Below are 42545 nucleotides of genomic sequence, written 5' to 3' on the forward strand. Positions count from 1 at the left end.
CCTCAAACGACACAGCGTCTACGTGCTCCCAGATAGAACCACCCCGGGACACCGTCGACTATCCAGCGTAGGTGAGACCTGTCGGCCGCCTCAGGCGCAGAATAGAGAGATCATGCTCTAAGGGAGGCCGGACCCACGCCAGCTAAATCCAGTGAGGGCACATCCATCTATGTCGCGCTGAGCGCGTCATATAGCCGTCCCGTCCGGATAACTGACGCGCCTATCCCTTGCGGCTGCCTAGAACCGTTCGGCAATGATCCGGGTGAGCTGCTGATGGTCAGCTTCGAAGTTTTGGCGCTATCCAGAAACGGATTTTAAATTGAGCCAAATGATCGAACCGGGAATGAGGGCGGCATCAGCATCATGTTCCAGCGGACATATGAACTGATCAGTGCTTGCTGAGTTGCTTAAAAAAGGAGGCTGTCATGGCGTCACGTGCCGTCTGGACGGGTCAGCTGCGCCTGTCCCTTGTTGCCATTCCCGTCGAACTTCATGCGGCCACCAAGTCGGGGGCACGGGTGTCGTTCCGGCAGATCCACGGGCCTTCTGGGAAACCGGTCAAGTATGAAAAGACCGTAGCGGGAATGGGGCCGATCAAGGCCGACGACATCCTGAAGGGTTACGATGTCGGGGACGGCGATTACCTGCTGCTTGACCCCGATGAGATCGACGCGATCAAGCTGGACACCAAAAAGACGTTGGAGCTGGTCCAGTTCGTCGATCAGTCCGAGATCCCGCCGCTGTATTACAACAAGCCCTACTACGTCGTTCCGACCGATGATCTGGCCGAGGATGCCTATCGTGTCGTCCGCGACGCCTTGCGTGCCGAGAAGAAGACCGCGCTTGGGCAGCTGACGATGCGGGGGCGGGAATATCTGTGCGCTATCCGCCCCTGCGGCGACGGCCTGCTGCTGGAGACCCTGCGCTACGAGGATGAGATCCGCGAGGCCGAGCCGCTGTTCGCATCCATCGAGGACGCCGCCAGTGACAAGGACCTGCTGGAGGTCGCGACCCAGCTGATCCAGCGCAAATCGTCGCCGTTCAACGCCGAGGCCTTCAAGGATCATTATGACAAGGCGCTGCGCGACCTGATCGAGGCCAAGCGCAAGAACCGTAAGACCCCGCGCGCAAGGCGGGGGACGACGATGGCGGCCGACCCTCAGGCACCAACGTGGTCGATCTGATGTCGGCGTTGAAGGACAGCCTGAAGAAAGATGGCGGCAAGGCCAAGGCGCCGGCCAGAAAGCCCGCCCGCAAGCCCCGGGCCAAGCCGAAATCTGCCTGATGGCGGGTCTGGGCCCCTATCTGGACAAGCGCGATTTCGGGGCCACACCCGAGCCATCGGCCGATGGCACGCCGTCGCGCCTTGGGCTGCGCTATTCGATGCAGAACCATGATGCGAGCCGGTTGCACTGGGACCTGCGGCTGGAATGGAACGGCGTGCTGCTGTCTTGGGCGGTGACCCGCGGGCCGTCCCTTGATCCCGCGGAAAAGCGGCTGGCGGTGCGGACCGAGGATCATCCGCTGTCCTACCTGACCTTCGAGGGCCAGATCCCAAAGGGGCATTACGGTGCGGGCACGGTGATGCTGTGGGATCTGGGCTGGTGGCAGCCGCTGGAGCCTGCCGCCCGGGGTCTGGCCAAGGGCCATCTGAAGTTCCGCCTGCACGGCCAGCGCATGACCGGCGACTGGAACCTGATCCGCATGAAGGGCAAGGCGGCAGAGGCCAAGCGCGAGAATTGGCTGCTGGTCAAGATCGACGATGAGGCCGCCCTCCAACGCGATCCGGTCGCCCGCTACAAGACCAGCGTATCGTCAGGGCGCAGCCTTGCGGCGATCAAGGCGAACAAGCCTGCCGCCTTGAAGGACCATTCCGGCATCCTGCCGCGCCATCATCCCGTGCAACTGGCGACGCTGACCGACGATCTGGCCGATGCCGCGACCCACTGGCACGAGTTGAAGCTGGACGGATATCGGGCGCAGGTGGCGCTTGGCGCAGGCGGGCCGCGCGTCTTCACCCGCGCCGGTCACGACTGGACCGACCGTTTTGCGGACCTGCTTTCCGCCTTGCGCGGGGTGCCCTGCAAATCGGCCTTGCTGGACGGCGAGATCGTCGCAGGCGCCGGGCTGCAGGGTTTTGGCACCCTGCAGGACGCGATCAAGGCGGGTGGACCGTTCCGGTATGTGGCGTTCGACCTGCTACATTTGGATGGACAGGATCTGACCGCCTTGCCGCTGGCCAAGCGCCGCAAGGCCCTGGAGCGCCTGCTTCGCCCCTTGCCGCCGATGGGGGCGCTGACCCTGTCGCCCGTCATCCACGGCGCGGCAGACGAGGCCTTGGCGATGATCTGCGGCGCGGGCGGCGAGGGGGTGATCGCCAAGCGAACCGACGCCCCGTACCGCGGTGGGCGCAGCCGCGAATGGCTGAAGATCAAATGCCGCCGGCAGGGCGAATTCCAGATTGTCGGCTGGCAGAAAAGCACCAGCCGCGGGCGGCCGTTCGCCTCCCTGACCGTGGCCGAACAGCGCGAGGACGGGCTGGCCTACATGGGCAAGGTTGGAACGGGCTTCGATGATGTCACCATGGCCGATCTGGCCCGTCGCATGGCACCCTTGACGCGCAAGACGCCGCCCGTGGATGCCCCCCGCCGCGAGGTGGCGGGCGTCACATGGATCGAACCCGAACTGGTCGCCAAGGTCGACTATGCCGAGACGACCGCGCAAGGCCGGTTGCGCCATGCGGTCTTTCTGGGACTGCGATCGGGCACCCCCGGCCCACGGCACGCCCCCTCGCCATCCGCAGGGAAGGATCGTCCGACCGTTGCAGGAATTTCGATTAGCAGCGGCGATCGGGTGATCTTTGACAAGCCTCGCCTGACCAAGGCCGGTTTGGCGGACTACTATCTGGCCGCAGTCCCGCTGATGCTGCCCGACTTGGCGAACCGACCCCTGTCCCTGCTGCGCCTGCCCGACGGCATGGCAGGCGAGCGGTTCTTTCAGAAGCACCCCGGCAAGGGCTTTCCCGACGCACTGAAGGTTCAGGACATCGAGGATGCCGAAGGCGTCGCCACGCCCTATGCCTATGCCACCGATGCGGCGGGGATCATCGGCGCGGTCCAGATGGGCACGGTTGAATTCCACATCTGGGGCGCGCGCTGCGACCGGTTGGACCGGCCCGACCGGCTGGTCTTCGATCTGGATCCCGACGAGGGGCTGAGCTTTGCCGCGACCCGCCGGGCCGCGCTGGACCTGCACGACCGGCTGGCCGGTCTGGGATTGGCCTCGTGGGCCATGCTGTCGGGGGGCAAGGGCATCCACATCATCGTGCCGCTACGCAGACAGGCCAGTTGGGATACCGTCAAGCTGTTCAGCCGCGGCGTGGCGATGCTGGCCGCCGGATCCCAGCCTGACCGGTTCACCGCCGAGATGTCCAAGGCGAAACGCACGGGCCGCATCTTCATCGACTGGCTACGCAACGAACGCGGCGCTACGGCCATCGCCCCCTTTTCGGTCCGCGCCCGCCCCGGTGCCCCGGTGGCCTGTCCGGTCAGCTGGGATGAGCTGCCGCGCATCCGCAAGGCCTCGGCCTTCTCGACCAGACAAGCGCTCGACCGGGGTTGGGCCGATGTCCTCCCACCCCCACCGCAGGGTCTGACGGCAACGGTGATTGAGGCACTGGATCGCGCCCTGCGCGACATGTCTTAGCTGGGTAACTCGCCTGCTCCATCGAACGCCGCGGCGCGCCACGTTGGTGTGTCAATCGTTTGACGTCCCCCGTCATTATGACCTGCTTCCCGAAGCGTCCCCACCTTCATATAGCGTTTGCTTCACACCGAAGACGCAGGTGACATGAGGATAAGCCGCTTCGACCTTGGCAGACCCGGCATTCAGCCGACGGACAGCCATCTCAGTTCCGAGCGCTCATCTTCCGAAGCTTCCACAAGCTGGCCCCAAGAAGGATGATTGCCATGATGGCGTCCGACTTGGGCGACGGCGCGACTTCCGTATTGTTCCTTGCCGTGGAGACCCCGACCGGACCGGCGGTCCGTGTTCCGTCGCTTTCATGTACCGACTCACCGGGCGGCGGAGTGTCAGCCTTTACAGCGTTGCGCTGACCCATTGGTTCGGGGGCACCGGTGGTCGTGTCCTGCGAGGTCTGCTGTTCGATCTCGGCGTTCAGCTCCGCTCCGGCCAGAACGATGAACGCCGAGAGCCACATCCAGGTCAGGAGCATGATGACCCCGCCCAACGTCCCGTAAGTCTCAGTGTAGTCGTCGAAGTTCTGGACGTAGAGGGAAAATGCCGCCGTGCCCAGGATCCACAGGATCGTGGCGGCCACGGCGCCGACGCTGACCCATCGCCACTTGGGATCGGCGCGCGACGGGCCGAACCGATATATCGCGGCAAGCCCGATCATGGTCAGCACCGCCATCACCGGCCATTTCAGCCATTCGGCGGCAGTTTCCAGTGCCGGCGACAGCGGCAGGAATGCGATGACCGAGGGCAGCACGATTAGCAGCGCGATCCCCACCGCCAGACCCAGGATGGAGCATACCGTGATCAGCAGCGCGCTCAGATACAGCTTGATGAACCCACGGGTCTCCTCCTCGTCATAGGCGATGTTCAGCCCTTCCATCAGGGTCATGACGCCCTTCATGGCACCATAGATCGCGATGGCCACACCGAACACGGCGACAAGGCCCGTTGCAGTTTCGTCTCCGCTGGTGACCTTCAGAACCTGTTCCTGAAGCACCGCCCCGGCGCTTTCCGGGATCAGGGCCATGACCGTGTCCAGCTGGCTGGCGATATCGGCGGGATCCAGGACCAGACCCGCGATGGAAATCAGCGCGGCAAGGGCCGGGAACACCGACAGCAGCGCGTAGAACGCAATGCCCGCCGACACGACAGAGATATGGTCGCTGGCGATCTCGGTCTTGACGCGGAGAAGGATCTGCTTCCATTCCGCCATGGAGAAGCGTGTCGGAGAGGCTGTCCCCTTCTGATCTGTAGAAAGGGTCGTCTTGGTACGGGGCACATGGTTCTCCAGCGCTGAAATGGGTAGGATTGGCAGGTGCGCAAGCTCACGAACCCGTCATCCGTGCTGACGTAAGGCGATCACCGCGACCAGGGTTCCTCTAGCAATTGACGTCCTGCCCGGCCGGTGCTCTGTCGAACCGTCGTGTCGCCGCTGGTGGTCGGCCCAAACCGGGCAACATATGTGCGTCCAGCCTGTCGCCAGGCTCCTGCCGCGACCGGTCGATGCCAAGGCCGGGGCATAGGTGACGTGACATCACCCGGCGGCATACCGGCCTGCAATGTTGCGAAGAACTGGAACAATCGCGGCATCCTCTTGTTGGACCCCTGCTCAATCACCGGTCCAGCGCAGAAAGAAAGCCCGGCCATGCATCCCCATTCTGGCAAAAAGCCCTCGCGACCGTCCAGGTCCGAACCGGCCGATACGCATGAGGCAGCCGGGCATTCCTGATGCGTCGGCACTCCATGCAGATGGGCCTCATGGCTGACAGTACATCGGACGTCACGCTGGACGGGCAGCCGCATCTTCCGTCGACGGCAGGCGACCCGATCGAACCGCGACAGAAACAATCGCAGCGCCGGACCACCGGTGCTTCATAGCTTTGGGAAAGGACTGTCATGCCCCATCATGATCATCTCGACCGCGTCCATGGAAACAACCGGCCGCCCGCTTCCGGTATCGGTCTAGGCGCGGTACTGGGCCTCTTCCTGGCCGCTGCCGGCACCGGCTATCTGCTGACCCGCCAGCCCGAACGGCGACCTGCCGACAACGCCCCCCGGCGCACCGTCAAGCATGGCACGTCGGGTCGCTTTGCGCTGACAGGCCGCACCGTGACCATCGCCCGCCCCAAGGACGAGATCTACGCCTTCTGGCGTCAGTTCGGAAACCTGGCCGGCGTGATGGAGAACGTCCACTCGGTCTCGACCGAGGGCGACATCACCCGCTGGACCCTGCGTGGTCCCGGCAGCGACATCACCCTACGTACCCGCATCACCGAGGACCGCCCCGGAGATGTGATCGCATGGGCCTCGACCGACGGCTCCGACATCGAGACCACCGGCCGGGTGCTGTTCCGCGATGCGCCGGGCAATCGCGGCACCGAGGTCACCGCGCTGATCGCCTATATGCCGCCGATGGGGGCACTTGGCCGGGTCGTGGCCAAGCTGTTCCAGGCCGACCCCGCGATCCAGGGTCGCCGCGACCTGAAGCGGCTGAAGATGTTCTTAGAGACCGGCGAGATCGCCACCCCCCTTAACCGCAGACAGGAGGCCTGATCCATGCGCGCACTCACATGGCACGGCAAGCACGACGTCCGCGTCGAGACGATGCCCGATCCGCAGATCGTCAACCCCCGCGATGCGATCATCCAAGTCACCTCGACCGCGATCTGCGGGTCCGACCTGCACCTGTTCGACGGGGTGATCCCCGGCATGCAGGCGGGCGACATTCTGGGTCATGAGTTCATGGGTCGGGTTGTCGATGTCGGCCCCGGCAGCACGCTGAAGGTCGGCCAACGAGTCGTGGTGCCCTTCACCATTTCCTGTGGGTCGTGCTTCTTCTGCCAGCGGGCGCAGTTCTCGGCCTGCGACAACTCGAACCCCGCCGACAAGCAGGACCTGACCGAAACCATGTTCGGCCATGCGGCCGCCGGCCTGTTTGGCTACAGTCACCTGACGGGCGGTTATCCGGGTGGACAGGCGGAGTATGTCCGCGTGCCGTTCTCCGACGTGGGTCCCATCGTCATCCCCGAAGGCATGGACGACGATGAGGTCCTGTTCCTGTCCGACATCCTGCCCACCGGCTGGATGGCCGCCGACAACGCCGATATCGAACCCGATGACACCGTCGTGGTCTGGGGCTGCGGTCCGGTCGGGCTGTTCGCGATCCAGGCTGCACGGCTGATGGGCGCGGCACGCGTGATCGCCATCGACCATTATCCCAACCGCCTGGCCCTGGCCCGCCGGATGGGAGCCGAGGTGATCGACTCCAAGCAGACCTCGGTGCTGGAGGCGATCATGGAGATGACCGGTGGCATCGGTGCGGACGCGGTCATTGACGCGGTCGGCATGGAGGCGCACGGCTTTGCCTTGGATACCGTGATGGACAATCTCAAGCAGGCCGTCGGCGTCGGTGTGGACAGCGGTCACGCGCTGCGCGAGGCACTGATGGCCGTGCGCAAGGGCGGGCGTGTGTCGATCCCCGGCGTCTATGTCGGCTTCATGGACAAGTTCCCGCTTGGTGCACTGATGCAGAAGGGGTTGCAGCTGCGCACCGGCCAGACCCATGTGCAGGCCTATACCCACGACCTGCTGCGCCGCATTCAGGAAGGTGAACTAGACACGACCTTCATGATCTCTCATCGCCTTCCTCTGGAGGACGCAGCCAAGGGCTATGACGGGTTCCGCTGGAACCAGAACGACTGGACCAAGGTCGTGCTGAAGACGTGACCGACGCGCGCCGGCAGGGATCGACTTCTTAAGACTGCATCCCCGGATCGATGCGCCCTTGGCTTGGCGCGACCATCCGGGGATAGTTTCTCCCATGTCCCTGCCGCACTCCACCTCGCGTTCAGCCGCAACGAGGGTTCCTGCCCCATGGATTGGACGATGGCCAACTTTTTGCGCGCGGCGGCTATCGGGACTGACCTCAGGCTGTCACGCCTTGTACTGAGAATAGCCAAAATTGTTCAGAACTCTTGCCGGTACATTGCCAACGCATCGGCTTGGGTTACTTCGACAGGGTTGTTCATCAGCAATCGCGTCTGCAGCATCGCATCCTCGGCCAGGCGTGGGAGACTGTCCTCCGGGACGTTGCAATCGCGCAGCCGCCGGGGAGCGCCGGAACAGTTCATCAAATCCTCCATGAATTCGACGAATGCCGTTGCGCGAGCTTCGACGCTGGCGCTGGATGCGCGAAGAACAACATCAGTCAGCTCGGCGTAGAGGGGTCCGGCGACCCCCATGTTGTGGCGCAGCACGGGGCCTAGCATCAGCGCATTGGTCAGGCCGTGCGGCAGGTGAAAATGTCCTCCAAGCGGATAGGCAAGGGCATGAACGGCTCCGACGGGACTGTTCGAGAACGCCTGTCCGGCCAGTGTCGCCCCCAACAGCATCGCCTCACGTGCCTGTCTGTTCTGGCCATCGTCGCACGCGGTGATCAGGTTCGCGGCCATCAGGCGCAGGGCTTCCTTTGCCAGGAGGTCAGACAGGGGGTTCTTTCTGAGTCTGCCGGTGAATGCTTCGATGGCATGCACCATCGCGTCGATCCCGGTGGCCGCGGTCTGCAGGGGCGGCAGGCCAATCGTCAGCTGAGCGTCCAGCAGAACGCGATCGGCGTACAGCTGTCGTGCAACGATCCCCATCTTGGTCGTTGCGCCGGTAGTCAGGATCGTAATGTTCGTGACCTCGGAGCCTGTGCCCGCAGTCGTGGGAACCTGGACCAGCGGCACCCGTGCGCCAGTCACCTTTCCGATGCCGTACATGTCGGCCAGTGCCTGGTCCGAGGAGATCATCACGGCGGCAAGCTTTGCAACGTCCATCGAAGAGCCACCGCCAAACCCCATGACGATGTCAGAGCCTGCATCCTTGGCCATCGTCGTGCATGCGGTCATCACATCTTCCGGCGGGTCGGCGACGACATCGTCGAAGACGGTTATCTCGAACCCTGCCGACTGGAGCGATGCCTTGGCGGGATCCAGAAGACCGGACTGATGCAGGAAGCGGTCAGTAACGATCAGCAGCTTGCGCTGCACAAACCACTCCGACAACGATGTCCCAAGGCGCTGCGCGCCGCCCCACTCGACGAGGATTCCAGCCGCCGTGTCGAAATTGAATGGTCCAAGTTTCGAATTCATTACTGCGCCCCCTCCTGAACTAAGTCTTTCACACCTGACGTTCTTGGTGCCGCCTTAAGGATGCATCTCCCGCACAGCGTGCGCCTCCAGACATGCTAAGAATTGACCGCTGCAGGATCTACTCATCTCTCCGCTGCCGGCCCCCCGCCCGACGCACGACATCATCCAGGCCCGACATTGCGGTATCCAGATCGGCCATGATCCGGTCAAGCTGGCCCTCGTCACGTTCCTCCTGCAACTGACCCGATCGATCGCTCGGCTTCAAGTGTCCGCGCGGCCGCTCGCGGTCGGCAAACACACTGCCACGAACCGCCCTTGCCCCTCCCGCATGGCCCATCCGCGCGGCGAGGAAGGGAAGCGCCCAGAACCGGGAGGCGTGACGGGTCTGGAGGAGATATTCTCTGCGCGTCAAGATCACAGGTGAGCCTCCTAGCGGGACAATTGCCCCGTCGATGTGCTTAACCCACTCTCACTGCGCTGCTCTCTCTAAGTATCAGCTGACCGGCCACAAGCACTTTCGTCGGAGCCTGTGTCTGACCGCCGTTGATGACGCCATCGAGCAGGCTGACCGCCATCGCGCCGATCTGGCGTTTCGGGACGTGTATCGTGGACAGCGTCGGGGACAAAAGGCTGCTCATAGGTAGGTTGTCAAAGCCCACGATCGAAACGTCCCCTGGGATGCGATGCCCCAGTTCCTGCAAGGCACGCATCAGGCCGTGGGCCACAATGTCATTCACGCAGAAATAGGCGTGGGCGATACTGTCCTGCGCGGCAAGGTGACGCTTGGCCTCGGCATATGCTCCGTCTCGCCGCGCCGACACGTGCAGGATGTCCTGCTCCCCGACCGTGATGTCCAGCTGCTTGCAGGCCCGCGAAAACCCCTGTTCACGCAGCCGGAAATTTGTCACGTCGGAACGGCTGCCGACGAAACCGATCCGGTCGAACCGGGACGCCTTGAGGTGCGACACGACGCAGAAGACGGCCTGATCGTTGTCCATGTCGACGAAATTCGCGGTCAGGTGCCGGTAATAAGTGTCGATGAACACTACTGGCTGCTGGCCTTGGGACAGCCTGAGGATGTCGTCCTCGGATAATTCGGTCCCCAGGATGATCTGACCCCGCCCGTCACCACCCGTGGCCAGCAGGGCCGCGATGTCCACGCCGTCATGGGCAACCACCTCAAGGTTATAGCCCCTGCGCGTGGCCTCGTGGGACATGCCGTCGATATAGTCAGAGATGAAGTGGTTGTGGTCGCGGTTTACCGTGTCGCCATGCTTTGACACCTTGAGGAAGCAAATCGTCTGCGACGCGTCGGCCTTAGTCTTGGACGACCTGGGAGCATAGGACAGCGCCATTGCCGCTGCCAGCACCCGGTCGCGGGTGACCTGCGTGATGTCGCCCTTGCCGTTCAGAACCAACGACGCGGTCGTTGCCGACACGCCGGCCATGTCGGCCACCTGCCGCAGTGTTGCGGGCTTTCCGACTGGTTTGTCCATGTTTCGCACGCCCCCTCCTCTGGTCGAGATCACCTTCTATACAAGACCGCCCCAAGGCCAAGGCTGCTGTGATCCCCGTTTCGGCAAACCGCGAGGTCCTGACAAATCCGTTGCGTGACTAACAACTTGCTGCTAGCGTTTTACTAAATCAAGCAAATGTTTTACTAAATCCTGGGGAGGAGAAATGGTGAAACGCGATGCGAACCTTGCGGTACTGTGCGTCCTGACCGTCGTCCTGCTGGCCCTCGGCGGGCTGGTGTCCGACGGCGCGTTCCTGTCGTCCTTTAATCTGCAGTCGATGGCGACTCAGGTGCCCGAGGTCGGCCTGCTGGCGATTGGCGTCATGCTGGCGATGTGCGCGGGCAACGGCGGCATCGACCTGTCGGGCATCGCGAACGCGAACATGTCCGGGGTCGCCGCGGGGATATTCGCCATTGCGACAGTCGACGCCGTCACTTCCCCCATGCTGTTCACCGTGATCTTTGCCTTGGGATGCATGACGGTCGGTCTGATCGCGGGCATCCTTAACGGGATCATCATCTCGCGGTTCGCCATTACGCCGATCCTGGCCACCTTGGGAACGCAGATGCTGTTCACCGGCATCGCGGTGGTGCTGTCCGACGGGCGGTCGCTGACCATCGGTTCTCCGGATCCGCTGTATGAACTGGGCAATGGGGTGATCCTCGGGATGCCGATCAGCTTCCTGATCTTCGTTGTGATCGGGACGGTGCTGGCTGCGGTGCTGCGCCTGACCCCATACGGGATGCGCCTGATGCTAACCGGCGCGAACCCCAAAGCCGCGGTCTACAGCGGGTTCCGCGGGGTGCGGATCATCACCACGACCTATGCGCTATCGGGGCTGTTGGCGGGCATCGCCGGGATCATCATCGCGGCGCGCAACGTCAACGTCAAATGGGATTATGGCACATCGTACCTGCTGGTTGCGATCCTGATCGCGGTGATGGCGGGGGTCCGTCCGCAGGGCGGCCATGGCCGCATCCTGAACGTGGTCCTGGCGGCCGTCGTGCTGCAGCTTCTGTCCAGCCTGCTGAACTTCATCGGGCTGTCCAATTTCGTTCGAGATCTGGCCTGGGGCATCCTGCTTCTGTGTTTCCTGGCCGTGGCGCGGTTCGATCTGACCAACCGGATCGCCGCGTTCGCACCTTCCCGGCACCCCCCTCGCGCCGCGGAATGATGGGAGGATGAGGGCTTTCTTCGGAGGAGACAGACAATGACGACCAAACACCGCGCGCTGACGACCGGCCTAAAGGCCGCCCTTCTCACGACCGTGTTGGGTGTGGCAGGCCAGGCGGCCTGGGCACAGGACGGCAAGGCCATCACGACCGTCGTGAAGATCAGCGGTATCCCATGGTTCGACCGGATGGAGACCGGGGTCGCGCTGTATGCTGAACAGCACCCGGAGATGACCATCTCTCAGGTCGGACCCGCGTCGGCGGATTCCGCTCAGCAGTTGCAGATCGTCCAGGATCTGGTGGCGCGGGGCACCGATGCTTGGCAATTGTGCCGATGGACCCCGGTGTCTTGGAGGGGCTTCTGAAGCGCGCTATCGACCGCGGTACCATCGTCGTGACGCACGAGGCCGACAACCAGGTCAACACGATGGCTAACATCGAGGCGTTTGACAACGCAGAGTACGGCACTGCGCTGAACGAGCGGCTGGCGGAATGCATGGGCCAGGAAGGCAAGTGGACGACCTTCGTGGGTTCTCTGGGCAGCCGCACGCACATGCAGTGGGTCGGCGCTGGCGAGGAGAATGCCGCACAATATCCCGGTATGGAACTGGTCGATCCCAACAACGAGTCCTTTGACGATGCCAACGGCACTTACGAGACCGCCAAGGAGATCCTGCGCAAGCATCCGGACATCAAGGGCTTTCAGACCTCGGCCGGGAACGACGTCCTGGGTGTCGGTCGCGCGATCGAGGAGGCCGGCCTGACCGGTCAGGTCTGCCTTGTGGGCACCGGACTGCCGAACCCGTCGGCGGCCTATCTGGACAGCGGCGCCATCACGGCCATCGGGTTCTGGGACCCGCAGAAGGCCGGAATGGCAATGAACGAGGTTGCCCGCATCCTGCTGGAGGGGGGTGAGCTGGAGGACGGCATGGATCTTGGCGTCGAGGGCTATGAGGCGGTGTCGGTCACGCAGGGCGCCGGCGAAGGAAAGCTGGTTGTCGGCAACGGCATGGTGATCGTCGACAAGGACACCTACGCCGAACGCCTATTCTGATCCCGAACCATGACAAGGACCGCCCGGCTGCAGCCAGCCTGCATCCGGGGCGGTCCGACCCCGCGACCTTGTCCCGACGGAGCCTTTTCCGATGACCGAGCCCACCCGTTCCACCCCGCCCTTCCTGCAACTTCGCGGAATCCACAAGCGGTTCGGCGGTGTGCGCGCCTGTCCGGGGTGGACCTGACCATCGAGGCCGGAAAGGCCTATCATCTGCTGGGCGAGAACGGCTGCGGCAAAAGCACGGTGATCAAGATCATGTCGGCGCCCATGCCCCGACCGAAGGCAGCATCCTGCTGGACGGGGAACTGGTCCCCAAGTTGACGCCGATGGCAGCGCTGCAGGCGGGGATCGAGACGGTCTATCAGGACCTGTCGCTGTTGCCGAACCTGACCGTGGCCGAGAACGTCGCCCTTGGCGAACAGCTTGTGGCCGGGCATGGGCGGCTGCTGCGGCTGCTGGACCGGACGCGCGTGCATGCCACCGCCGCCGCCGCGCTTGGCAAGGTGGGCTTGGACCCCGTCGAGGCGCTGTTGAACAGTGTCGTGGGCGATCTGCCCCTGGCGATCCGCCAGCGCGTCGCGATTGCGCGCGCCATCGCCGCCGAGGCGCGGCTGGTGATCATGGATGAACCGACCACGTCGCTGACCCGGCACGAGGTCGAGACGCTGATCGAGGTGGTCAACCGGCTGCTGGATGCGAATGTCGCCGTGCTGTTCGTGACCCACAAGCTGGAAGAGTGCTATCGGATCGGTGGCGACGCCATCGTCTTTCGCGACGGGCTGAGCGTCGCGCAAGGCCCGATAGAGAGCTTTTCCCGCGCCAGACTGGCCGAGCTGATGACCGGGCGCGAGATCGAGGCCGTGCGGTTCCGCACCGGCGCCCCCCAGCCCGAGGTTCTGCTGACGGCAAAGGGGGTGTGCCGCGGACAGGCGTTTCGCGACATCTCCTTCACCCTGCACCGCGGTGAGATCCTCGGGATAACCGGCCTGTCGGATTCGGGTCGGAACGAACTGGCGATGGCGCTGGCCGGTCACCTGTCGACCGACAGCGGCAGCCTGTTTCTGGACGGACAGCCGGTGCGCATCGGATCGCCCTCCGAGGCCATCGACCACCGCATCGGCTATGTCCCCGAGGATCGGCTGTCCGAAGGGTTGTTCATCGAGAAATCCATCTTCGAGAATGCCGTGCCGCTGATCCTGGGGCGGATCGCGGGCCGCCTTGGCCTGATCGACCGCCGCAAGGGCCGCGACGCCGCCCGCGGGATAGCTGCCGGGATGAACCTGAACACTGCCGACATCGACCTGCCGGTCGGCACGCTGTCGGGCGGCAACCAGCAGCGGGTTCTGATCGGACGCTGGCTCAGCATCGATCCGCGGCTGCTGATCCTGCACGGGCCGACCGTGGGCGTCGACGTGGGGTCCAAGGAGACGATCTTTCGCGCGATCCAGGAGATGGCCGGTCGCGGCATCGGTCTGCTGGTGGTCTCGGACGACCTGCCGGAACTGCTGCAGAACTGCGACCGCATCCTGGTGATGAACGCAGGCCGCATCGTCGAGGATCTTCGCGCCACCGAGGTGGACGAGGACCGCATCTATAAATCCATGCTTGCCAGCCAGGCAGAGCTTGCAGAATGACCGTGGTGCCGCACATGACCGACAGTCCATCGACCGACCCCGAACGCCCGCCGACCGCCCGCGTCTTCGCATTCCTGCGCGCCCATCCAGAAGCGGTCAGCCTGATCCTGCTGGTCGCGATCTGCGCGTCGGTCGCCCTCATCAACCCGGCCTTCCTGCAGCCGTCATCGCTGATCGACATGGGGCGGGCCAGTGTCGTGACCGGGCTGTTCGCCTTGGGCGTGTTCACCGTGCTGGCCTCGGGCGGCATCGACGTGTCGTTTCCTGCTGTGGGGGCGGTGGCCATGTACGGGATCAGCACGATGGTGCTGAACGTGTTCCCGGGCATGCCGATGGCGCTGATCGTCGTGCTGTGCGTCGCGACGGGCATCGTGCTGGGCATCGTGAACGGCCTTCTGGTCCATGAGCTGCGCGCGCCCGCGCTGATCGTCACCATCGGCACCCTGTACGTCTTTCGCGGGATCCTGCTGGTGTTCGTGGGAACGGTCTGGCTGATGGAGATGCCGTCGCAGATGGTCGCCTTTGGGCAATGGTCGCTGGTGGACATCACCACGCGCGGCGGCGCCACCGTCAGCCTGCCGGTCTATTTCCTCAGCTTTCCGCTGGCGGCCGTCCTGACCTGGTTCGTGTTCAACCGCACCCTGATGGGCCGCGCCATCTTTGCCGTGGGCGGCAAGGCCGATGTCGCCGCCAGGCTGGGTTACAACATCCGCGCGGTCCAGGTCTTCGCCTTTGCCTTCGCCGGCGGGCTGGCGGGCATGGCCGGGGTCATCCAGGCCTCCGCCAACCGGATGGCCAATCCGTTCGATTTTGCCGGAACAGAGATCATCGTCATCGCGGCCGTGATCCTGGGCGGGGCGCGCATCACCGGGGGCACCGGGTCGGTGCTGGGCACGGTGATCGGCGTCCTGCTGGTGACGGTCGTGAACAACGTCCTGGTTCTGGTCGGCATTCCCAGCACCTGGCAGCGCGTCGTCGTCGGCGCCTTCATCCTCATGGCCGCCGCGTTCTTCGTCCTGCGCGACCGCAAGGCCACCACCTGATACCCGGAGTAGAGCAATGAAGAAATTCCTCAACAATCCCGAAGACTTCGTCGATGAGATGCTGGAGGGCATCTATCTTGCCCATCCCGAGGTGACGCATGTCGGCGACGACCTGCGCTGTTTTGTGCGCACCAATCCGGTGCCCGGCAAGGTCGGGCTGGTGACCGGCGGCGGGTCGGGCCACCTGCCGCTGTTTTTAGGATACGTGGGCGAAAACATGCTGGACGGCGCGGGCGTGGGCGGCGTGTTTCAATCGCCGTCATCCGAGCAGGTGCTGGACGTGACCCGTCATGTCGACCAGGGCGCGGGGGTGCTGTACCTTTACGGAAACTACAGCGGCGATCTGATGAACTTCGACATGGCCGGGGAACTGGCCGATCTGGAGGGCATCAGGACCATGACCGTGCTGGGCCGCGACGATGTCGCGTCTTCGGTCGTGGGCGAGGAACACAAGCGGCGGGGGGTCGCCGGGATCTTCTTTGCCTACAAGGCTGCCGGGGCCGCCGCCGCCGCGATGAAGCCCTTGGACGAGGTGGCGCGTCTGGCCGAAAAGGCCAGCGCGCGCACCCGCACGATCGGCGTGGCCCTGTCGCCCTGCATCGTCCCCGAGGTCGGTCGGCCCAGCTTTCAGATCGGCGCGGACGAGATGGAGATCGGAATGGGCATCCACGGAGAGCCGGGCATCACCCGCAAGACACTGACACCCGCGAACGAGATGGTCGATGAGATGATGGCCCGCATACTCGCCGAACAGAGCTATGAGACGGAAAAGGACGTCGCGGTGCTGATCAACGGGCTGGGGGCGACGCCTCTGGAGGAGCTTTACGTCATCTATCGCCGCACGGCGCAGGTGCTGGATCAGGCCGGTGCGCGGATCAGGCATGTCTTCATCGGCGAGTTCGCCACATCGATGGAGATGGCCGGTGCGTCCATATCGGTCCTGCAACTGGACGACGAACTGCAGCAGCTGATCGCGATGGGCGCGAACACGCCCTTCTTCAAGCATATCGCCCAGTGAGGGAGGGGACGATGGACACGCTGACGTCGCATGACATTCCGCAACTCTTCGCACGCCTTTCCAAGGTGTTTGCAGACCAGAAAGAGGCTCTGATCACACTGGACGGACAGGTCGGCGACAGCGATCTTGGCCTGACCATGGCCAAGGGCTTTGCCGCCGCCGACAAAGCGGTGTCCGAACTCGGCGACGCCCCGATCGAAGCACAGCTGAAGGCAGCCGGTGCCGCAATCGCCCGCGCGGCCCCATCGACGATGGGCACCCTGATGGCCACCGGCTTTCTGCGCGGTTCGGCCTCGGCCAAGGATTGCGACGACCTGAGAACTGAACAGATGGCGCTGTTCTGGCGGGCGTTTCGCGACGGCGTCGCGCAGCGGGGCCGCGCGCAGGTGGGCGACAAGACGGTCCTGGACGTGCTCGACCCGATCGCCATGAGCGTCGAGGCCGATGCCAAGGCGGGCACGGGGCTGTCGACGGCGATGGACAACGCGCATGCCGTCGCGGTCGACGCATTGGAGCGGACCAGGGACCTGGTGGCCCAGCACGGCAAGGCGGCGGCGTTTCAGGAAAAGACCCGCGGCATCCAGGATGCCGGCAGCACCGTTGCGGTCATCCTGATCCAGACGATGGCGGATTTCGTCAGCCATGGCGCGGCACGGCCCGTCGGAACCTGAATTCAAGACAAGGAGAGCGGCATGCAATACCGGATCATGGGGCGCAGCGGATTGAAGGTCTCGGCCTTGTCCATGGGCACTTTTTCGTTCGGCGGCCGGGGGCCTTTTGCCGCCATCGCCAGCCAAGGCGTGACCGAGGCCGCACGGCTGATCGATTGCTGCACCGATCACGGGGTCAACCTGATCGACACGGCGAACATGTATTCGACGGGCCTGTCCGAGGAGATCGTCGGCGAGGTGCTGGCGGACCGCAGCCCGGACATCCTGATCTCCTCCAAGGCGCGGATGAGGATCGGGGACGGGCCGAACGACGAAGGCGCCAGCCGCTGGCACCTGATCCGCGAATGCGAGCGATCGCTGAAGCGGCTGCGTCGCGATCATATCGACATCTACCACATCCACGAATGGGACGGCCAGACCCCGGTCGAGGAGACGATGGAGGCGCTGGACAGCCTGACACGACAGGGCAAGATCCGCTATGCTGGCTGTTCGAACTATACGGGTTGGCAGATCATGAAGTCGCTGATGGCCAGCGACCGCGGCCATTTCCAGCGCTTCGTCACCCAGCAGCTTCATTACACTCTGGAAGCGCGCGAGGCGGAATACGAGCTTTTGCCGCTTTCGGTGGACCAAGGCATCGGCGTCACCGTCTGGAGCCCGCTGGCGGCGGGCCTTCTCAGCGGCAAGCACACGCGGCAGCAGCCTGTGGCACCCGACAGCCGGCAGGCCCGCGGCTGGTCCGAACCGCCCATCCGGGATCAGGAGCGTCTGTGGCGGATCGTCGATGTCCTGAACGACATCGCCGCCGCACATGACGTTGAGGCCGCGCAGATCGCCCTAGCTTGGACGCTGACGCGACCCGCTGTTGCGTCCCTGGTCGTTGGCGGAACCTCAACCGCGCAGTTCGAGGCGAACTTTCGGGCTCTGGACCTGACACTATCGCCCGAAGACCTTGCACGTCTGAATGCGGTCAGTCGCCCGCCCCAGATCTATCCGCTTTGGCACCAGTCGCAGTTCGCGTCGCCCCGGTTCGGACCGGCGGACAAATCGGTCGACTTAGAAACTGGAAACCCCTGATTGGGTACGAGATCGCCAGCCAAATTCACATCCTAGACGACAGCAAACCCGACATGCTCGATATGCTCGATATGCGCCATTATTGAGGACGCGCACTAGGCATCTTTTGAGGCCAGCGTGAAATGGGCCGTAAAAAACTGTCCCCCTACGTGTTACGCATGGCGTGAGCAGTTACTTCTTCCGTATGCGAGGTCTCCAGCCTACGCTCATGGCAAGGCTGCAACGGTAAGAAAATCATGAAGGACGTCATTGAATCGCAAGGTCGATTCCACATTGACGATATGCCTCCCAGGCAGGGAGACATGCTTGCCATTGGTAACACCGGCGGCGAGCACTTCGAGGTCAGCGGGCGGACAGACCGGATCATCCCCCCCTGATATTGCCAGCACGGGGTTCTTGATATCATAAATCTGTTTGCGGAAATCTGCACGGGCCAGCGCTGCGCAGCATCCCATGTATCCGTCGACAGATGTCTGTTCAAATTGGCCAAGAACTGCCGCGGCGGCATCAGGATGAACCTGCCGAAACTCCGGCGAGAACCACCGATCAGCTGTCGATGTGATCAGAGGGCTTAAACCGTTCTCGGTGACGTCTGCAATCCGGGAGGTCCAGCTGTCCACGGTGCCGATGCGGGCAGCAGTCGCGCACAAAACGATGCGGTCTAGACGTTTGCCAGCATGGATCGCCAGCCACTGCCCCGTCAGCCCACCGATCGACAGGCCGCAGAAATGGGTGCGATCGATGCCCATGGCATCCAGCAGCATGATGACGTCTGACCCCAGGTCAGCCATCTCATAGGGGGCTGGTGGGGCCTCGGACCTTCCATGGCCCCGTCGGTCGTAACGCAGGATTTGGAAATCCGACTTTAGATCCGCAATCTGCGCGTCCCACATGTGCAGATCGGTGCCGAGAGAGTTGCAGAAGGTCAGCCAAGGCTTGTCTTCCCCTGCCCCATCGATGCGGTAATGCAGGTGGTGCGTAGGAAGGTTCAGGTATGGCATGGCGTAATCTCCAAAAGAAAAGACGCGCAGCCTAACGACTGCGCGCTATCAGATGATCTTCAGACTGTCGCCAACTGCGCCCTTTCGGTGCTGCGGGCATTGCTGAGGGCAAAGACCATCATCGCAAGAGTCGCGATGGCAGCGGGCAGCGCGAAGATCAGGAAGTTCTGACCCAAGGGCAGTTCCTTTGCCAACAGCACCCCGCCCATCGTCGGTCCGACGATGGCGCCGATGCGACCCACACCGGACGCCCAGCCCAGCCCCGTCGAACGCACTGACAGATTGTAGAGCTGCGCGACGCTGGCATAGAGCAGGATCTGCGTCCCGATGGTGGTCGCACCTGCGACGAAGATCAGCGCGAACAGCAGCCCCGGTGCCGGATTGACGCCGATCAGCGCGATGGACAGTGCGGCCGCCGCAAAGAAGCCCACGACGACACGCGGCAGGCCGAACCGGTCACCCAGCCTGCCGCCCATGATCGCGCCGGCCATGCCGCCAAAGTTCAGAGAGAACAGGCTGAGCAGGCTGGCGCGTTCGGCATAGCCCGCTTCTTGCAGAACCTTGGGCAACCAGGAGGACAGCAGGTACACCAACAGCAGGCAGCAGAAGAACGACAGCCACAGCATCAGCGTCCGCAGCAGCCGACCATGCCGGAACAGTTCGGCGACCGATGCCGAGGCGCCCTTGACCTCGGTAAAGATCAGTCGGTCGTCGGCGGCCAAAGGCGTCGCGGGATTGATTTTGGCGAAGATGCGCTTCGCCTCTTCCTGCTTGCCCTGCTTGATCAGAAAGCCAAGAGACTCCGGCAGCTTCCACAGAATCAGCGGCAACAGCAGCAGCGGCACCGCGGCGATGAAGAACATCGGCTGCCAGCCGAAGCTAGGGATCAGGCCGATGCCCAGCCCCGCCGCAACCATACCGCCCACCGAATAGCCCGAGAACATCAGCGCGACCATCGTGCCGCGCAGACGCTTGGGTGCATATTCGTTCATCAGCGCGACCGCATTGGGCATCAGGCCGCCACAACCCAGGCCTGCGATGAAGCGGAAGAATTTGAACTGTCCGGGTGTGTCGGCGAACCCCGTCAGAACCGTGGCCGAGGTGAACAATGCAAAGCTGATGGCCACGCCCTTCTTGCGACCGATCCGGTCGGCAAGGGGGCCCAGGATCAAGGCGCCGAACATCATGCCGAACAGTGCCCAGGCCTGAAGCGCGCCCGCCTGCGGCTTGGTCAGACCCCATTCCTGGATCAGCGTCGGCAGCACCGTGCCTGCCACGAACACGTCGTAGCCGTCGACCACCAACAGCGTGCCGCACAGCGCGACCACCAGCCACTGAAATTGCCCGAACGGACTTTGGTCAATGGCCTCATTCACGTCTATCGTACGCATTGTCGTTCTCCTCCCTATTGTTGTTTCGGTGTCAGCCCTCGTCGCCTCCCGCGACGGAAAGGACGGAACCGGTGATGTAGGATGCCTCGTCAGACGCCAGGAACAGGATTGGCGCGGCCTGTTCGTCGATGGTCCCGTAGCGTTTCAGGACACTCGACCCGGTCACCTGTTCGACGACTTGCGCCATCCATTGCCGCTCATCCGGGCTGTCGCCTGCGGCATTGCGGGGGATGCGGCGCGGGGGTGCCTCGGTTCCGCCAGGGGCGGTGGCCACGACGCGGATGTTCTGGCCAGCCACCTCCATTGCGAGGGATCGCGTGATCGCGTTCACGCCTCCCTTGGCCGCCGAGTAGGGTACCCGATGGATGCCGCGTGTCGCGTTCGACGACACGTTGACGATGGTGCCGCCGCCCCGCGCGGCCAGATGCGGCAGGACCGCATGGCAGCCATACAAAGTCGGCATCAGCGACCGGCGGATCTCGGCGTCGATCTGGTCGGGTTCGAATTCGGCCAGCGGGCGCATGCGGATCGCACCGCCCACCACGTTGATAAGAATGTCGATGCCGCCAAAGGTATCGGCGGCATTGCGCATGGCGGCGTTCGCCCCTGCCCAGGTCTCCAGGTCGGCAATAAAGCCTGCGGCATCTCCCTGGGCCTCGGCCACGACCTCTGCCAGGAAATCGGCCCGGTCCACGAACAGCACGCTGGCACCCTCGGCTGCAGCGCGTAGCGCCACCGCACGGCCGATGCCCTGGGCCGCGCCGGTGACCACGATCACCTTGCCCGCAAAGCGTCCGGCAAACACCGCGGCAGTCATGCGCTGGCCTTCAGCGGAGAGTTCGGCGTGAACTTCTCATAGTGAAAGCTGGCCGGTTCGACCTTGTGGTCGTTGAGATATTGCCTGACGGCATCGACCATCGGCGGGGGACCGCACAGATAGATGTCAACATCGCCGGCCGCCAGCATCTCCTCCGGCATGTGTTGGGTCACCCAGCCCGTGCGCGGGTGATCCGAGGCCGGATCGGCAATCACAGTCGCGACGGTCAGGTTCGGCAGCCGCTTGGCCAGCGCCATGATGCGGTCCACCAGAACAAGATCCAGATCGCGCGTCACGCCATAGATCAGGTGGATTTGGCGTCGCGAGCCGGCACGCGCCAGAACCTCCAGCATCGACAGGAACGGCGCCAGCCCGGTACCGCCTGCCAGACACAACAGCGGACCGTCGCCCCCTCTCAGGTAGAAGCTGCCCATCGGGCCGGTCAGTTGCAACGGGTCGCCCGGCTTGGCGCGCGACAGCCAGGTGCTCATCACCCCACCGGGGATCTTCTTGATCAGGAAGCCCAGCTGGCGCTCGCCCGGCGCGGTGCTGAAAGAGTAGGACCGGTGGGTGCCGCTGCCGGGCACCTCGATATTGACGTATTGACCCGGCAGAAACGCAGGAGCCGTGGCCGTATCATCCATGGTCAGTTCCAGGACGACGGCGGCATCATGATGCGGCTCGATCCGGGACACCGTGGCCGCGAACGCCTGCTGGCCCGTCTTGCAGGCCTGCGACGTGGTCGGCACCGACAGCACGCAGTCGGACGATGGCACCATCTGGCAGGTCAGAACCAGCCCCTGCCCCGCCTCGTCCTCGGTCAGGGCGTCTTCGATGAAGTCGTCGCCCATATCATAGGCGCCGCTTTCGGCGCGGCACTTGCAGGTGCCGCAGACGCCGTCGGAACAGTCCATCGGCAGATTGATCTTGTTTCGGAAAGCCGCATCGAGAACCTTCTCTCCGGGCTTGCAGTCAACGAAGCGGGTGACCCCGTCCTCGAAGTTCAGGGCTATGGTGTAGCACATGGTCGCCTCCTCCTTGCGGTTGTGCGGGATCGGCGGTCAGACGTGATAGACGTCGATGACCTGGCGGATGTAGTCGTTCTTCAGGACGATCTTCTTGGCGGCGATGCGCAGACCGTCCCTGTCCCGCCGCAGGGTGACGAACATGGTCCCGAAGAACTGATCCGTGGCCTTGTAGCGGTGGTTCAGCGTGTGGAAGTTGTAGCGGACATCGACCTCGTCGCCTCGATCGGCCACCACCTCGACGTTCTGGACCGCGTGACTGGTGCGCGGCTCTGGTGTGGATGCGCCGGAGCGTTCCGTCTTGATGCGGAACACACGGTCTTCCAGCCCCTCGCGGTTCGGATAATAGATCAGCGAGATCTCGGACTGAGGATCCTCAGTCGTCTGGTCATTGTCGTCCCAGGCCGGCATCCAGTAGGAGGCATCGGACGCATAGCAGGTCAGCCACTCATCCCATTGCCGGTCATCCAGCAGTCGCGCTTCGCGATAAAGGAACGCGCAGATCGCGTGATGATCGATGCTCATGCCATCTCTCCCGTCTTCTCGCTGGACAGGGCATCGCGCATGACGCGGGCCCAGTATTCGTGCTGGCAGACGAACAGCCCTTCGTCCTCGCTGCGCTCTCCAGAGATCAGCGGGTTCAGACCCATGCGGCGGGCATTGTCGTCCGCGCCGTGGATCCACAGCGGCGCACCACGCGACATGTCGTTCCACAGCGGCGCGCTGCCGGCATAAGCGGTCTGGCAGGCACGGAATTCCTCCAGGTCGTCCGACGTGCCCATGCCGGACACGTTGAAGAAGTCCTCGTACTGGCGGATGCGGGTGGCGCGGTCTTCGGCACCTTCTCCCTTTGGTGCGAAGCAGAAGATGGTGACCTCGGTCCGGTCCACCGACAGCGGTCGGACTACGCGGATCTGAGTGCTGAACTGGTCCATCAGGAAGACGTTCGGATAGAGGCACAGGTTGCGCGTCTGGTTGACGATGAAGCCAGCCTTGTCCTCGCCCAAGCGGGCGGCAATCTCGTCGCGGCGGTTGAAGACCGGGCGCACCTCGGGATTGGCAGTGTTGGTCCACAGAAGGATATGGCCGTTGTCGAACCCGTAGACGCCAGCCTTGGATTTGCTCCAGCTGTTGGCATCGACCGCCTTGGTGCCGGTCTCGCTGCGGCGGTCCATTGTGGTGGCATAGTTCCAGTGGACCGAGCTGACGTGATAACCGTCGCAGCCGTTTTCCATCTGCAGCTTCCAGTTGCCGTCATAAATGTAGCTGGAATTCCCGCGCAGCACTTCCAGCCCCTCGGGGGCCTGGTCGACGATCTGGTCGATGACCACCGTGGTTTCGCCCAGGTAGTCGGTCAGTGGCACCACATCGGGGTTCAGGCTGCCGAACAGGAAGCCACGATAGCTTTCGAACCGGGCTACGCGGGTCAGGTCGTGCGAGCCATCGGTGTTGAACTGATCGGGATACTGGGTGGTCTTGGCATCCTTGACCTTCAGCAGCTTGCCGGTATTGGCAAATGTCCAGCCGTGGAACGGACAGGTGAAGCTGCCCTTGTTGCCCTGCTTGCGGCGACACAGCATTGCACCTTTGTGGGCACAGGCATTGATGACCGCGTTCAGCGTTCCGGTCTTGTCACGGGTGATGACGATGGGCTGGCGGCCGATCCAGGTGGTGTAGTAGTCGTTGACGTTGGGGATCTGGCTCTCATGGGCCAGATAAACCCAGTTACCCTCGAAGATGTGCTTCATCTCCAACGCGAACAGATCCTCGTTCGTGAAGATGTCACGGCGGCAGCGGAATAGCCCGGCCTGGGCGTCGTCCTGCACGGCTGTCGCCAGCAGGGTATCCAGATCGCGGGCCTTGTCGATGATCGCAGACATGCGTGGTCCTCCCCCAGGGGATGCGCCGGATACGGGCATGCCCTGCTCAGATGTCATTGGTGAAAGATGGATGCGGATCGAGGCAGCCGCGTCGGGTGGCTGCCCGCAGGGTTCCGTCAGGCTGCGGCGCGGCGGCGCTGTTCGTTCAGTTGGTTGTCGACGCCGTCGACGAGGGCCGTCAGGTGGATGTCAAAGGAGATTTCGGCAAAGGGGCCGGTCAGGTTGTTTGCGGTGATGCTGTCCGCATCGGTCCGTTCGATGACATGCGGCACCAGACCGTCGCGGGTGGCATATGCGAAATCGTCGTCGATCAGCGGATCACCCTCAATGTTGATCTGTGTGGTCAGCTTGCGGTGTCCCTCTCCGCTGACGAAGAAATGGATATGGGCGGGGCGCTGGCCGTGCCGTCCAAGCGCAGTCAGCAGCGCCTCGGTCGGGCTGCCAGGGGGAACGCCATATCCACTGGGCAGGATGCTCTGGAATTTGTAGCGGCCCTGGGCGTCGGTGACGATGGTCCGGCGCATGTTGAAGGGCGCCTGCTGGCCCGTCGGGTCAAAATGCGAATAGAAACCGCGCGTATCGCAGTGCCAGACCTCGACCTTGGCGTCCACCAGCGGCTGGCCGTCCGCACCATGGACCGTACCGTGCATGATCAGCGTATGGCCGTCCGTGTCACGCCCGTCATCCAGCCTCGCAAAACCCACCGATTCCGGAGCGCCCGCGACGTAGAGCGGACCCTCGATAGTGCGCGGCGTCGGGTTCTCGATCCCCAAGGCTGCGTCGATGGCGTCCAGCCGTTCGTCCATAAAGTGATCAATCCCCAGGCCGGGAGAGACGAGCCCCGCTTGCCCAGCTGCGCCCAAGTCGTTCAACCAGGCTACACCCTGCCAGTATTCGTCGGGGGTGATATCCAGATCGTCGATTGCCTTGAACAGGTCAGACATCAGGCGGTGCACGATCTGCTTCATGCGCGGATCGCCATCCTTGTTGTTCAGGCCGCTCAGCTCGTTCAGGAATTCCTGGACGTCGGGTCGGTTGAAGATGGTCACGGTCATTGGGTTCTCCTCCTGGATTCTTTTGGAAACTGGGTCGCGGGGCTCCCTCCCCGCCGTTGGGCATGACTAGCGGTCGTCCTCTCTGATGGCCGAGGGATGGCGCAGCAGTGGCGTGACGCTGATCTCCATGAACGGGAACAGCGGCAGGCCGGACAGGACCTGGTGCAACTCGTCATGGTCGCGCACGTCGAAGATGCTGCAGTTCGCGTATTGTCCGGCGATCCGCCAGATATGGCGCCACTTGCCGCTACGCTGCAGATCCTGGGAATAGGCCTTTTCCTGCGCAAGGATCCGGGTGGCCTCTTCGGACGCAAGGTCCCGGGGAAGATCGACCGTCATGATCACCTGGTACAGCATCGTCACACAACTCCTTTGGGCAGGCTGATCGTCTTGCGCAGTCCGTCGCGCGCGAAGAACGCCACGCGGTCCTCGTCCAAAGACAGTCCGAGACCGGGGCCGGCCGGAACCGTCAGCTCGAAGTCGCTGTAGTCCAGCGGCTCGGTCAGGATTTCTTCGGTGAGCAGCAGCGGTCCGAACAGTTCGGTCCCCCATTGCAGATTGGCGAAGGTCGAGAACGTATGGGCCGAAATCACCGTGCCCACCGCCCCCTCCAGCATCGTGCCTCCGTAAAGACCGATCCCCGCCGCATCGGCGATAGCCGCCACGCGCAAGGCGTTGAACGCGCCGCCGCTTTGCTCCAGCTTGACCGCATAGACGTCCGCACCCTGCACACGTGCGATCTCGAACGCGCTTTCGGGTCCGGTCAGTGATTCATCGGCCATCAGCGCGATCGGAAAGCGGCGCACCAGCCGACCCATCGCCGCGCTTGAGGCCACCGGTTGTTCGACCAGCACGCAGCCTGCATCGGCCAGCGCCGCCATGCCAAACGCGGCCTCCCCTTCGGACCAGGCCATGTTCACGTCGACGCGGATGGACGCCCTGTCGCCAAGCGCCTGCCCGATGGCCGCGACATGGGCAATATCGTCGCGCAGCGCCCGCGCACCAATCTTCAGCTTGAAGACACGGTGGCGGCGCAGGTCCAGCATGCGCTCGGCCTCTGCGATGTCGCGCGCCGTGTCGCCCGAAGCCAGCGTCCAGGCCACGGGCAGGCGATCCCGCCGCCGCCCGCCAAGCAGTTCGCTGACCGGCAGGCCGAGACGCCGACCATGGGCGTCCAGCAGTGCGGTCTCGACCGCGGACTTGGAAAAGCGATTATCGCGGACCATCCTGCCGATCCGCGCCATCAGCGACTGCACGCGGGTGGCATCCTGACCGATCATCAGCGGCGCGAACCACGTGTCGATATTGGTCTTCATGCTTTCGGGGCTTTCGCCGCCATAGGCCAGACCGCCGATGGTTGTCCCCTCGCCGACGCCAACGATACCGTCGCTGCAGTGGACGCGGACCAGCATCAGAACCTGACCGTTCATGGTCGCAACCGACAGCTTGTGCGGCCGGATGGTCGGCAGATCAAGGATCACCGCCTCGACCCGCGTGACGACGGGGGCGGCGGTGGTGGTGGAAGCGAGGGGGGCGAATGACTGGTTCATGAGGCCAAAATGCCTCCCCCACGGCGCCCCGTCCAACACCGTTTTGGTTTGAAACCATACCGTTTGGGTATTATGATCCGTCAAGTATCTAGGAATACCGTGCTGCTGCGGTGCAGAATACTTTGCGTGAAGGAAAGGACCCGATGGACCTGCGTCACTCCGTTACTTTGTCGCTGTCGCGAGAGAGCGCAACTTCACCCGTGCCGCGGAACAGCTGAACATCGCCCAGCCACCGCTGAGCCGGCAGATCCAGTTACTGGAGGAGGAGCTGGGCGTCGTCCTGATCACCCGCACAAGCCGGCCCGTGAAGCTGACCGACGCCGGACGGCTTCTCTATGAACAGGCCTTGCAGGTCCTTGGGCGCGTGGACCAGATGAAAGACGCCACACGGCGGGTGGGCATGAACCGCAATCGGGTGCTCTCCATCGGCTTCGTGGCCTCGACGCTGTATGGCGGGCTGCCGGTCCTGGTGCGCAAGCTGCGCCAGAATGCACCGGAACTGGATATCCAGTTGCTGGAGATGCTGTCGATCCAGCAGGTTTCTGCATTGAAAGAAGGCCGCATCGATATTGGGTTTGGCCGCATGCGCCATAACGATCCAAACGTCGTCGCCACGACCCTGCGCGAGGAGCGTCTGGTTGTCGCGCTGCCACAGGACTCGGTGCTGGCCCAGGACGAGGGCCCGATCCGGCTGTCCGTCATCGCGGACCAGCGGTTGATCGTCTATCCGAAGGAGCCGCGTCCCAGCTATGCCGACCAGGTTCTCAGTTTGCTGCAGGAGGAAGAGATCCGTCCCCACGATGTCCTGGAAGTCCGTGAGATCCAGACGGCGCTTGGGCTGGTCGCTGCGGATTCTGGGGTCTGCATCATCCCGTCATCCGCGAGGCAGATGCGGTCTGATGTCCGCTATCGTGTCATCGACAGCCCTCGTGCGACGTCTCCGGTAATCATGAACCATCGGGCTGGCGATACATCCCGCTATCTGGACCTGATCCGGCGCCTGATCCGCGAGATGTATGCCGAAAAACCCGCATGGCTGGCGGCCAACAACTTGGCCGCCCCGGACCCGGACCCCTGACGTCAGACCCGTTGCAGGGCGATCGCGATGCCTTGGCCCACGCCGATGCACATCATCGACAGGGATCGCCTGCCGCCGGTGCGGGCCAGTTCCAGCGCCGCCGTGCCGGTGATGCGCGCGCCCGACATGCCCAGGGGATGGCCAAGCGCGATGGCGCCGCCATTGGGGTTCACGCGCGGGTCATCGTCGGCAGTGCCCAGATCGCGAAGGGTCGCCAGACCTTGGCTGGCGAAGGCCTCGTTCAGCTCGATCACGTCGAAGTCGGTCTGGCCCAGCCCCAACCTGGCCATCAGCTTGCGCGCGGCGGGTGCCGGACCAAATCCCATGATCCGCGGCGCCACGCCCGCGACGGCTCCGCCCAGGATACGGGCGATGGGTGTCAGCCCGTGTCGGCGCGCGCCTGCCTCGGACGCGATGATCAGCGCTGCCGCACCGTCATTGACGCCAGAGGCATTGCCCGCCGTGACCGTCCCTCCCTTGCGGAAGGGCGCCTTCAAACCTGCAAGGGTCTCCAGCGTCGTTTGGCGCGGGTGTTCGTCGCGATCGACCCGGTTAGGGTCGCCCTTGCGCTGCGGAATCAGCACCGGGGTGATCTCTGCGTCGAACCGACCATTTCCCTGAGCCACGGCGGCTTTTTGCTGAGAGCGCAACGCGAACGCGTCCTGGTCTGCGCGGCTGATCCTGAAATCCTCGGCGACGTTCTCGGCCGTCTCGGGCATTGAATCGACTCCGTATTGCGCCTCCATCAGCGGGTTGACGAACCGCCAGCCGATGGTGGTGTCGTGAACGGATGCGCTGCGCGAGAACGCCGTTTCGGCCTTGGGCATCACGAAGGCGCGCGGGACATGCTTTCGACACCGCCGGCGATCATCAGATCCGCCTCTCCGGCGCGGATGGCGCGGGCGGCGGCGATGACCGCGTCCATGCCCGACCCGCACAGCCGGTTGATGGTCGTCCCGCCAACCTCAACCGGCAGGCCTGCCAGCAGCAGCGACATGCGCGCTACATTGCGGTTGTCCTCGCCCGCTTGGTTGGCGCAGCCGAAGATGACGTCATCGACCGCCTGCCAGTCGACACCCGCATTGCGCGCCATCAGCGCCCGCAGCGGAACGGCCCCCAGATCGTCGGCCCGGACCGACGACAGCGCACCTCCGAACCGGCCAATGGGCGTGCGGACATAGTCGCAGATATAGGCTTCGGTCATCTCATACCTCCGGAACGGTCAGGTCGGTCGCGGCACCATCCATATGCAGCAGGGCGCCGGTGAGCGATTGCAGAGCCTCAAACGACAGGGCGGCGAGCTTTTCGCGCAGAACGAACCGACCGCCCTCGATGTCGATGACCGCCAGCGAGGTATAGACCCGCGTCACGCAGGCCACCCCGGTCAAGGGCAAGGTGCAGGCTTCAACCAGCTTGGGCTTGCCGTCGCGGGTCACATGGTCGGTGATGACCGCCACACGCTTGGCCCCATGGACCAGATCCATTGCGCCGCCGACGGCGGGCACGCCCTTGGGGCCGGTTGACCAGTTTGCCAGATCGCCGTTCTGTGCGACCTGATAGGCCCCCAGGATCGCGACATCCAGATGCCCCCCGCGCACCATCGCAAAGCTGTCGGCGTGGTGAAAGAACGCGGTGCCGGGCCGGATCGTCACCGCCTTCTTTCCGGCATTGATCAGATCCCAGTCCTCCGCGCCCGCCGCGGGGGCCTCGCCGAAGCCGAGGATGCCGTTTTCGGTATGAAAGATCGCCTGGCGCCCGGTGGGCTGGAAGCGGGCGACCATTTCCGGAAATCCGATGCCCAGATTGACATAGGCTCCGTCGTGGATGTCCTGTGCGGCCCGCCACGCGATCTGCGCATTTGTCAGCTTGTCAGTCATACCGCCACCTCCGGGTATCGCGCCCCTGCGCGGTTCAGGTCCTCTTCCTGCGCCGGGTCCGGCACGTGGATAATCCCATCAACAAAGATTCCCGGCGTGATCACCGCCTCCGGGTCGATATCTCCCGGCGCGACCACATGGCTGACCTGCACGATCGTCCGCATCGCGGCCATCGCCATCAGCGGCGCAAAGTTGCGCGCGGCCATCCGGTAGGTCAGATTGCCCAGGTGATCCCCGGCCTCCGCCTTGATCAGCGCCACATCGGCTTTCAGCCAGCGCTCCTGCACATAGGACCGGCCGTCGAATTCGGCCACGGGCTTGCCCTGCGCCAGGTCGGTGCCGAACCCGGTGGGGGTGTAGAAGGCCGGGATGCCCGCCCCGCCTGCGCGGATGCGTTCGGCCAGCGTTCCTGCGGGACCAGCTCAAGGTCGATCTGCCCGGCCAGATAGCGCTCGGTGAACACCACCGGGTCTGCCGAGCGCGGAAAGGAACAGATCATCCGGGCCACCATGCCCTGCTCGATCATCGCCGCGATGCCGACATGACCGTTGCCGGCGTTGTTGTTGATCACCGTCAGGTTTCCGGGGCTACCGGTCGTCACAAAGCGGTCGATCAGGGCGTGGATGAGTTCGATCGGCGCGCCGGAGCCGCCAAACCCGCCGATCATTACCGTGGCACCGTTCGCGATTTGGGCCGTGGCCGCCGCCAACGTCGAGATGCGTTTGTCCATGAATGCTCCTCCGTATGGGGAGGGCTTACGGCGCGATAACAAACAAAGCTATCAGGTTTGGTCACATGTTGAGTTTTGTTCGGGCTGCGATTATTTCTGATCGCATGGCGAACAGAACTGACATCATCGGATCAATGGGCAAGGGACTGCAGGTCATCGAAGCCTTCGGCGCCGAGCGACCCCGCATGGCGATTTCCGAGGTGGCGGAGGCAACCGGCTTGGATCGGGCCACCGCCCGGCGCTGTCTGCTGACCCTGCACGAGTTGGGCTATGCTGATTACGACGGGAAGTTTTTCACCCTGACTGCGCGGGTGTTGCGCCTAGGCATGGGGGCTTGGCAGCGATGCCCTTGGCGCAGCTGGTCCAGCCTTGGCTGGACCAGCTGTCCGACCGGATCGGGCAATCGACATCCGTGTCGATCCTGGACGGCACCGAGATCGTCTATCTTGCCCGCGCGGCGCAGCGTCGGGTGATGTCGATCGGGCTGATGCCCGGATCACGCCTGCCCGTGCATTGCACTTCAATGGGGCGCGTCCTGCTGGCCGCCCTGCCCCGCGATCAGGCCCTGACGCTGATCATGACATCCGATCTGACGCCCCGGACCGCCCACAGCCTGACCGACCCCACCGAGATCATGGACCGGATCGACACTGCCCGTGTAGACGGGTACGCCGTCATCGATCAGGAGGTGGAGCCGGGACTGCGTTCCATCGCCGTCCCGCTGTATTCGGTGCATGGCCGGGTCATCGCCGCGGTCAATACCGGGGTCGCCGCGGTTAATGCCGATGCCGTGGATCTGGTCGGGCTGTATCTCGATCCGCTCCTGAAGGTTCAGGAAGGTCTGCGGCGCGTGCTGCGATAGCGCGACACGCCAAATTGCCGCAGATACCGTTAGCTACTGTCGCGTTACCCTTAATTCCGGCACACGGCGCATTGAGCAGCGTTTGTTGCCCTTAGATATGACGTTCAGACGCCAGCTTGCGGAAGTTTTTCCCTTTCCGCAGGACAATACGATCAACCGCTGCAAGAAGACCGGGTTCCAGTTCGAACGTACGAAGCATGGCAACTCTTGCGTCCTAGTCGAGGCCAGTGCTGAACATTGTCGCCTTGACCAGTGGACGTAACTTAGCCACGGCGAAGGCAGAAAGGCAGAAAGGCAGAAGAGTTTCACGTCGGGTTTGAGCCTAAAAAAGGCAAAAGCCGTATGTGCGTGAACGGACTTAAGCGCGTTGGCGTAGATAGCTGTACAAGCGGTCGAGGGACCGATGCCCGGCGCAGCGCCTCAGCACCAGCATCGCCACAGTCTCCGTCATTACCTTCCATCGATACCAACCGTCCAAATCTGCGCACCCTATGTCAGATTCAACAACAAGAATGTCGAGTTTAATGGCAAGATACTGTTTTTAGTGGCAAAGCCGCCCAATTGATTTATTTGACTTTTCTATACCGCATTTAAGGGCTATGCGACAGCCGGTGATGCACCGCCTGTCCTGGACGAGGATGAGGCGGAAGCAGAGAGCCTCGTCGATGCAGGCGCGGAAGCCGAAGATGAGCCGGCGGCCCGGGTCGCGACGGAAGCCCTTGTCGCAGCGGAGAGCAGTGATGCTAACTGACGGAAGCCCTGCTGACGATGGACTGCTTTGGCAGTATGACCCTTGCAGGACACATCAAACCCTGTGAGGTGGCAGTCCCGGCATTCGGCGGAACTGAACCGATGAGTATTGAATATCCCAAATGGTGAGTTACATTAGGTAGCATACCGCATAGGTTGTGTCGCTAGATGCTTCAGGCTTTTACGGGGAGGGTTCTGGCTGTGACGATCATTGGCAAAGACTTCGCGACGTTTCTGAGAGCCGTTGAAGCGGCGGGACATGCCGCCAGTCCGGGCGACATTCTATGTGACTCGCTCAGACGCGCGCAGCTGGTCTGTCTTGTTGCGAACGCCTCGACAGCCGCGGCAGTGCTGACGCGAACCGCTGTACGCTGAGACCGTCCGTTTCTTGCGCTGAAGTAGCGCACAGAAGGCTGTGCCGCCGAAAGCTATGCTGTTTCCGCTCTGACTGCAGCCGTAAAGAAATCCGGGACGGCTACCGTAGGGTGGAGCCGCTCAGCCTTTTGGAGAAAGCGACTTGGACCAGATCAAGCCAGCACACCGGCTTTTCGTCAGTTGGAGACCGCCTTGTACAGCTGATCCTGTTGCCGGATAAGCTTCTCATAGAGTACCCGATATTTGGTATTGTGGTTATAGGCTGATAGAGCCGACACGATCATATCAAGTTCGTCTTTTGTGGCGATGGCCATGATCACGTTGTTCCGCACGGTTGTCTCCGTCTTATTTTTTAATTTTTCGGCTATAACAGAGAGCGCACGCCTTGGTTGCACTGATTAACCGAAAGTTGATTTTCTGGCGGAAACGCGCTCAGTACGGGCTGGCACGCATTCAGATGGGGTATGACACCTGATGATGACGCGTCGCTCGTTGATATGCGCAGCCCTCTGCGCGAGCACTCCGCTGCTCCGTGCCGCGTTCGCGGACGATCCGCCGACACAATGGCAACAATGGCAGCGCCGCTATGTCAGTTCCGGCAGGGTGGTCGACGCACAGCAAGGCGGCATTTCTCATTCCGAGGGACAAGGATATGGTCTCCTGCTTGCTCAAGCGCATGGTGATCGCGAAGCGTTCGATGAAATCGACGCATGGACCCGACAACACCTTGCGATCCGCGATGATCGCCTGATGGCTTGGAAATGGCAGCCAGGTGCGGGCAACAATATCCCTGACTGGCACAATGCCACCGACGGCGATCTTTTTCGTGCCTGGGCACTGCTTCGAGCCGGACGGGACTCTGGGTGGACAGAGTATACTTACGCCGCTCTCAGAATTGCGCGAGATATTGCACGCCTTTGTCTTGCTCCCGATCCAAGGGCAGCGAATGGACCCCTGCTTCTGCCAGGCGCCGAAGCAAGGCGTGCCAAAAAACGTGTGCTGATCAATCCATCCTACATCATGCCACGTGCCTGCGTGAGTTGGGGGAAGCTGCGGGTGAGCCTGCGCTCGTTCAGGCAGCCGATCATGGAGAAACCGTACTTGCCGAACTGGCAGCCACTGGCTTCCTGCCAAACTGGGTGGATGTAACACGGGCAGGTTTCGCAAAGCCTGTAGAGCATGACTTTCGATGGGGATATGACGCTCTCCGCATCCCTCTTTATCTGACCTGGTCGAACAGAACCGATCACCCGGCAGTGCGTTCAGCAGCGAGCCATATGAGCGACGGTGCCTTGCCGGGACATGTCGTTGTTGAGGCGACACCACAGGGGGAGGTGTTACAGGCCAGCGACCGCGCAGGATTCACCGCTATTCGACGCTTGATAGACTGTGCAAATATTGATGTTTCATCAGCCGTCATTGGTGCTGACTACTATTCCGATACCCTGCTGATGCTCATTGAGCTGGCCTTCCGGGAAGGGGAATGCAACACGCCGGCGCAATAAGGGAATGCACCTCTAGATGGTAGTGACCGGTATGGATTACTCGCCTAAGCTGACTTGACGGAAATCATCAGCTTGGATCGCAGCCTTATGAGATACAGCAGACCAGTTATCGGCATCCTTCTGATCATCCTGTCGGTCTGGGTGATCGTGGGCGAACAGATGTCCGGAGCAAGCGCGGATGCGGTTGTCAATGCGCCGATCGTTACGATCCGGGCGCGGTTGCCGGAAACCTGACGATCCCCGAGCGACAGCTGGGCGGCCGGGTCACGCAAGGCGAGGTGCTGGCCAGCATTGAGACCCGATCGCCGATCGCGTCAGGCTCAACGATCTGCTGATGGAAGTCCGGCTGGAGGAGGCTGCGCGCGCTCAGATCGCAACTCTACTGGCAGAAACCAGTGCGATCCGCGATGACCTGGACCGGCGTGCGGACATCTTTCGCACGAACCGGCTAGAGGAGCTGCGAACGCGCCTGACGCACGCCCGATCGCGTCTGGCCATTCTGGAGCAAGAGCAAGCCACCGTGCCTGACCCGCGCCTGCTGGACGCGGTCGAGGAGAACGACCAGCGCCTGCCTGCCGAACCGAGGCTGGATGCGCTCGTGCTTGATCATGCGCGCGAACGCGTGGCGATCCTGCAGATCGCGCTTGGCGCCGCGCAACAGGGCGTGTTTCTGGGCGACGGCTACAACGACGCGCCCAATGCCGAACAGCGCAGCGTCGAATTGCGCAGCGAAATCGCCACCCTGAACACGCGGCTGGCCGAAGCCGATGCCAGGCTGACCGCGGTCGGTGAGCGCGCCGACCGCGAACGTCTGCGGGTCAACAGCCAGATCGGCGGCGACCTGCAAAGCCCTGTGACCGGCATCTTCTGGGATGTGCTTCAGGCCGACGGGGTCAACGTTCAGCGCGGCGATCCGCTGCTGCGGCTCGTAGATTGCAATTCCACGGTGGTGACCCTGTCGGTAACTGAGCGCACCTACAACGATCTGGCCGTCGGCCAGCCCGCGCGCTTTAGACTTGCAGGCTCTTCTGAAGTCCATGATGCCACCGTGGCACGCCTTGCCGGAAGCGGCGCCGCTGCGATCTATCAAGCGATGGCGGTCGCCCCCAGCCAGCAACACCTGGAACGATTCGACGTGGCACTGATCGTTCCTGCACTTCGCGACGGGGGGGGCGGACAACTGTGTCATCGGCCAGACGGGCCGTGCCTTCTTTGAAACGCGCCCGCTGGACAGCCTTCGCGGGCTCTTCAACTAAGATGCCGGACATCCTGCTTCTCAGCCAGCTCGGATCCAGCGCAGTCCACCTGCTGCTGGTCCTGGGCGTTGGGCTGACGCTGAGGTCCTGGGTGGATGTGTACAGCACCCTGCACCGCGCGATCCTGCTGGGCATCGGCTTTCTGCTGGCGGTACGCTATATCTGGTGGCGGGGAACCGAAACGCTGGCGTCACCCGGCCTGACTCTGGACATGCTGGCCAGCTGGTCGCTGTTCGCGCTCGAGTTTCTGGCGCTGGCAGGATCCGCCAGCGCCTTCATCATCATGTCGCGCATCAGGATCCGCAGCGCCGAAGCGGACGCCCACGAGGGGTGGTGGGGCGAGAGAGAACCGCGCGTCGCGATCCTGATCGCCACCTACAACGAGGATCTGGAGGTCTTGGAACGCACCATCGTTGGCGCGAAGTTCCTGCGCCACCGGAACAAGGAGGTCCTAGTCCTCGACGATAGCCGCCGGGACTGGCTGCGCGACTATTGCGCGCAACAGCAGGTCCGCTACATGCGGCGTCCAGACAACAAGGGGTCCAAGGCAGGCAACATCAATCACGCGCTGGATCGTTTGGCCGAAGACCCGGTTCCACCAGATTTTGTGGCTGTTCTGGACGCTGACTTCGTTCCCCATCGCGGCTTTCTAGGGCGCAGTCTGGCGCTGTTTCATGATCCCGACGTGGCGCTGGTCCAGACTCCCCAGCACTTCTTCAATGCCGACCCAATCCAGCACAATCTTGGGATCAGCCAGTCCTATCCAGACGAACAGCGGTTCTTTTTCGATCACATGCAGCCCTGTCGCGACGCGTGGGGCATCGCCATCTGCTGCGGTACTTCGTCCATTTGCCGTTGGTCCGCGCTTCGCGAGATTGGTGGCTTTCCGACGGAGAGCGTAACCGAAGATTTCATGCTGACGCTGGCCTTGCAGGAACGCGGGCTCAAGACCGTCTATCTGTCCGAACCCCTGACCGAGGGCCTGGCCCCCGAGGGGCTCAAAGAATACGTGACGCAGCGCGCCCGCTGGTGCCTGGGGCTGATGCAGATTGCCCGCTCCAGCCTGGGTCCGCTGTCAGCCAGCAAACTGCGCCTGCGCGATCGCTGGAGCGTCATCGATTCGATCTTTTTCTGGATGACCAGCTTTTCGTTCCGCATCGCGGTGGTCGTCTATCCGTTGCTGTACTGGTTCTTCAACATCATTGTGGTGGACGCGTCCCTGCCCGACGTGATCACGTTCTTCGGGTGTTATTTCCTGTGGTCATTTCTGGTCCTTCGAACGCTGATGCCGGGAATGTTCGTCCCGATCCTGCATGATGTCAGCCAGCTGATCGGCGCGATCGCGATTAGCCGCGCGGCGTTCACTGGCATGTTCCGACCCAAGGGGCATCCGTTTTCAGTTACGGCAAAAGGGGGCGACCGTACCAAGGTTACAGTCCAGTGGGCCCTGATGCGGCCGTTCCTGGTACTATTGGTACTGACTGTGCTGGCCCTGACCGTCGGCATCGTGTCCGACCGGTTCGCCTTCAACGACGCGGGCGACGGAAAATGGGTCGTGATCTTCTGGACGATCTACAACGTGTTCGTGCTGACACTGACGGTGCTGGCGTGCATCGAGCTGCCGCGCCGGGAACGGCATATCGCGGACCTGCCGGACCGTGCGGTCTTCATCGTCGACGGCGATATCCGGCGTCAGTGGATCAGCGCGATGAACATGGACGAAGCACGGCTGCGCGGAAAAATCTATCCCGCAGGCACCGAGGCCAAGCTGCGGATCGCCAAGATCGGCGACATTCCTGTAACCGTCATCGCCGAGACGGTGGACGGAAACCGCGTGCGCCTGACGCCGACACCGGACCAGCGCGAAGCCTGATGCTGCGTTTTTATGCCGAGGGCGCGGCCCCAGGCACAGGGCGAGCACAGCTTGGCGGCATCCTGGCGGGTATGGGTCGGCGACTGTCGTTTAGCTCTCGCCGCTGACCGGATCGCGCTGGAGGCGTGCCAGCGCGGTTGACAGCTGTGCCGCCTCTACCGTGATGCGGCTGTTGGCGGGGTAATTCTGCGATCCTTCGGAGATCTGCTCAGCGGATTTCGCCAGGCGTGAGAGGGGTGCGAGAATGAGGCGCGAGTAGATCATGGTGATGAGAAATACCAACGCCAGAGCCACGAGAGCGGCGTAATGAGCCCCGTTGCGGATCAGGTCGACGCCGAAACTCACGCTATTGGCATCCAGTCGACCAATCATCCGCCATCCGAAGCTCGGCAGCTCACCGGACGTGACTTCTGGCACGATCGTCGAGAAGTAGTCGCGGCCGTCAGGCCAGGTCTCCCGCCCCTCGGCGCTTATTCCTGTCTGGGCGGTCCGTAATATCTGCAGGTCGGCTTCCGTTGGTGCCTGATCAGTGGAGGAGGCCGATATCGTACCGCCCGGATTTATGAGGTAGAGATCAATACCGAACCTCTCAGAAGTCTCCCGCAGATAGTCAGCGAGCCAGTTGGCATTGATGTGCATGCCGATGACGCCTGAAATATCACCGCTTTTATCCTGCACCGGACGTGCCAGATCGATAAAGCGCAGGGGTTCGTCACTGTTGCCACCGAGCAGTTGGGCGAGCAGAACCGCATCATGTACATCGCCCGCAAAACCACCCGTCAGACCGTTGCGGTACCAAGGGCGTTCGCTGACATCCTGCCCCACCAGAAGATCGTTTGTTGCCGAAACCACGATCCCACTGAGATCGGCGTAGCCGACCCATGAAATACGGGTGGGATTACCCCCTGCGCCTGTCATCAGATATGATAGTTGATCGGGGGTCAGCTTGCTTGCCTGCTCGGTAAGGAAGATGAGATTGTGCCAATCGCGCTCCAGCATTCGGGCAAGCTCACCCGCCGCGGCAGTCGTGCGGAAGCGTGAGGCAAATGCCAACGTACTGTCGGTGAAACGATCGCCCCTGAGATAGACGAAGGCGGCACAGACGACGGTGACGGCCGCTAGGCAGGCGAGGCAGAAGAGAACGACCGAGCGCCGCAGCGTCATGGGATGCGCTGATGTCATTTCAAACCTCAAAATGTGTTGATGGAAAAGCCGGCAAAAAACTCCTCGGAGCTGAGCTTGTATCCAACGCGCAGGCTGACCGAGCTCCCGGCCAGTCGCTTCTGCACGGCCACTGTAGTTTCGCTGTAGGTCTCGCTGGCGCCACGCGACAGCTCGATACCGAGATCTGCCGGTGCATAGGTGACTTGGGTCAGAAGAAACCAGGAATTGTGGACCGTACTCGCCTCGCCCAGGAAATACGCCGAGCCGAAATCGGTTGGAAAGTAGCGGTCAGCGACCAGCCTCAGCCCCGCTTCGAAATCATCGCCCTCTCCATCGTCGTCTTGATAACCCACTGTCGGCCCCACCTTCAGGTAAACAGGTGCGTTTAACGGAAGGGCATAGGCGACGCTGACAGAGCCTGAGCGGCCGTCGTCGTAATCGGCATAGCTAATGCCGTATGCAAAGGATCCCCGGGACACAGCACCCACGGCAGTTTGCGTCTGACCTCCGATGTCGATCTGGAGGAACTCGCCATCCGCCAGTACTGGCTGGACAAGGAAGGCCCCGGCAATAATTGCGGAGAGGAGAACTATCCTGTGGGGCATGGTCGCCTCATGAGTGAACTGAAGCCATACTATGCACGTAATGCGACTGCATCCTAGGGGGGAATGGGATTTGCATAGTTGTGTGGGCATCGGCAATACGAGGCATAAACATCCGACAATTGCGGCACCCAATACCGCGATAGGACCTGTACTAGCTTACGTTGAACGGCTGGCGCAAATTGTCACCTGCCATCCCAGCCCGTTGCAGACGCTGGAAACCATCGAGCGTGCAAAGCGGCAGCGGGACGATGCCACGTTCCATCGCGACGGACGTGCATGACTGTTAGTGCAGCGCAGGTCTAGAAGCGCAATCGTGGCTTTGATAACAAACCAACTGGTTGGGCTGGCGGCCTGCTACGTGCACGAGACGCAATTTCAATGTAATGGGAAAGAAAATTTTCCGTAGCGACCCGAGCCCAAAAGATTTTGAGGATTAAAATATTCAGGCCAACTTGCGAACGGCAGTGTCGTCACGAAGCTCAATATTTGAAGAATGAACAGCGCTACCGGCAGAATAATCAGCACTAGGGTACATGCCCAAATGAACGCCAAAAAAAGCTCGGTCCTGATCTGCCTTAGCTTTTGCATTCGCACGCCTTTGCTTTAATGTCAGCGAGCCTTTGCTGGCGATTAGATCAATAGTCTCAAGCTCACTGATCATGCGCATGATACGCATACGAATGAAGGCTTCATCCTCGGTTCCAATATCGATACGTGGAATCCCGGTCCTGCAGGCGCTGATGACTGCCTTTGCATGGGCGAGATTCGCTGCTAGATCCTTGCTGGTATTCACCCGATAGTCCATCACCTGCTCCTTTAGCTCCATCTCGCTATATACGGCGCATCCTAAGGAAGAGATAATTCACGAACGGGTTGATGTGGTCGTTGGCGATTTTAACAGGTTGCTGAATTAGCCGCCGATCAGGAAGGCGTTTCTTGAGGTCGTCGGAACTGACAGAGGATACCACGGCTCACGGCCCCTCTGATCGACGACCGATTTTTCCCCGCGACCTCATCGGGCCAGCAACCGCAGCACTCGGGCGAGGTTGCTGGCTGCCGTCGTCAAGGTGAACTGAGCGCCCACTCGTTTTATGCCCCGCAGCATGGTCTGTGCGACAAACCACCGGAAGATGTAGATTATACCGCATCTGCTCTATCATTTGCCGCTCTGAGCGGACCGAGAACAGGATCTGCAGCAGGCAGGCCCGGATCAGTCGTTCCGGCGCAATCGAAGGACGGCCGAAATCGACACAGAGCGCCGCGAAATCTGCATCCAAGCTGAACAGGGCTTCGTTGACGACCTGCCGGATCTTGTGCAGCGGATTCCGAGCCGAAATGCGCTCTTCAATGTCGACATAGTTGAACAGCGATCTGCTCGTCTCGTCCACATCCCGCATGGCCTTCCCCATCAGACCGCCCGGAAAGTGAATCATGTTACGGTTTCAGCGTTCAGAAGAGCGTTTTTCAGCAGCGTGTTAAATGCGCAGGAGGCAAGCCTGCTATAGTGCCAAATGGTTACATAAGGTTTATCTAAGTTGGAAAAATCGCTGGCCAGACAGTCGCTCCTCCCAAAGCCGCTGCCTGACCGGCATGTAATGTATCGCCAATTGCTTGCTCGGAACGCCTGTTTATTTGGGCAGGTTTGTTTGTGGCCGCTCCCAAGCAGGGCATCTGCGCTTTCATGCCAGACAATACCCAACTGTCGTCGTTTGAACGTGGAAGAACACCGTGCCTGGCCCGCCTATCGAGAGACACGTTTAGCGTGGCGGGCAGTTTGCCGGGCCGCCCAAGCAGCTTACGCATGGCGCATATTCAGCACCGTCGCAGAGGGTTAACCGATGCGCCAGTACCCCGCAGATGCAATCAACACTTCAGAGGCGCGAAATTCCTGACAGCGCTGCCAGGCGGGCGGAGATGATCTGCTCACGCGTCTCGCAAACATGGATGATCTGCTGAGATCCCCGCTGGTACAGGGCGAGGATGGTGGCGCCCTCAGGGCCGTTGTCGATATTGAACTCGGTAACTGCCTCGAACTGTATCACCACGGGGTTTCTGTCGGGCATTCTGGTCAGCGTCATCCGGGGCATAACATGCCACTCCCTGCGCAAATCTAAGATCAGGCATCATACTGAACCAGTTAGTTTGTTAAGTCATGTCTTTTGTAAGAGCTAATTGCGTTCTCAGATCCCGATAGACGTCCGAACCACAGGAGATTATCGGTCGAGGTGCTATCGCGACTGCCTTGTAGCCGACCGACTGCTTGCGGATGCGCTGCGCACTTGCCCAGAGCAAGCATTCCGCGTCGCACCGTCGATGGCCCTAATCATGGCCACCTGCATGTCCAGCCTGTCCCGCAGATCGCGGTAGATCGCGTTGTGGTCATAGGCTGTCAAGGCAGTCTCGATAAGCGTCCAGTCCTCACCGGAGATGGACAGGCGAAGCGTCGTCTCATTCGGAACACGCAGCATACTGGTGACCTCAAACAACTACACGCTGAATGTACGCAAACTCTACACGTTGTGCACTTGACTATAAGTACAGGCCTGATGGGTGCCTGAAGCCGCCGATTGCAATGAAGCAGCAGCCGCCGGCATGAACGTATCCTTGAAGTCCCTACCTGACTGCACCGCCGGGATAGTCGAACGGGCTGACTGTCCGCTCGATGATCCGGATTTCGGTAAACAAGCCCGTTGCGAAGCTGGCAGTCTCGCTGGACGGACCGTCCAAGAGTACTCGCATCTTGGGCTACCGCTTCATCTCATTTGTAATCGATAAACCACGATTACTAGAACGCCGCGCATCGCGGGTCGCGTTAACCTTGCAAAAAGTGCAAGTCCGTACGGTCGGGAGACCCCTGTGAAAGGAGCTTCCCGTGATCACGTTCAGCATTCGAGGCGATCAACTGATCGTCGATCCCGCCGTCGGCACCAACTCCTCCCAAGGCACGGCGACGGTGCAATGGGGCCGCCAGATCTGGGCCAAGGACCACCGCATCGAAATCACCGCCATCAACGACACGGGGACGGAGCTGACCGGCAGAAGCGGGATCACCGGGCTGAAGGTCTTTGACGGATCGGGCAAGCAGGTCGCCGAGTACCGGCCGATGAACCCCGGCCAGACCGCCAACATCCAGAGCGATCTCTCGGGCCTGGGGGACGATTATGCCCGGATCAACACGTCGGTGATGCAGCCTGCACCGGGGTCGCCCTGGATCGGGCCGATCATGATCACGAATGGCGACAATTCGTTCGCGACGCTGCCGCAGACATTCCCCGTGGGCAATGGCGCCTATGATATCGCCCCCACGCTGTCCCGTCCCCTGGCAGCGCCCTGCTTCGGTCCGGACGTGCGTGTCGATGTCGCCCGTGCGGGCATGATCCCGGTCCGGGATGTCCGGGTGGGTGACGCGATCCTGACCGCCGACGGGCGCCAGCCCGTGCTTTGGACGGACCGGCGACACTGTTCCGGCAAGACCCCGCAGGACTGGCCCGTCGATCTGAACGGGGAGCTGTTCTCTCCCCTTCACAGGATCCTCTGGCACGGGCGGTGGGCGAAGGCCAAGCACCTTGCCGAGGCCGGGCGTGCCACGCTGCGGCCCGATCACGGCCCGATCGACTACTCATCACATCCTGTTGCCAGTGCACTCAGTTATCCGTGACCGCCCCGCCAACCGG

At 62.5% G+C, this 42545-nt stretch carries 37 protein-coding genes and 6 pseudogenes; 22 read left to right on the forward strand and 21 right to left on the reverse strand.

Annotated elements, in window-relative coordinates; genetic code table 11:
• Nucleotides 1-425 precede the first annotated feature (425 nt).
• Nucleotides 426-1184 (forward strand): Ku protein, encoded by a 759-nt coding sequence (locus TY51_RS06415; protein ID WP_231558935.1) that lies wholly within the window; start codon nucleotides 426-428, stop codon nucleotides 1182-1184.
• Between the two features lie 100 nt (nucleotides 1185-1284).
• On the forward strand, nucleotides 1285-3705 hold the full coding sequence (gene ligD / locus TY51_RS06420; protein ID WP_042247398.1) for a DNA ligase D: 2421 nt from the start codon (nucleotides 1285-1287) through the stop codon (nucleotides 3703-3705).
• A 202-nt stretch (nucleotides 3706-3907) separates the two neighbouring features.
• Here ligD and TY51_RS06425 read toward each other — a convergent pair whose 3' ends face one another.
• Nucleotides 3908-4969 carry a YihY/virulence factor BrkB family protein gene (locus tag TY51_RS06425; RefSeq protein ID WP_052649883.1) on the reverse strand — a complete coding sequence of 354 codons (1062 nt, stop codon included), beginning with the start codon at nucleotides 4967-4969 and terminating at the stop codon, nucleotides 3908-3910.
• 683 nt (nucleotides 4970-5652) lie between these two features.
• On the opposite strand from TY51_RS06425, the gene TY51_RS06430 reads away from it, so the two are divergent.
• Nucleotides 5653-6309, forward strand: coding sequence for an SRPBCC family protein (locus tag TY51_RS06430; RefSeq protein ID WP_081994746.1), 657 nt, complete (start codon nucleotides 5653-5655; stop codon nucleotides 6307-6309).
• A gap of 3 nt (nucleotides 6310-6312) precedes the next feature.
• Complete coding sequence (locus TY51_RS06435) at nucleotides 6313-7482, forward strand: zinc-dependent alcohol dehydrogenase (RefSeq protein WP_042247400.1); 1170 nt, start codon at nucleotides 6313-6315, stop codon at nucleotides 7480-7482.
• Between the two features lie 239 nt (nucleotides 7483-7721).
• Here TY51_RS06435 and TY51_RS06440 read toward each other — a convergent pair whose 3' ends face one another.
• Both TY51_RS06440 and TY51_RS06450 read right to left on the reverse strand, forming a co-directional pair.
• The gene (locus TY51_RS06440) at nucleotides 7722-8888 is read right to left on the reverse strand and encodes an iron-containing alcohol dehydrogenase (protein WP_042247403.1); all 1167 of its coding nucleotides are present in this window, start codon (nucleotides 8886-8888) and stop codon (nucleotides 7722-7724) included.
• Between the two features lie 458 nt (nucleotides 8889-9346).
• Complete coding sequence (locus TY51_RS06450) at nucleotides 9347-10384, reverse strand: LacI family DNA-binding transcriptional regulator (protein ID WP_042247407.1); 1038 nt, start codon at nucleotides 10382-10384, stop codon at nucleotides 9347-9349.
• A gap of 184 nt (nucleotides 10385-10568) precedes the next feature.
• Between TY51_RS06450 and TY51_RS06455 the strand changes: the two genes are divergently transcribed.
• From TY51_RS06455 to TY51_RS06485, 9 genes and pseudogenes are all read left to right on the forward strand, one after another.
• The gene (locus tag TY51_RS06455) at nucleotides 10569-11579 is read left to right on the forward strand and encodes an ABC transporter permease (protein WP_042247409.1); all 1011 of its coding nucleotides are present in this window, start codon (nucleotides 10569-10571) and stop codon (nucleotides 11577-11579) included.
• A 36-nt stretch (nucleotides 11580-11615) separates the two neighbouring features.
• Complete coding sequence (locus tag TY51_RS22530) at nucleotides 11616-11942, forward strand: hypothetical protein (protein ID WP_197054671.1); 327 nt, start codon at nucleotides 11616-11618, stop codon at nucleotides 11940-11942.
• Complete coding sequence (locus TY51_RS06460) at nucleotides 11927-12631, forward strand: substrate-binding domain-containing protein (protein ID WP_197054672.1); 705 nt, start codon at nucleotides 11927-11929, stop codon at nucleotides 12629-12631. Before TY51_RS22530 ends, TY51_RS06460 begins: the two co-directional genes overlap by 16 nt.
• Nucleotides 12632-12808: 177 nt before the next feature.
• Nucleotides 12809-13212 (forward strand): annotated as a pseudogene (locus tag TY51_RS23225) (ATP-binding cassette domain-containing protein); the annotation flags it as partial.
• A gap of 258 nt (nucleotides 13213-13470) precedes the next feature.
• Complete coding sequence (locus TY51_RS23230; protein WP_231558939.1) at nucleotides 13471-14268, forward strand: ATP-binding cassette domain-containing protein; 798 nt, start codon at nucleotides 13471-13473, stop codon at nucleotides 14266-14268.
• A 14-nt stretch (nucleotides 14269-14282) separates the two neighbouring features.
• Complete coding sequence (locus TY51_RS06470; protein WP_042247454.1) at nucleotides 14283-15311, forward strand: ABC transporter permease; 1029 nt, start codon at nucleotides 14283-14285, stop codon at nucleotides 15309-15311.
• Nucleotides 15312-15327: 16 nt separating this feature from the next.
• Entirely contained in the window at nucleotides 15328-16329 is a 1002-nt protein-coding gene (locus TY51_RS06475) for a dihydroxyacetone kinase subunit DhaK (protein ID WP_042247412.1), read from the forward strand.
• Nucleotides 16330-16340: 11 nt separating this feature from the next.
• On the forward strand, nucleotides 16341-17000 hold the full coding sequence (locus tag TY51_RS06480; protein ID WP_042247414.1) for a dihydroxyacetone kinase subunit L: 660 nt from the start codon (nucleotides 16341-16343) through the stop codon (nucleotides 16998-17000).
• 21 nt (nucleotides 17001-17021) lie between these two features.
• Nucleotides 17022-18077, forward strand: a complete 1056-nt coding sequence (locus TY51_RS06485; RefSeq protein WP_042247417.1) for an aldo/keto reductase — start codon at nucleotides 17022-17024, stop codon at nucleotides 18075-18077.
• Between the two features lie 206 nt (nucleotides 18078-18283).
• Here the strand turns inward: TY51_RS06485 and pcaD are convergent, their stop codons facing one another.
• The 9 genes from pcaD to TY51_RS06530 all read right to left on the reverse strand — a co-directional run bounded on the left by pcaD (nucleotide 18284) and on the right by TY51_RS06530 (nucleotide 26796).
• Nucleotides 18284-19078 carry a 3-oxoadipate enol-lactonase gene (pcaD, locus tag TY51_RS06490; protein ID WP_042247419.1) on the reverse strand — a complete coding sequence of 265 codons (795 nt, stop codon included), beginning with the start codon at nucleotides 19076-19078 and terminating at the stop codon, nucleotides 18284-18286.
• 59 nt (nucleotides 19079-19137) lie between these two features.
• Nucleotides 19138-20469: an aromatic acid/H+ symport family MFS transporter gene (locus TY51_RS06495; protein ID WP_042247421.1), complete on the reverse strand. Its 1332-nt coding sequence runs from the start codon at nucleotides 20467-20469 to the stop codon at nucleotides 19138-19140.
• 31 nt (nucleotides 20470-20500) lie between these two features.
• On the reverse strand, nucleotides 20501-21286 hold the full coding sequence (gene benD, locus TY51_RS06500) for a benzoate diol dehydrogenase BenD (protein ID WP_042247423.1): 786 nt from the start codon (nucleotides 21284-21286) through the stop codon (nucleotides 20501-20503).
• Nucleotides 21283-22311 carry a benzoate 1,2-dioxygenase electron transfer component BenC gene (benC, locus tag TY51_RS06505; RefSeq protein ID WP_042247425.1) on the reverse strand — a complete coding sequence of 343 codons (1029 nt, stop codon included), beginning with the start codon at nucleotides 22309-22311 and terminating at the stop codon, nucleotides 21283-21285. The genes benD and benC overlap by 4 nt, the downstream gene beginning before the upstream one ends.
• A 36-nt stretch (nucleotides 22312-22347) precedes the next feature.
• Nucleotides 22348-22836, reverse strand: coding sequence for a benzoate 1,2-dioxygenase small subunit (benB, locus tag TY51_RS06510; protein ID WP_042247427.1), 489 nt, complete (start codon nucleotides 22834-22836; stop codon nucleotides 22348-22350).
• The gene (locus TY51_RS06515) at nucleotides 22833-24191 is read right to left on the reverse strand and encodes a Rieske 2Fe-2S domain-containing protein (protein WP_042247429.1); all 1359 of its coding nucleotides are present in this window, start codon (nucleotides 24189-24191) and stop codon (nucleotides 22833-22835) included. The genes benB and TY51_RS06515 overlap by 4 nt, the downstream gene beginning before the upstream one ends.
• 116 nt (nucleotides 24192-24307) lie before the next feature.
• Nucleotides 24308-25246 carry a catechol 1,2-dioxygenase gene (gene catA, locus TY51_RS06520; RefSeq protein ID WP_042247431.1) on the reverse strand — a complete coding sequence of 313 codons (939 nt, stop codon included), beginning with the start codon at nucleotides 25244-25246 and terminating at the stop codon, nucleotides 24308-24310.
• A gap of 66 nt (nucleotides 25247-25312) precedes the next feature.
• On the reverse strand, nucleotides 25313-25603 hold the full coding sequence (gene catC, locus TY51_RS06525) for a muconolactone Delta-isomerase (RefSeq protein WP_042247433.1): 291 nt from the start codon (nucleotides 25601-25603) through the stop codon (nucleotides 25313-25315).
• 2 nt (nucleotides 25604-25605) lie between these two features.
• On the reverse strand, nucleotides 25606-26796 hold the full coding sequence (locus TY51_RS06530) for a muconate/chloromuconate family cycloisomerase (RefSeq protein ID WP_042247435.1): 1191 nt from the start codon (nucleotides 26794-26796) through the stop codon (nucleotides 25606-25608).
• Nucleotides 26797-27010: 214 nt separating this feature from the next.
• Between TY51_RS06530 and TY51_RS24485 the strand changes: the two are divergent.
• A pseudogene (locus TY51_RS24485) lies at nucleotides 27011-27064 on the forward strand (hypothetical protein); the annotation flags it as partial.
• A gap of 36 nt (nucleotides 27065-27100) precedes the next feature.
• On the forward strand, nucleotides 27101-27874 hold the full coding sequence (locus TY51_RS06535) for a LysR substrate-binding domain-containing protein (protein WP_373960452.1): 774 nt from the start codon (nucleotides 27101-27103) through the stop codon (nucleotides 27872-27874).
• A gap of 2 nt (nucleotides 27875-27876) precedes the next feature.
• Here the strand turns inward: TY51_RS06535 and pcaF are convergent.
• The 3 genes and pseudogenes from pcaF to TY51_RS06550 all read right to left on the reverse strand — a co-directional run bounded on the left by pcaF (nucleotide 27877) and on the right by TY51_RS06550 (nucleotide 30481).
• Nucleotides 27877-29078: pseudogene (gene pcaF, locus TY51_RS06540) on the reverse strand (3-oxoadipyl-CoA thiolase).
• A 1-nt stretch (nucleotide 29079) separates the two neighbouring features.
• Nucleotides 29080-29751 (reverse strand): 3-oxoacid CoA-transferase subunit B, encoded by a 672-nt coding sequence (locus TY51_RS06545; protein ID WP_042247438.1) that lies wholly within the window; start codon nucleotides 29749-29751, stop codon nucleotides 29080-29082.
• Nucleotides 29748-30481 (reverse strand): annotated as a pseudogene (locus tag TY51_RS06550) (3-oxoacid CoA-transferase subunit A). The gene TY51_RS06545 and the pseudogene TY51_RS06550 overlap by 4 nt, the downstream one beginning before the upstream one ends.
• A 104-nt stretch (nucleotides 30482-30585) precedes the next feature.
• On the opposite strand from TY51_RS06550, the pseudogene TY51_RS06555 reads away from it, so the two are divergent.
• Nucleotides 30586-31343 (forward strand): annotated as a pseudogene (locus tag TY51_RS06555) (IclR family transcriptional regulator C-terminal domain-containing protein).
• A 1301-nt stretch (nucleotides 31344-32644) separates the two neighbouring features.
• Here TY51_RS06555 and TY51_RS21770 read toward each other — a convergent pair.
• Entirely contained in the window at nucleotides 32645-32800 is a 156-nt protein-coding gene (locus TY51_RS21770; RefSeq protein WP_197054674.1) for a hypothetical protein, read from the reverse strand.
• 142 nt (nucleotides 32801-32942) lie between these two features.
• On the opposite strand from TY51_RS21770, the gene TY51_RS20865 reads away from it, so the two are divergent.
• The 5 genes from TY51_RS20865 to TY51_RS06565 all read left to right on the forward strand — a co-directional run bounded on the left by TY51_RS20865 (nucleotide 32943) and on the right by TY51_RS06565 (nucleotide 37102).
• Nucleotides 32943-33617, forward strand: coding sequence for a glycosyl hydrolase family 8 (locus TY51_RS20865; protein WP_081994747.1), 675 nt, complete (start codon nucleotides 32943-32945; stop codon nucleotides 33615-33617).
• A gap of 128 nt (nucleotides 33618-33745) precedes the next feature.
• Nucleotides 33746-33973 carry a hypothetical protein gene (locus tag TY51_RS24490; protein WP_373960453.1) on the forward strand — a complete coding sequence of 76 codons (228 nt, stop codon included), beginning with the start codon at nucleotides 33746-33748 and terminating at the stop codon, nucleotides 33971-33973.
• A 54-nt stretch (nucleotides 33974-34027) separates the two neighbouring features.
• Nucleotides 34028-34207: a hypothetical protein gene (locus TY51_RS23235; protein ID WP_231558936.1), complete on the forward strand. Its 180-nt coding sequence runs from the start codon at nucleotides 34028-34030 to the stop codon at nucleotides 34205-34207.
• Nucleotides 34208-34307: 100 nt separating this feature from the next.
• Entirely contained in the window at nucleotides 34308-35189 is an 882-nt protein-coding gene (locus tag TY51_RS06560; protein ID WP_231558937.1) for an HlyD family efflux transporter periplasmic adaptor subunit, read from the forward strand.
• A gap of 41 nt (nucleotides 35190-35230) precedes the next feature.
• Nucleotides 35231-37102 (forward strand): glycosyltransferase, encoded by a 1872-nt coding sequence (locus TY51_RS06565; RefSeq protein ID WP_231558938.1) that lies wholly within the window; start codon nucleotides 35231-35233, stop codon nucleotides 37100-37102.
• 90 nt (nucleotides 37103-37192) lie between these two features.
• Here the strand turns inward: TY51_RS06565 and TY51_RS06570 are convergent, their stop codons facing one another.
• From TY51_RS06570 to TY51_RS06590, 5 genes and pseudogenes are all read right to left on the reverse strand, one after another.
• On the reverse strand, nucleotides 37193-38266 hold the full coding sequence (locus TY51_RS06570; protein ID WP_042247440.1) for a cache domain-containing protein: 1074 nt from the start codon (nucleotides 38264-38266) through the stop codon (nucleotides 37193-37195).
• Nucleotides 38267-38292: 26 nt separating this feature from the next.
• Nucleotides 38293-38871, reverse strand: coding sequence for a hypothetical protein (locus tag TY51_RS06575; RefSeq protein WP_052649885.1), 579 nt, complete (start codon nucleotides 38869-38871; stop codon nucleotides 38293-38295).
• Nucleotides 38872-39313: 442 nt separating this feature from the next.
• Entirely contained in the window at nucleotides 39314-39676 is a 363-nt protein-coding gene (locus TY51_RS06580) for a hypothetical protein (protein ID WP_042247442.1), read from the reverse strand.
• A gap of 309 nt (nucleotides 39677-39985) precedes the next feature.
• Nucleotides 39986-40268 (reverse strand): annotated as a pseudogene (locus TY51_RS20870) (transposase); the annotation flags it as partial.
• 474 nt (nucleotides 40269-40742) lie between these two features.
• Nucleotides 40743-40949, reverse strand: coding sequence for a hypothetical protein (locus TY51_RS06590; protein ID WP_197054676.1), 207 nt, complete (start codon nucleotides 40947-40949; stop codon nucleotides 40743-40745).
• A 794-nt stretch (nucleotides 40950-41743) separates the two neighbouring features.
• Here TY51_RS06590 and TY51_RS06600 point away from each other — a divergent pair.
• The gene (locus TY51_RS06600; RefSeq protein WP_042247447.1) at nucleotides 41744-42529 is read left to right on the forward strand and encodes a hypothetical protein; all 786 of its coding nucleotides are present in this window, start codon (nucleotides 41744-41746) and stop codon (nucleotides 42527-42529) included.
• Nucleotides 42530-42545 lie beyond the last annotated feature (16 nt).

It is taken from the genome of Paracoccus sp. PAMC 22219, assembly GCF_000787695.1.
GTDB lineage: Bacteria > Pseudomonadota > Alphaproteobacteria > Rhodobacterales > Rhodobacteraceae > Paracoccus.

Coding starts and splice junctions, on each gene's coding strand:
- TY51_RS06415 (WP_231558935.1), top strand. CDS start 426: ATGGCGTCACGTGCCGTCTGGACGGGTCAGCTGCGCCTGTCCCTTGTT.
- ligD (WP_042247398.1), top strand. CDS start 1,285: ATGGCGGGTCTGGGCCCCTATCTGGACAAGCGCGATTTCGGGGCCACA.
- TY51_RS06425 (WP_052649883.1), bottom strand. CDS start 4,969: ATGGCGGAATGGAAGCAGATCCTTCTCCGCGTCAAGACCGAGATCGCC.
- TY51_RS06430 (WP_081994746.1), top strand. CDS start 5,653: ATGCCCCATCATGATCATCTCGACCGCGTCCATGGAAACAACCGGCCG.
- TY51_RS06435 (WP_042247400.1), top strand. CDS start 6,313: ATGCGCGCACTCACATGGCACGGCAAGCACGACGTCCGCGTCGAGACG.
- TY51_RS06440 (WP_042247403.1), bottom strand. CDS start 8,888: ATGAATTCGAAACTTGGACCATTCAATTTCGACACGGCGGCTGGAATC.
- TY51_RS06450 (WP_042247407.1), bottom strand. CDS start 10,384: ATGGACAAACCAGTCGGAAAGCCCGCAACACTGCGGCAGGTGGCCGAC.
- TY51_RS06455 (WP_042247409.1), top strand. CDS start 10,569: ATGGTGAAACGCGATGCGAACCTTGCGGTACTGTGCGTCCTGACCGTC.
- TY51_RS22530 (WP_197054671.1), top strand. CDS start 11,616: ATGACGACCAAACACCGCGCGCTGACGACCGGCCTAAAGGCCGCCCTT.
- TY51_RS23230 (WP_231558939.1), top strand. CDS start 13,471: ATGACCGGGCGCGAGATCGAGGCCGTGCGGTTCCGCACCGGCGCCCCC.
- TY51_RS06470 (WP_042247454.1), top strand. CDS start 14,283: ATGACCGACAGTCCATCGACCGACCCCGAACGCCCGCCGACCGCCCGC.
- TY51_RS06475 (WP_042247412.1), top strand. CDS start 15,328: ATGAAGAAATTCCTCAACAATCCCGAAGACTTCGTCGATGAGATGCTG.
- TY51_RS06480 (WP_042247414.1), top strand. CDS start 16,341: ATGGACACGCTGACGTCGCATGACATTCCGCAACTCTTCGCACGCCTT.
- TY51_RS06485 (WP_042247417.1), top strand. CDS start 17,022: ATGCAATACCGGATCATGGGGCGCAGCGGATTGAAGGTCTCGGCCTTG.
- pcaD (WP_042247419.1), bottom strand. CDS start 19,078: ATGCCATACCTGAACCTTCCTACGCACCACCTGCATTACCGCATCGAT.
- TY51_RS06495 (WP_042247421.1), bottom strand. CDS start 20,469: ATGCGTACGATAGACGTGAATGAGGCCATTGACCAAAGTCCGTTCGGG.
- benD (WP_042247423.1), bottom strand. CDS start 21,286: ATGACTGCCGCGGTGTTTGCCGGACGCTTTGCGGGCAAGGTGATCGTG.
- benC (WP_042247425.1), bottom strand. CDS start 22,311: ATGTGCTACACCATAGCCCTGAACTTCGAGGACGGGGTCACCCGCTTC.
- benB (WP_042247427.1), bottom strand. CDS start 22,836: ATGAGCATCGATCATCACGCGATCTGCGCGTTCCTTTATCGCGAAGCG.
- TY51_RS06515 (WP_042247429.1), bottom strand. CDS start 24,191: ATGTCTGCGATCATCGACAAGGCCCGCGATCTGGATACCCTGCTGGCG.
- catA (WP_042247431.1), bottom strand. CDS start 25,246: ATGACCGTGACCATCTTCAACCGACCCGACGTCCAGGAATTCCTGAAC.
- catC (WP_042247433.1), bottom strand. CDS start 25,603: ATGCTGTACCAGGTGATCATGACGGTCGATCTTCCCCGGGACCTTGCG.
- TY51_RS06530 (WP_042247435.1), bottom strand. CDS start 26,796: ATGAACCAGTCATTCGCCCCCCTCGCTTCCACCACCACCGCCGCCCCC.
- TY51_RS06545 (WP_042247438.1), bottom strand. CDS start 29,751: ATGACTGACAAGCTGACAAATGCGCAGATCGCGTGGCGGGCCGCACAG.
- TY51_RS20865 (WP_081994747.1), top strand. CDS start 32,943: ATGATGACGCGTCGCTCGTTGATATGCGCAGCCCTCTGCGCGAGCACT.
- TY51_RS24490 (WP_373960453.1), top strand. CDS start 33,746: ATGAGCGACGGTGCCTTGCCGGGACATGTCGTTGTTGAGGCGACACCA.
- TY51_RS06560 (WP_231558937.1), top strand. CDS start 34,308: ATGGAAGTCCGGCTGGAGGAGGCTGCGCGCGCTCAGATCGCAACTCTA.
- TY51_RS06565 (WP_231558938.1), top strand. CDS start 35,231: ATGCCGGACATCCTGCTTCTCAGCCAGCTCGGATCCAGCGCAGTCCAC.
- TY51_RS06570 (WP_042247440.1), bottom strand. CDS start 38,266: ATGACGCTGCGGCGCTCGGTCGTTCTCTTCTGCCTCGCCTGCCTAGCG.
- TY51_RS06575 (WP_052649885.1), bottom strand. CDS start 38,871: ATGCCCCACAGGATAGTTCTCCTCTCCGCAATTATTGCCGGGGCCTTC.
- TY51_RS06580 (WP_042247442.1), bottom strand. CDS start 39,676: ATGGACTATCGGGTGAATACCAGCAAGGATCTAGCAGCGAATCTCGCC.
- TY51_RS06590 (WP_197054676.1), bottom strand. CDS start 40,949: ATGACGCTGACCAGAATGCCCGACAGAAACCCCGTGGTGATACAGTTC.